The sequence below is a fragment of the Olegusella sp. genome, from assembly GCF_057238325.1.
The window spans coordinates 1-57,671 of the sequence record NZ_DBHHGF010000002.1; the positions used below are offsets into that span (position 1 = coordinate 1).

General features: G+C 47.6%; 49 protein-coding genes and 3 tRNA genes. 27 read left to right on the plus strand and 25 right to left on the minus strand.

All coding sequences use genetic code 11. The features are described 5' to 3' along the window. Window positions 1-197: 197 nt before the first annotated feature. Window positions 198-689, plus strand: a complete 492-nt coding sequence (locus ACO5JD_RS02680; protein ID WP_484987387.1) for a bifunctional nuclease family protein — start codon at window positions 198-200, stop codon at window positions 687-689. Window positions 690-896: 207 nt separating this feature from the next. Here the strand turns inward: ACO5JD_RS02680 and gyrA are convergent, their stop codons facing one another. The 8 genes from gyrA to ACO5JD_RS02720 form a co-directional block, all read right to left on the minus strand. Then, the gene (gyrA, locus tag ACO5JD_RS02685) at window positions 897-3,692 is read right to left on the minus strand and encodes a DNA gyrase subunit A (RefSeq protein WP_484987389.1); all 2,796 of its coding nucleotides are present in this window, start codon (window positions 3,690-3,692) and stop codon (window positions 897-899) included. 60 nt (window positions 3,693-3,752) lie between these two features. After that, window positions 3,753-5,714, minus strand: coding sequence for a DNA topoisomerase (ATP-hydrolyzing) subunit B (gene gyrB, locus ACO5JD_RS02690; RefSeq protein WP_484987391.1), 1,962 nt, complete (start codon window positions 5,712-5,714; stop codon window positions 3,753-3,755). 209 nt (window positions 5,715-5,923) lie between these two features. Further along, window positions 5,924-6,487: a hypothetical protein gene (locus tag ACO5JD_RS02695; RefSeq protein WP_484987393.1), complete on the minus strand. Its 564-nt coding sequence runs from the start codon at window positions 6,485-6,487 to the stop codon at window positions 5,924-5,926. Next, a complete protein-coding gene (gene recF, locus ACO5JD_RS02700) occupies window positions 6,447-7,559 on the minus strand; it encodes a DNA replication/repair protein RecF (protein WP_484987395.1) in 1,113 nt (370 codons plus the stop codon). The genes ACO5JD_RS02695 and recF overlap by 41 nt, the downstream gene beginning before the upstream one ends. A 9-nt stretch (window positions 7,560-7,568) precedes the next feature. After that, window positions 7,569-8,666 carry a DNA polymerase III subunit beta gene (dnaN, locus tag ACO5JD_RS02705; protein WP_484987397.1) on the minus strand — a complete coding sequence of 366 codons (1,098 nt, stop codon included), beginning with the start codon at window positions 8,664-8,666 and terminating at the stop codon, window positions 7,569-7,571. Between the two features lie 240 nt (window positions 8,667-8,906). Then, the gene (locus ACO5JD_RS02710; RefSeq protein WP_484987399.1) at window positions 8,907-10,400 is read right to left on the minus strand and encodes a DnaA ATPase domain-containing protein; all 1,494 of its coding nucleotides are present in this window, start codon (window positions 10,398-10,400) and stop codon (window positions 8,907-8,909) included. A 64-nt stretch (window positions 10,401-10,464) separates the two neighbouring features. Beyond that, complete coding sequence (locus ACO5JD_RS02715) at window positions 10,465-11,316, minus strand: ATP-binding protein (RefSeq protein ID WP_484987401.1); 852 nt, start codon at window positions 11,314-11,316, stop codon at window positions 10,465-10,467. Window positions 11,317-11,436: 120 nt separating this feature from the next. Further along, window positions 11,437-11,616, minus strand: a complete 180-nt coding sequence (locus ACO5JD_RS02720; RefSeq protein WP_484987403.1) for a hypothetical protein — start codon at window positions 11,614-11,616, stop codon at window positions 11,437-11,439. Between the two features lie 76 nt (window positions 11,617-11,692). Here ACO5JD_RS02720 and rpmH point away from each other — a divergent pair, with 76 nt between their 5' ends. From rpmH to ACO5JD_RS02765, 9 genes are all read left to right on the plus strand, one after another. Continuing rightward, window positions 11,693-11,827: a 50S ribosomal protein L34 gene (gene rpmH, locus ACO5JD_RS02725; protein WP_021625248.1), complete on the plus strand. Its 135-nt coding sequence runs from the start codon at window positions 11,693-11,695 to the stop codon at window positions 11,825-11,827. Window positions 11,828-11,833: 6 nt separating this feature from the next. Beyond that, entirely contained in the window at window positions 11,834-12,154 is a 321-nt protein-coding gene (rnpA, locus tag ACO5JD_RS02730; RefSeq protein WP_484987405.1) for a ribonuclease P protein component, read from the plus strand. A gap of 10 nt (window positions 12,155-12,164) precedes the next feature. Continuing rightward, a complete protein-coding gene (yidD, locus tag ACO5JD_RS02735; protein WP_198009682.1) occupies window positions 12,165-12,377 on the plus strand; it encodes a membrane protein insertion efficiency factor YidD in 213 nt (70 codons plus the stop codon). Between the two features lie 18 nt (window positions 12,378-12,395). Next, window positions 12,396-13,163, plus strand: coding sequence for a YidC/Oxa1 family membrane protein insertase (locus ACO5JD_RS02740; protein WP_035437922.1), 768 nt, complete (start codon window positions 12,396-12,398; stop codon window positions 13,161-13,163). Window positions 13,164-13,246: 83 nt separating this feature from the next. Next, window positions 13,247-13,810 carry a Jag family protein gene (locus ACO5JD_RS02745; RefSeq protein ID WP_484987407.1) on the plus strand — a complete coding sequence of 188 codons (564 nt, stop codon included), beginning with the start codon at window positions 13,247-13,249 and terminating at the stop codon, window positions 13,808-13,810. Between the two features lie 145 nt (window positions 13,811-13,955). Continuing rightward, window positions 13,956-14,690 carry a 16S rRNA (guanine(527)-N(7))-methyltransferase RsmG gene (gene rsmG / locus ACO5JD_RS02750; RefSeq protein ID WP_484987409.1) on the plus strand — a complete coding sequence of 245 codons (735 nt, stop codon included), beginning with the start codon at window positions 13,956-13,958 and terminating at the stop codon, window positions 14,688-14,690. A gap of 131 nt (window positions 14,691-14,821) precedes the next feature. Continuing rightward, window positions 14,822-15,622: a ParA family protein gene (locus tag ACO5JD_RS02755; RefSeq protein ID WP_484987411.1), complete on the plus strand. Its 801-nt coding sequence runs from the start codon at window positions 14,822-14,824 to the stop codon at window positions 15,620-15,622. Beyond that, on the plus strand, window positions 15,615-16,496 hold the full coding sequence (locus ACO5JD_RS02760) for a ParB/RepB/Spo0J family partition protein (RefSeq protein WP_484987413.1): 882 nt from the start codon (window positions 15,615-15,617) through the stop codon (window positions 16,494-16,496). Before ACO5JD_RS02755 ends, ACO5JD_RS02760 begins: the two co-directional genes overlap by 8 nt. Then, on the plus strand, window positions 16,483-16,725 hold the full coding sequence (locus ACO5JD_RS02765; protein WP_021625256.1) for a hypothetical protein: 243 nt from the start codon (window positions 16,483-16,485) through the stop codon (window positions 16,723-16,725). Before ACO5JD_RS02760 ends, ACO5JD_RS02765 begins: the two co-directional genes overlap by 14 nt. A 53-nt stretch (window positions 16,726-16,778) precedes the next feature. On the opposite strand, the gene rlmN is transcribed toward ACO5JD_RS02765, so the two are convergent. Then, window positions 16,779-17,819 carry a dual-specificity RNA methyltransferase RlmN gene (rlmN, locus tag ACO5JD_RS02770; protein WP_484987415.1) on the minus strand — a complete coding sequence of 347 codons (1,041 nt, stop codon included), beginning with the start codon at window positions 17,817-17,819 and terminating at the stop codon, window positions 16,779-16,781. Between the two features lie 146 nt (window positions 17,820-17,965). On the opposite strand from rlmN, the gene ACO5JD_RS02775 reads away from it, so the two are divergent. Together ACO5JD_RS02775 and ACO5JD_RS02780 are read left to right on the plus strand one after the other, a co-directional pair. Continuing rightward, entirely contained in the window at window positions 17,966-18,949 is a 984-nt protein-coding gene (locus ACO5JD_RS02775; RefSeq protein WP_484987417.1) for a D-alanine--D-alanine ligase family protein, read from the plus strand. Between the two features lie 39 nt (window positions 18,950-18,988). Continuing rightward, window positions 18,989-21,922 (plus strand): helicase C-terminal domain-containing protein, encoded by a 2,934-nt coding sequence (locus ACO5JD_RS02780; RefSeq protein WP_484987419.1) that lies wholly within the window; start codon window positions 18,989-18,991, stop codon window positions 21,920-21,922. On the opposite strand, the gene ACO5JD_RS02785 is transcribed toward ACO5JD_RS02780, so the two are convergent. Continuing rightward, window positions 21,919-22,863 (minus strand): helix-turn-helix transcriptional regulator, encoded by a 945-nt coding sequence (locus tag ACO5JD_RS02785; RefSeq protein WP_484987421.1) that lies wholly within the window; start codon window positions 22,861-22,863, stop codon window positions 21,919-21,921. The two genes, ACO5JD_RS02780 and ACO5JD_RS02785, sit on opposite strands and share 4 nt — an antisense overlap. Further along, window positions 22,863-23,858 (minus strand): helix-turn-helix transcriptional regulator, encoded by a 996-nt coding sequence (locus ACO5JD_RS02790; RefSeq protein ID WP_484987423.1) that lies wholly within the window; start codon window positions 23,856-23,858, stop codon window positions 22,863-22,865. The genes ACO5JD_RS02785 and ACO5JD_RS02790 overlap by 1 nt, the downstream gene beginning before the upstream one ends. A gap of 200 nt (window positions 23,859-24,058) precedes the next feature. Here ACO5JD_RS02790 and ACO5JD_RS02795 point away from each other — a divergent pair, with 200 nt between their 5' ends. Further along, entirely contained in the window at window positions 24,059-27,712 is a 3,654-nt protein-coding gene (locus tag ACO5JD_RS02795) for a hypothetical protein (protein WP_484987425.1), read from the plus strand. Window positions 27,713-28,003: 291 nt separating this feature from the next. Here ACO5JD_RS02795 and ACO5JD_RS02800 read toward each other — a convergent pair whose 3' ends face one another. After that, window positions 28,004-28,156 carry a hypothetical protein gene (locus ACO5JD_RS02800; protein ID WP_156894128.1) on the minus strand — a complete coding sequence of 51 codons (153 nt, stop codon included), beginning with the start codon at window positions 28,154-28,156 and terminating at the stop codon, window positions 28,004-28,006. Between the two features lie 59 nt (window positions 28,157-28,215). Here ACO5JD_RS02800 and ACO5JD_RS02805 point away from each other — a divergent pair. The 9 genes from ACO5JD_RS02805 (at window position 28,216) to ACO5JD_RS02845 (ending at window position 37,760) form a co-directional block, all read left to right on the plus strand. After that, window positions 28,216-28,290 (plus strand) — tRNA-Gly (locus ACO5JD_RS02805). A 114-nt stretch (window positions 28,291-28,404) separates the two neighbouring features. Beyond that, the gene (locus ACO5JD_RS02810; RefSeq protein WP_484987427.1) at window positions 28,405-29,688 is read left to right on the plus strand and encodes an aminopeptidase; all 1,284 of its coding nucleotides are present in this window, start codon (window positions 28,405-28,407) and stop codon (window positions 29,686-29,688) included. Window positions 29,689-29,716: 28 nt separating this feature from the next. Then, entirely contained in the window at window positions 29,717-30,952 is a 1,236-nt protein-coding gene (gene pepT / locus ACO5JD_RS02815) for a peptidase T (RefSeq protein WP_484987429.1), read from the plus strand. A 92-nt stretch (window positions 30,953-31,044) separates the two neighbouring features. After that, window positions 31,045-31,120 (plus strand) — tRNA-Lys (locus tag ACO5JD_RS02820). A 1,252-nt stretch (window positions 31,121-32,372) separates the two neighbouring features. Then, window positions 32,373-33,716 (plus strand): adenylosuccinate lyase, encoded by a 1,344-nt coding sequence (purB, locus tag ACO5JD_RS02825; protein WP_484987627.1) that lies wholly within the window; start codon window positions 32,373-32,375, stop codon window positions 33,714-33,716. A gap of 24 nt (window positions 33,717-33,740) precedes the next feature. After that, a complete protein-coding gene (locus tag ACO5JD_RS02830; RefSeq protein ID WP_484987431.1) occupies window positions 33,741-34,973 on the plus strand; it encodes a Tat pathway signal protein in 1,233 nt (410 codons plus the stop codon). A 181-nt stretch (window positions 34,974-35,154) separates the two neighbouring features. Continuing rightward, on the plus strand, window positions 35,155-35,877 hold the full coding sequence (locus tag ACO5JD_RS02835) for a response regulator transcription factor (protein WP_021625268.1): 723 nt from the start codon (window positions 35,155-35,157) through the stop codon (window positions 35,875-35,877). A 159-nt stretch (window positions 35,878-36,036) separates the two neighbouring features. Next, complete coding sequence (locus tag ACO5JD_RS02840) at window positions 36,037-37,389, plus strand: sensor histidine kinase (protein ID WP_021625269.1); 1,353 nt, start codon at window positions 36,037-36,039, stop codon at window positions 37,387-37,389. Between the two features lie 209 nt (window positions 37,390-37,598). Then, complete coding sequence (locus ACO5JD_RS02845) at window positions 37,599-37,760, plus strand: hypothetical protein (RefSeq protein WP_484987433.1); 162 nt, start codon at window positions 37,599-37,601, stop codon at window positions 37,758-37,760. 14 nt (window positions 37,761-37,774) lie between these two features. Here ACO5JD_RS02845 and ACO5JD_RS02850 read toward each other — a convergent pair. The 9 genes from ACO5JD_RS02850 to ACO5JD_RS02890 form a co-directional block, all read right to left on the minus strand. Continuing rightward, window positions 37,775-37,850: transfer RNA gene (locus ACO5JD_RS02850), tRNA-Arg, on the minus strand. A gap of 65 nt (window positions 37,851-37,915) precedes the next feature. Next, complete coding sequence (locus ACO5JD_RS02855; protein ID WP_484987435.1) at window positions 37,916-38,590, minus strand: hypothetical protein; 675 nt, start codon at window positions 38,588-38,590, stop codon at window positions 37,916-37,918. Then, window positions 38,577-39,473 (minus strand): phosphoribosylaminoimidazolesuccinocarboxamide synthase, encoded by an 897-nt coding sequence (locus ACO5JD_RS02860; RefSeq protein ID WP_484987437.1) that lies wholly within the window; start codon window positions 39,471-39,473, stop codon window positions 38,577-38,579. Before ACO5JD_RS02860 ends, ACO5JD_RS02855 begins: the two co-directional genes overlap by 14 nt. Before the next feature lie 111 nt (window positions 39,474-39,584). Then, window positions 39,585-41,516 (minus strand): Stk1 family PASTA domain-containing Ser/Thr kinase, encoded by a 1,932-nt coding sequence (gene pknB, locus ACO5JD_RS02865; RefSeq protein WP_484987439.1) that lies wholly within the window; start codon window positions 41,514-41,516, stop codon window positions 39,585-39,587. A gap of 96 nt (window positions 41,517-41,612) precedes the next feature. Continuing rightward, a complete protein-coding gene (locus ACO5JD_RS02870) occupies window positions 41,613-44,486 on the minus strand; it encodes an FtsW/RodA/SpoVE family cell cycle protein (RefSeq protein ID WP_484987441.1) in 2,874 nt (957 codons plus the stop codon). Window position 44,487: 1 nt separating this feature from the next. Beyond that, window positions 44,488-45,729: a Stp1/IreP family PP2C-type Ser/Thr phosphatase gene (locus ACO5JD_RS02875; protein ID WP_484987443.1), complete on the minus strand. Its 1,242-nt coding sequence runs from the start codon at window positions 45,727-45,729 to the stop codon at window positions 44,488-44,490. Window positions 45,730-45,819: 90 nt separating this feature from the next. Continuing rightward, window positions 45,820-46,233: an FHA domain-containing protein gene (locus ACO5JD_RS02880; RefSeq protein WP_484987445.1), complete on the minus strand. Its 414-nt coding sequence runs from the start codon at window positions 46,231-46,233 to the stop codon at window positions 45,820-45,822. A gap of 2 nt (window positions 46,234-46,235) precedes the next feature. Continuing rightward, a complete protein-coding gene (locus tag ACO5JD_RS02885) occupies window positions 46,236-47,480 on the minus strand; it encodes an FHA domain-containing protein (RefSeq protein ID WP_484987447.1) in 1,245 nt (414 codons plus the stop codon). After that, a complete protein-coding gene (locus tag ACO5JD_RS02890) occupies window positions 47,477-49,270 on the minus strand; it encodes a serine/threonine-protein kinase (RefSeq protein ID WP_051317745.1) in 1,794 nt (597 codons plus the stop codon). The genes ACO5JD_RS02885 and ACO5JD_RS02890 overlap by 4 nt, the downstream gene beginning before the upstream one ends. A 105-nt stretch (window positions 49,271-49,375) precedes the next feature. Between ACO5JD_RS02890 and purE the strand changes: the two genes are divergently transcribed. The 4 genes from purE to purN are packed head-to-tail and all read left to right on the plus strand — an operon-like array spanning window position 49,376 to window position 52,563. After that, window positions 49,376-49,843 (plus strand): 5-(carboxyamino)imidazole ribonucleotide mutase, encoded by a 468-nt coding sequence (purE, locus tag ACO5JD_RS02895; RefSeq protein ID WP_021625278.1) that lies wholly within the window; start codon window positions 49,376-49,378, stop codon window positions 49,841-49,843. Window position 49,844: 1 nt separating this feature from the next. After that, a complete protein-coding gene (locus ACO5JD_RS02900; protein ID WP_051317746.1) occupies window positions 49,845-50,801 on the plus strand; it encodes a class B sortase in 957 nt (318 codons plus the stop codon). Between the two features lie 53 nt (window positions 50,802-50,854). Continuing rightward, window positions 50,855-51,949 carry a phosphoribosylformylglycinamidine cyclo-ligase gene (gene purM, locus ACO5JD_RS02905; protein ID WP_021625280.1) on the plus strand — a complete coding sequence of 365 codons (1,095 nt, stop codon included), beginning with the start codon at window positions 50,855-50,857 and terminating at the stop codon, window positions 51,947-51,949. Continuing rightward, window positions 51,946-52,563 carry a phosphoribosylglycinamide formyltransferase gene (gene purN, locus ACO5JD_RS02910; RefSeq protein WP_021625281.1) on the plus strand — a complete coding sequence of 206 codons (618 nt, stop codon included), beginning with the start codon at window positions 51,946-51,948 and terminating at the stop codon, window positions 52,561-52,563. Before purM ends, purN begins: the two co-directional genes overlap by 4 nt. Window positions 52,564-52,816: 253 nt before the next feature. Here purN and ACO5JD_RS02915 read toward each other — a convergent pair whose 3' ends face one another. The 4 genes from ACO5JD_RS02915 to rlmD all read right to left on the minus strand — a co-directional run bounded on the left by ACO5JD_RS02915 (window position 52,817) and on the right by rlmD (window position 56,623). Further along, a complete protein-coding gene (locus ACO5JD_RS02915; RefSeq protein WP_021625282.1) occupies window positions 52,817-53,917 on the minus strand; it encodes a Fic family protein in 1,101 nt (366 codons plus the stop codon). A gap of 377 nt (window positions 53,918-54,294) precedes the next feature. Further along, the gene (locus ACO5JD_RS02920; protein WP_021625283.1) at window positions 54,295-55,062 is read right to left on the minus strand and encodes an EFR1 family ferrodoxin; all 768 of its coding nucleotides are present in this window, start codon (window positions 55,060-55,062) and stop codon (window positions 54,295-54,297) included. 76 nt (window positions 55,063-55,138) lie between these two features. Then, window positions 55,139-55,336 (minus strand): NADPH-dependent FMN reductase family protein, encoded by a 198-nt coding sequence (locus ACO5JD_RS02925; protein WP_021625284.1) that lies wholly within the window; start codon window positions 55,334-55,336, stop codon window positions 55,139-55,141. A gap of 18 nt (window positions 55,337-55,354) precedes the next feature. After that, window positions 55,355-56,623: a 23S rRNA (uracil(1939)-C(5))-methyltransferase RlmD gene (gene rlmD / locus ACO5JD_RS02930; protein WP_484987449.1), complete on the minus strand. Its 1,269-nt coding sequence runs from the start codon at window positions 56,621-56,623 to the stop codon at window positions 55,355-55,357. Window positions 56,624-56,895: 272 nt separating this feature from the next. Between rlmD and ACO5JD_RS02935 the strand changes: the two genes are divergently transcribed. Next, window positions 56,896-57,627 (plus strand): LytR/AlgR family response regulator transcription factor, encoded by a 732-nt coding sequence (locus tag ACO5JD_RS02935; protein WP_021625286.1) that lies wholly within the window; start codon window positions 56,896-56,898, stop codon window positions 57,625-57,627. Window positions 57,628-57,671: the final 44 nt, after the last annotated feature.

Below are 57,671 nucleotides of genomic sequence, written 5' to 3' on the forward strand. Positions count from 1 at the left end.
TCCCGGTTATCAGCCGGACGCTCTGACCAACTGAGCTACGGGCCCAACGCAAGAATGTATCCTATTACAGCTACAGGCCCCTGTCAACAAGAAATTACATTTCACCTTAGATTAATTTTGAATATGAACTATTTTTGAACTTCTTCTCATGGGGTACCATAACCGGTCAATAGAAGGGAATTCGCGTGTTAATTCGTATGGACATAAAGGCAATTGTTGTCGGTGGCGGCCCCATCGCCTCGTTGGTAACTCTAGCACCACGCAAACCCTCTGAGGGTCTTGCTACTGAGCTGCCTATACGTATTGGTGTGGTTGAAGCTACTTCCATTTCTATGGGTGTTGCAGCTCATGAACAGCGTCCCAAGACCCACGACCTTATGCTTTCTGTAATTGATCGCTTAGAAGCAGAGCTGGTAGGGGTCGCTATTGTTGCCGTTCAGGGAACTACCTTTTTTGCAAATCTCATGTTGCGTGACCATAACGGCCAAACTTTTGACGTGGACAGTCGTCCTTCTGATGCAATTGCTTTGGCTGTACGTGCTGGAGTGCCTATCTATGCGGATGATTCGGTGCTTGCTACAGCAACAATACCTGATTTTGACGCAGTAGAAAAAGAAGAAAAATCTCGTGAGCTCAAAGAATTCCACGACTTTGTTGAAAGTCTCTCTGCTGACGATTTCAATGAGTAAAAACTTCTTCACTCAGTAAAAAGAAACAGCTTGAGACACTTTTGCAAATTCGTTGCTGCACGTTTGTAAATTAGCTATCCCAAGCTGCTGTTTTTTTTTACAAAGAACCCGCCTAACGTCGCTCGTGCCCGAAAGGCGGGTTCTACCCTATATATTACAAACTATAAGAACAATAAAAAAGGGTGCCAAATTGACACCCTTCAAAGCCTATTCTTCGTCGTCAAGAAGATCCTCGTTAAGCTGCTCTTCGCCGCCAATGTCGACTGGTTCTTCATCGTCAGCATCACGTGCACCAGCTGCCGCTAAATCGAGTGTACCCTGTCCTGCTACCGCAGCACGAGCTGCCTTTTTCTTATGAGCAACCATACGGGCTACAGCAGAAATGCGATCCCCTTCGCTCAGGTTCATAACCTTCACGCCAGTAGTTGCACGACCCAGACGCGAAACATCTGTCGCCTTGACGCGAATCATTACGCCGGCTTCCGTCACAATCATCAGCTCGTGCTGAGGGCCTACTACACGGCAACCCACAAGGGCACCCTTCTTAGCGTTCATTGAGATGGTAAAGACACCTTGGCTACCGCGGTTGTGGAGCGGGTACTCCTTAATCGGTGTGCGTTTACCATAACCCTTCTCAGTGATAACAAAGAGATCACCTTGACCGTTGGAGATTTCCATGCCGAGTACTTTGGCTTCTCCACGCAGAGTAATACCCTTTACACCAGCGCTCGCACGACCAGTAGGACGAACTATATCCTCATCAAAAACAATAGTTTTACCAAGGTCAGAGGTGAGAATTACTAATTCACCCTTACGGACACGACGGACGCTCACCAGCTCGTCGCCATCCTTCAGGTTAATAGCAATCAGACCGTCACGTCGACTGTTGTCATAAGCACTCATGGCAGTCTTTTTGACCATACCTGACTTTGTTGCAAACATCAGATACTCATCAGAGGGGAACTCTCGACAGACCATAACAGCCGACAGACGTTCGCCCTCAGACAAAGATGTAATAACATTTGCCAAAGCAGAGCCACGTGCCTGACGCGAGCCAATAGGTAGTTCATGAACCTTAAAGCGGTACACCTTACCCTTGTTGGTAAAGAACATCACATAATCATGGGTCGAGGCAACAAACATATCCTCAACGAAGTCGCTTTCTTTGAGCGACAAACCCTGAATACCCTTACCACCACGCTTTTGACTACGATAGGTTGCTACAGGCAAACGTTTGATGTAGCTACCATGAGTAACGGTAACAACCATATCTTCTTCGGCAATAAGGTCCTCAACATCAAGATCCTGGGCGCCTACCTTAGAAATCTGAGTACGACGTTTATCAGAGAAACGATCAGAAATCTGACGTAGTTCGTCTTTGATAACGCCCAAAATCTTGTCATGATGGGCAAGCAGATCTTCAAAGTAAGCAATACGACTACGAAGCTCCTCAATCTGTGCAACAAGCTCCTCACGCGCAAGACCTGTCAGGCGGCGAAGACGCATTTGAAGAATTGCTTCTGCTTGAATCTCATCAATACCAAAACGCTCGTGCATACGAGACTTGGCTTCTGCGTCGTCATGAGAGCTACGGATGATATGAACAATCTCATCGATATTATCAACCGCAATAAGTAGACCCTCACGAATATGCAAATCTTTGCGAGCCTTTGCAAGGTCATACTCAGTTCTGCGTGTCACCACATCAACTTGATGGTCAATATAATGACCAATAATCTGACGCAGGGTCAGTGTACGAGGTACACCATCTACCAGCGCGATGTTGATGACATTGAAGTTTGATTGCAGCTGGGTGCGCTTGTAAAGGTTATTGAGGACAACCTGAGGCACGGCACCATTTTTGAGATCAAGAACAATACGCATACCCTTGCGGTTGGACTCGTCGCGCATATCAGAAATACCCTCAATACGCTTTTCATTAACCTGCTGGGCAATACGCTCCTGAAGTGTGCCTTTGTTTACCTGATAAGGAATCTCAGTTACTACCAGGCGCTGTCGACCATTTTTGCGCTGCTCAACATGAACCTTGGCGCGAACAGTAATTGTTCCTCGACCAGTTTCATATGCATCATGAATGCCATCAGTACCCATGATGGTGCCGCCTGTAGGGAAGTCAGGACCTGGCAACACCGTCATGAGCTCATCAGTGCTTACATCAGGGTTATCAATCATCATGCAGACAGCATTGGTAACCTCTGCAAGATTATGAGGAGGAACATTGGTAGCCATACCAACAGCAATACCTTGACTACCGTTTACCAAAAGGTTAGGGAAACGAGCAGGCAAAACTGCAGGCTCTTGCAGTGACTCATCATAGTTAGGCTGAGAGTCAACAGTTTCCTTATCCATGTCGCGCAACATTTCCATCGCGGCATACGTAAGGCGACTCTCGGTATAACGCATTGCTGCGGGGGGATCGCCGTCAATAGAACCAAAGTTACCGTGACCATCTACCAATTGCAGACGCATAGAGAAGTCCTGAGCGAGACGCACCATTGCATCATAAATTGAGGAGTCTCCATGGGGATGATATTTACCCATAACCTCACCAACAGTCCAAGCGGACTTTTTGTGAGGACGGGAAGGCACAATATGTGCTTCGTTCATAGCGTAGAGGATACGGCGCTGAACGGGCTTTAAACCATCTCGAACATCAGGAAGAGCACGAGCAACGATAACTGACATCGAATACTCAAGAAACGATGCTTTCATCTCGGTAGCCATATCAGCGGGTTTGAGTGTGCCACCATGAATATCTACTAAAGAGAGGCGTGTACCCGCCTCATCAGAGATGGTGTGATCAAGACCTGCTCCCCCACCAAGAGTTGGAGTCGCAGATGGATTGTCTTCGTCATAATCCTCTATGAGATCGACATCCTCATCGTTCTCTTCGGTTTCTTCAATATTTTCATCCTCATAAGAATCGTCGTTAGTCAAATCGACGAAGTCATCCTCAGGAGGAGTGTTGTGATCATCTGCCATAAAACCTAGGCCTTTCTATCAGGCGTGCATGGGTGTGTGGTTCTATCAACTAGTCGTGCATTAGATGTCGAGGAACCTTACATCCTTTGCATGCGTCTGGATAAAGTCCTTACGCTTTTCTACTTGGGTACCCATAAGATCGGCAACTGCACGCTCGGCTGCCATACCATCTTCGATAGTTACCTTAAGCAAAATGCGATTTTTAGGATCCATAGTGGTTGTCCAAAGCTGCTCAGGGTCCATCTCACCTAAGCCCTTGTAGCGCTGGACAGTATATCTACTGGCATCCTCAAACTTACTTGCTTCAAGTGCTAATTCTTCATCAGTATAAATATACTTGCCGTGCTTTTTACCCTTAGGTTTAAGCTGATAGAGCGGTGGCTGAGCAACATAGATATAGCCCGCATCAATCATAGGTCGCATAAAGCGGTAGAAGAAAGTTAGCAGCAAAATACGAATATGTGCACCGTCAACATCAGCGTCTGTCATGATAACAATCTTGTGGTAGCGCGCCTTTGAAATATCAAACTCAGGGGGTACGCCCGTACCAATTGCAGTAATCAAAGACTGAATTGTCTCGGAACTTAAGGCACGATGCTCTTGTACACGTTCTACATTCAAAATTTTTCCGCGCAAAGGAAGAACCGCTTGAATGGAACGGTCACGCGCAGATTTGGCGGAACCACCTGCAGAATCGCCCTCGACAATAAAAAGTTCTGTCATTTCAGCATCACGCACTGAACAGTCAGCAAGTTTACCTGGCAGGCTTGCGCTTTCAAGCAGACCTTTGCGGCGTGTTGCCTGGCGTGCCTTTTGAGCGGCCATTCGATCCTTAGCAGCTGAATTGGCTTTTTTAAAGATCTCTTTTGCTTGATTTGGATGTTCTTCAAGATACTCAGCCATGCCTTGAGAAACTACTCTGTTGGTCAAGGTGCGCATGTAAGAACTACCAAGCTTTGCCTTGGTTTGGCCTTCAAATTGCGGATCGGGAAGCTTTACCGAAATAATAGCGGTCAAGCCTTCCCGAAGGTCGTTACCTTGAAGGTTGGGATCCTTCTCTTTAAGTAGCTTATGAGAGCGTGCATAGTCATTCACTACCTTTGTGAGAGCAGTTCTAAAGCCCTCAAGGTGCATACCACCCTCTTCAGTAAAAATGTCATTTGCAAAACTCATCACGTGCTCGGAATAGCCTTGATTCCACTGAATCGCAACTTCTACCTCGCCTTTTTGACTAAAAGGAGCATCTGGGTCAGATTTACCCTCGATATAAATAGGGGTTGCACATCTCTCAAGCACTTTTTGCTCGTTATTAAGGTACTTAACAAAGTCTACGATACCGCCGGCATAGCAAAACTCCTCAACACGCGGAGTTAATTCACGCTCATCTACCAAAACGATCTTGAGATTTTTATTCAAGAATGCAGTTTCTTGGAGACGGTCATGCAGGGTATCAAAGTTATACGTTGTAGTCTCAAAAATCATGTCGTCAGGCCAAAACGTAATAGTAGTACCTGTGGCCTTAGACTTACCTATTTTTTCCATCTTTTTGGTGGTCTTACCACGAGCAAATTCCATCTCAAAAATGCCACCATCGCGCTTAACCTGCGCAACAAGACGCTTAGAAAGTGCGTTAACAACAGAAATACCTACACCATGCAGACCACCGGAAACTTTGTAGGCATTGTTATCAAATTTGCCACCCGCATGCAGAATGGTCAAAACAACCTCGAGGGTTGGCATACGTTTTTTGGGATGATTGGCAACAGGAATACCACGACCATTATCTTCAACCGAAATTGAATTGTCGGGATGAATGGTAACTTTAATTTTGTTACAAAAACCAGCCATTGCCTCGTCTACAGAGTTATCGACAATCTCCCAAACGAGATGGTGAAGACCAGCTGCACTTGTCGTACCAATATACATACCAGGACGCTTGCGAACAGCTTCAAGACCTTCAAGAATTTTGATGTCTGTTGCTTCGTAATTGTTGGTGGTATCGTTTTTCTTGTTCGTGGGCACAAATCCCCCTTCCAGGGTCGAAACATCCCTTTTATATTACTCCATTAATTTATGGTTTCTTCCAGGCTGGAAAGAAAATCCACTTATTTCTACCTTTAAATACTTCTTTTAGGCACTCAGATGCTCAATACTGCCATGTTTTTATTTTGTAAGGGTAAAAGGTCATAAATTGGCAGTAACTGCCCTAAATCTAGCCAGTAGCTATACCTTTATGCCCTATTTTTTATCAGGAAAGCAAGCATTGCTTGTTGCACTTGCTCTTTCAGCTCAAGAGGAACTTCAGATGTCACTTCATCTACGTATGCAAGCTCAGACGGACTAGGTTCCACAGCTGATCTAGCGTTATGCACACCCTTATTCTCTCGAGAAGAATCCATTTCCGCCGAACTTCTTCCTGCCGCTCTTGAAAGACGAAAATCTATATGAGAGAGTTCAAGGCCCCAATTAGCGAGACGTGCAAGATAGAGTTCAGCATTGGTCTTGAAATCCGCAAGCAGAACATTTGAGTCGACATAAACTACGAGTCGTGGTGCACAAGCATGAGCGCGGGGTGGGGCCAAAAATACTGCTTGTGTGTGTGCACGTTCACGGTCGCCATTTGCTTCATGCCAAGCCTGAGCTGCTCTCTTCAACTGACTTGCGCGAGAAAATGCACTCACACCCAATACTTGCTCAAGCAGATGACTAACTTCAGTAGGCTGAAACTGTGGATCTTCAAGACGAGCATATTCTTCATAGTTGGGGTTCAAAATGAATAACCTCCGCTTGCTCAAGTAACTCGTCGTTAAAATATCCCAAGTTTGTCGTAGTTACCACCGTTTGAATATCTTTTTGGACAAAGTTAACCACTGCTAGACGACGTTTTTCATCAAGCTCACTCATCACATCATCGAGAAGCAAAAGGGGTGTCGATCCAACAATCTCTTTTGCCACTTCCACTTCAGCCATTTTCCAAGCAAGCACTACTGAACGCTGTTGGCCTTGTGATCCAAAGTTACGTGCAGAACGTCCATTTATCTCAAACAAGACATCATCACGATGGGGACCAATAAGTGTCTGTTGGCGACGAAGATCATCTACTCGTGATTGTTGAAGCGCAAGAGTGAGCTTATCCACTAATTCATTTCGAGTGAGTTTTCCTAGTTCCAAATCGTCATCATCTTTTTGGGAAAGTGAAGAAATGTAGTGGCAACTCAGTTCTTCTCCATCAGAGATTTGTTCATAAATGGGAATCATTTTATTTGTAAGACGCTGAAACATACGTAGTCGTGCGTCAAGAAGAGCTGCACCACCAAGAGCAAGTGAAGCATCCCAAGCGTCTAATAGTGAAAAATCAGGATAAGTATCTTTGAGGAGACGATTTCTTTGCTCAACCGTACGTTGATAGGCGCTAAACAAATTGGCATACCCCACTGCTGCCTGCTTGCCAAAATTATCTAATTCATCGCGACGTAGTCGAGCAGAACCTTTTACCAAAGACAAATCATCCGGATTAAAAAGAATAGACATCAAAGAGCGAGGCATATCCCCCGCCTTACATGCTTTGTTGTTAGTAAAAAAACTCCGCCTATTTCCTTTGACCTGGCATACTACATCGATAAAACGTCCACCACCTGTAAGCTCTGCAGCAATTTGCGCACTATCCGTATCTTGTTTAATTAATTGTGCAGGCGTAGGTTTACGAAAAGAAAAACCCGCGGTAAGCAGCTGTAGTGCCTCGATAGTATTAGTCTTTCCTACGGCATTCGGCCCCACAAGAACCGTTACCCTAGGAGAAAAAATAAGCTCCTTTTCTTTAAAACTGCGCCAATCTTGCAGTTTTAACTTATGTACCTTGAGTCCCACGCGTATCCCTTAGAGTCTGACAGGCATCAAGAGATAGAGATAGTTAATAGCGCCATAGCTCTTAAAGACTCCTGGACGCATAGAACCTTCAAGCTCCAAAGACAATGCATCATCATCGCCTACAGCACTCACACAATCAGAAATAAAGCGATGATTCAAAGCAATAGCAACATCTTCGCCCTCAGCTTCAACATTAAGCGTCTCATGAGCTTCACCCTGATCAGGCGCAGATGCAGTCAGCTGCAATATACCAGCGGCAACATCTACATCAAAGCGAACAGAAGGATTAGTAGTAGCAACAACTGATACCCTTCGAAGTGCTGCGTTTAAGCTCTGAGTTGAAAGTTGAAGTTTGGTTGTGCAGGACGACGAGAGCAACTGCTTATAGTTGGGAAAATTACCTTCAATTCTGCGAGAAATAAAGGTAGTCGTACCAAAGACAAAAACTACTTGATTTTCAGTAGTACCAATCATCAACTTGTCAGTCATTGAGGGCAAACTTAATACTTCATGGAAGATAGTTCCAGGAACGATAGCTGAAAATTCTTCTTCTCCTGTTTCAACGTGAGTATCACAGACCGCCAAACGGTATGAGTCAGTAGCTACCAAACGAATAGTGTTGTTATCAACTGTCAGTTGAATACCTTGCAAGATTGCACGAGAAGTATCTTTTGAAGCCACACGATACACCTTGTTGACCATTTGTCCCAAAGTATCACTGGGTAATTCAAGAGATTTCTGCAACTCAAATTCGGGGAATTCGGGAAAATCTGCAGGTTCAAGCGCATGAAGATTAAAACTCGAACGGTTACAACTGATAGTCAAACCATGAGGGGTTGCGTCAAAATTAACCGCTGCATCAGGAAGATTTTTCACAATGTTTGTGAGCATCTTACCCGAAACAACTGTTTCTCCTGGTTCCTCGACATTAGCTGGAATCTTATGACGAATCGAAATAGTGAGATCTGTTGTCTGAAGAGTTAAGGTACCTTCTTCAGCTTTGAGATAAATACCCAAAAGTACAGGGAGAGTTGAATTTGTCGCTAAACCTTTTGAGACTACTGAGAGAGCTACATCCAATGCAGACTGACTGACCGAAAACCTCATATCAAACCTCCCACGCTTGAGTACTTATATATATCTATATAAATAAGGACTAATAGAATTAGTAATGCCTGTAGAAAAGTAGAAAAACTTATAAATCACCAGTACAAAGCCATTCTTTTTTAGTTGTGACTCATAACAATCTTTCAACATCATCAACAGAAAAATACTTTGAAGTCAAAGTGAGTAATTCTTTCTACTTCTTCAAACCTTTCCTCAACGTAGTTTTCTACAAAACTGCTTTTATGCCTTGGCGCTAATATCATTTTGGAGCGAGTCAACACGGTCATGAAAAAGGCGATCTTTAGCTTTTATATCTTCAACCCATGCTATGGAGTGCTTGACAGTGGCATGAGTACGATTGCCGAATTTTTTGCCAATATCTGCAAGTGTGTTATCGGTCATCTCCCTTGTGAGCCAAATAGCGACATGACGTGGTTCCATCAACTCTTTATTTCGCTTTGAACCAACTAAGTCCTCGTGAGAAATATCGTAATAGCTTTCTACAGCTTTTTGAATGTGACTTACCGTGACAATTTTTTGACCTGTAGGCCACTTTTGTTGAGAAGCACGAATGACATCTTCACGGCTTAACGCTCCCCCACGACTCTCTTTTTGATGAGCAAGCATTAAAAGTGACTGTACAAAACCTTTAATCAGTCGAATAGACGTGCCGGCACGGTCAGCCATTAAACGACGAAGGTCTTCAGAGATTGTTCCATCCATACCTTGAATATGCTCTTCTGACGCATCAGAGCGCATGCTCTCATAGAAAGCGTTAACGAGGTTTAGTTTGAGCTCATAATCAGGCACCTGGATAGATACTGTGACACCTGAATCCATACGGCTTGTATCACGCTCGTCAAACTTACTTTCGCCCATACCTAGTTGTGAGGGGCTACGATCAGCTGCTAATACGATTTGCTTACCATGGCTTACTAGCGCATTAAAGGTTTCAAAGAAAAACCTGATAGTACCTGCAGCAGTCTGCATATTTTGAATGTCATCAATGATAAGTACATCGACGTCTTGATAACTACGTGCCAAAGCAGATCGAGGGGGCGCAGAAGGATCGTTCATTGAGGTGCGGTAATCTTCCACAAACTGCGATGCCGAGCGATAAACGCACAGTCGTGTGGAATCGTTGGCAGCAATATAATTTTGGATCGCGCGGAGTAAGTGAGTTTTTCCTAAGCCACTTTTTCCGTAAATAAAAAGCGGGTTATAACTTTTATTAATGCCATTTGCGACTTGTTTTGCCGCTTCAAAGGCCAAAATATTTTCTTCACCAGCTACAAAACGATCAAAGGTGAGTTTTGAATCGGTTTCAGGTATGTCCTCCGCCAAAAAATTACTCGGACGAGAATTTTTCTTTGGTACATCTGGAACATATTCTGGCTGGTTTGGGGTGATAGGAAGAGGATCAGGCTCTGGCTGAGATTGAGGAAGGTTAATAGCCGAGTTTTGATGAGGATTATTACGGCCCAGACGTACATCGAGTGTCATGGGTTGAAAAGCAGCAGCACTTAAGCATTCTTCAATTAGTGGTTGTTCGCGCTCGATTTTGCGACGCGCAAAAGAAAGTTCAGTTTCGATGATAAGTGAGTCTTCAGTGAGGTCTGCTGGGGTGCAACTGCGTAGCATAGCAAGAGTGGCTGCATTCATATCACGCTCCTCTAGAAGCGTGATGACATCAGCCCATAATGCCTCAGCATCAGTCATTTTTTCCTCAGTCATGAGTCCCCTGTCTTAAAAAATGTTGAAAAGTACCGCTAGTATAGGCTAAAAAAGATGACTAACCCTAATAATTGTTGAGAAGTCGGTGAGCTGCTTCAGTTAATAGTCGTTTTTGGCCACCTCGCTGTTTATAAGTCAAACCACTTTCATCAAGGGTTTGTAGTTCGCGCGACCAGGTAGAGACTGAACGACCATAGGCGTTTACCAAATCGGTAGGACCTACACTTTCATGGTTTTTAAGATATGCCAAGATGAGTTGTCCTCGATCCGAGATACGAGGACGAGGGGATGCAATATCTGGTACATCATCCGGGACGTACGTTTGCGCATAGCTAGGACTTATCGGTGCTGGGCGAACTTGTGGGCGAGAAAGATCTTCTTTGCTGATAGCTGTACCCATGGAAATGGTAACTATAGTGCCACGGCCCATATTGTCTTCTATAAGAAGAGAACCACCTTTATCCAAGAGATATTGTTGAACATAAGGCAAACCAGAACCAACGCCACGAATATATTTTTTCATCTCATCGGTAGCAGATGTGGTGCCGTATTCCATGGCCCGTTCTTTTTCCTTGATGCCAGGACCTTGATCAGAAAAACGAATAGTATTACCACCAGGCAAAATAGAGATTGCAGGTTCAATGAAGTAGGCATGAATAAGGTTTTCAACAACTTCACGAATAACCATAAACGGAATACTGCCACCTTGCTGATGAGAAAGCTGCGTCACTTCCTTTGTTATCTCTTCAAGATAGGCACGTACATCTGCAGGTTCAACAATAACTACGCGTGGTGCTGCGGCTGCATCGTCATATATTGCTATCCGTGCAGGAAAATGCACTTCAGAGGCATTTAATACAATTTTTTCTTCAAGGTTTTGTTGGGATGGATCCGCAGGAGACTCCACGTTCTCCACGAATGGGTAGAACGCGTGTGACATGTGCTCTCCAATCCTCATATGGCACCAATCAACATTTTTTCTTCCATGGTTGAAAAGTTTCATTCAAGAAAAAATACGAAAGAAAGTTTTCATCAATTAAGAAACACTGTTGATAACCTCTTGTAATAAAAGAAATAATTGCTGAAAAATCATATCATTTTGCAGAGGTTTTTTCACCTTTTTGCACGTTTTTGGAACTTTTTTTGCAATATCAGAAAGAAACTTTTCTTGAAAAGAAGTACTTAATGCAAGGAGAGCTTGTGGTTCGTTTGACACACGTGCAGGTAGACCCTACAATTTGAAAGCTCATTTAGCTTTGTCGATTTGGCCGCTTGGCCCTGGAAGGAACATCATGAAGCGTACGTATCAGCCCAACAAGCGCAAGCGCGCCAAGACTCACGGTTTTCGTGCTCGTATGGCTACCAAGGGTGGTCGTGCTGTACTAGCTCGTCGTCGTCTCAAGGGACGTAAGAAGCTCACTGTCTAATTACTGATGGATACCATCAAATCCAAGCAGGAATTTAGTACGGTGTTTTCTTCAGGTCGTCGTTATAACGGCAGACTTGTGAGAATTGCCGTCTTGAAGGGAGATGAAGGCGACCCATCTAAGGTCGCCTTTGTTGCAGCAAAACGGCTAGGAACTGCTGTTCATCGCAATAGATGCAAACGTGTATTACGAGAAGCAGCAAGGCTTTGTGGCTTGCCTCGAGCAGGCGCCAGAGTAATTTTATTTGCTACTGACGCTACTGCAGATTCTCATCCTGCAGATATATCTCACGAGCTCACGGGGCTACTCCGCAAGTCTGGAATATAGGGGATATCCCATGATGAAAAGAGCATTTCTCTTTATCATTGGGTTTTATAGGCGTTTTATTTCTCCCCTTCTTCCAGATGCATGCATATATAGCCCTACCTGTTCTGAATATGCGATGGTTGCTATTGAGCGTTATGGAGTCCTAAAAGGCGGATGGCTTGCCCTGCGGCGTATTCTTCGTTGTAACCCCTTTCATAAAGGTGGATTCGATCCTGTGCCCTAAGCGATGCTCGGAGGAAATATGTGGGATTGGTTCGTTAGTTTTTTGTACCAAATCTTGGACTCACTTGCCGGACTTACTGGTGACTGGGGTATTGCAGTAATCGTATTAACGGTCATCATCCGTATTATTTTGGTGCCATTGATGACTAAATCGACTGCATCTTCTGCAAAGATGCAAGCTCTCCAGCCGCTCATGAAGGATATTCAGGAGCGCTATGCCGATGATCCTGAACGTCAGGCAAAAGAAATGCAGAAGTTTTATGCCGACAACAAGTTTAATCCGCTTGGAGGTTGTCTGCCTATTCTTCTGCAGATGCCTGTATTTTTTGCTTTATTTACTGTGGCGAAGCAGGTACCCAAGACAGCTCACTTCTTAAGTATTTTGCCGTCACTTTCTGCGTCTGCAGCTTCTATGTTGGCGTCGGGTGGCTCTGCTGCTGCGGCTGTCTATATCTTCCTTGTACTTCTCTTTGGCGTATTAACGCTTGTTCCTATGTTGATGAATGCGGGTAATACTCCCGAAGAACAACGCAATCAGATGATTATCATGGGAGTTGTTATGGCACTCATGATGGTTTGGGTTGGTTGGGGTCTGCCTGCAGCAGTTATTTTGTACTACGACACGTCTGCTATTTGGCAGGTTGTCCAGCAGAAACTAGTGATGCAACGAGTAATGGATCAAGTCAAAGCAGAAACCCAAGCAAAACTTGAAGCACAAGGTGTCCAAAATAATATCTCGGTTGTTAGGCGCGAATATAAACCCCGTCAACATAAAAAATCTAAGTAGTTTGCTTTATATCTGTTGTCGTTATTAGGTGTAGATTGCTGTTAGTCCAGGTATTTTATCCTGGGTTTTTGCAGGAGGATTCAATGGAAGAAGAACTTGTGCAGAGCTCAGATACTGTTGATCAGTATGCAAGTCTCAAAGAGCATTATGAAAGTGGTATTGCTCTGACTGAGTCCGAGCTGGATACTATTGCCGATATCTCAGTTGCCTATGTGCGCAGTCTTCTTTCTTTCTTTGGTGAAGACCATATTGCCATCGACGAATATGAAGGTGATGAAGGCGAGCTGATTTTAGATGTCAGTGGCGGAGATTTAGCAGTATTGATTGGACGTCATGGTAGGACGCTCGAATCTTTACAATCTCTGCTTACCGCATATCTCAGCAATGTTTTACATTTTCATTACCCTGTAGTTGTTGATATTGAGGGTTATAAGTCTCGCCGTCGTGCAAAGCTGCAATCTCTTGCTCATAATGCTGCCGCCCGTGCTAAGCGGCAGCATGGACGTGCTTCTCTGCCTCCTATGTCTGCGTATGAGCGTCGTATCATACATCTCGCACTTGTTGCAGATCCTGAGGTTGCTACTCACTCTGAGGGCGATGACTTTGATCGCCACGTAGTTGTTACCTATGTAAAGAATGGAATATAAGCCCAGTACTTTATATAAAGGTAAAAAGACCCTTCTTCTGGAAGGGTCTTTTTTTATGGCACAATATTTTTGTTTATGAAATAAATCGATGTTGTGACAATAATCCTTGCTACACAGATTTTTGTCATGAGATATGAGGTTTGAGATGACAGAACAAGATATTCACATGCTTATACAAGAAGCACAACAGTATGGTGTGCAGTTGAGTAATGAGAAGGCAAAGAAGCTTTTAAAACATCTTGAATTGGTTATTGAGAGAAATCAGTTTATAAATCTTACACGTATAGTGGACTGGCAGGAAGGTATTGATAAACATGTTTTGGATTCTTTAACTCCCCTAACCATTCTTCAAGATTTGGGTTTAACTGAAAAGTCTCATTGTTTGGATATTGGTACAGGAGCTGGTTTTCCTGGTATTCCTCTCTCAATCTGTTCTGAAGCTCAGTTTACTCTCATTGATTCCACTGCAAAAAAAATCAAAGAAGTACAGTACTTTATTGATAGACTTGAACTTGATAATTGTTCTGCTCAGGCAATACGTGCTGAAGAATTGGCTAAAAAACAGTCGCAAAAATTTGATTTTATTTTAGCTCGAGCGGTATCTCAGATGAGTACCCTCATTGAATATGCTTCGCCTCTACTTTCTCAATCTAGCTATCTTATTGTCATGAAAGCAGTGCCCACTGACGAGGAATTTAATACTTCAATCTATGCAGCTGATGTATGTGGAATGACCTATGTTTCACGTGAAACACTTGAACTTCCTCACAACGCAGGCACTCGTAGTATTTTTGTCTATCAAAAAACAGGAAAAGCAAAGATAAAAATGCCAAGAAATGTGGGAGTTGCTCAACATCATCCTTTATGTCCTAAGGAGTAAAAAGTAAACGTTTCACGTGAAACAATCAAACAAAAAAGCTCATGCTTCTATTACTATAGTGAGTGGAAATATGTTTCACGTGAAACAGTATTACTTTAAACGAGCACTAAATACAGATTAAAGGAGGAATAGTGCCTTTTAAAGATGTAAAAAGAGCGTTTCCTGATAGAGATGCCAAAGTTCTAGCAATTATTAACCAAAAAGGTGGTGTTGGGAAATCCACTACTGCCGTTAATTTAGCAGCATCTCTTGGGGAACAAGGAAAAAAAGTATTACTTCTTGATCTAGATCCCCAAGGAAATACAACAAGTGGCTATGGTATTGAAAAAGATGACCTTACAGAAGATATCTATGATGCACTTCTGCAAGATTTTCCTATTGATAAGCTCGTACTAGATACCGTCGAACCAAAAGTATTTCTCATTCCCTCAACCATTCAACTTGCTGGTGCTGAAATCGAACTCGTTTCGGCTATTGCACGTGAATCCATTCTTAAAACGATTCTTTCAGAGATAAAAGACGAATTTGACTATGTATTCATCGATTGTCCTCCATCACTTGGCTTGTTAACTATTAATGCATTAGTTGCATCGGATTCTTTGCTCATACCTATTCAGTGTGAGTTTTACGCACTTGAAGGTGTTACTAAACTTCTTGAGTCTATGAAAATGGTAAAAAGTCGTCTCAATCCTAATCTCGATGTTTTTGGTGTTGTGATGACTATGTACGATCGTCGGACAACCCTTTCAAATCAAGTAGTTGAAGAGGTACGTAAATATTTTGGGAATAAGGTATTTAAAACCATTATTCCGAGAAACGTTAAACTCTCTGAAGCTCCTAGCCATGGACTTCCGGTATCTATGTACGCTCATTTGAGCACTGGTTCCCTTGCATATTCAAAATTGGCACGAGAGGTGGTGCGTCGTGGCTAGAAAGTCAGGACTTGGTAGAGGCTTAGAGTCACTTATGGGAGAAGCAAATGCGGAAGTTGGTACGATTCCAACAACTGAGCTCTCATTAAAAGATATAAAGCCTAATAAGAATCAGCCAAGAAAGAACTTTGATGAATCTGCATTACAAGAACTTGCGGATTCGATTGAAAAAAATGGTATTCTTCAGCCACTTTTAGTACGTAAAAAAGGAAATTACTACGAAATTGTTGCTGGTGAGCGCCGTTATCAGGCTGCAAAACGCATAGGTCTTAAAAACTTACCTGTAGTTATCCGTGAGATTAGCGATGATGAGGTTTTTAAATTAGCCCTCATTGAGAATTTGCAACGCTCTGATCTAAATCCTATGGAGGAAGCACAGGGGTATCGAAAACTCATAGATAGAGATGGATTAACGCAAGAGGAATTGGGACAGATCCTCTCGAAGTCGCGCTCTGCAATTGCTAACACACTACGTCTTTTGGATTTACCAAAAGACGTACAAGACATGATGGCAGAAGGGTCATTAACTGCAGGTCATGCTCGTGCAATTCTTGCTGTACCTAATGAAGACGGTAGGATTAGGCTTGCTGAAAAAGTTATAAAAGATAATTTGACGGTTCGCCAGACAGAAAGACTTGCTCCGCTCTTTTCTGGCAATACAGAGACAAACGTTGTGCACCGCCAACCAACACCTCAATCTTTTAAACGTGCTGCACGACAGTTACGGTTGGCACTTGATACGAGCGTCAAAGTAAAGCATGTCCGTAATAAAAATAAAATCGAGATAGAATTTTCTTCTGAGGATGATTTAGCGCGCATTGTTGAACAATTGAGTCGCAGTGCCATGGTGGGTGAGAATCATGAAGAAAGTTAAACTAAGGATTTGGACCTTAGCTATTCTTGGAGTATCTAGCTTTGCTGCCTATCAATTGCTATTAACACCTGAAGCAAAATTGCAAGCAAAAAAAACCGTCAAAACGATAGTTGATAGCTTTGCGAATATAAAAAATTCAATAGAAGAACGACAGGGAATTGTTGTCGAGGAGTCTTATCCTGAAAATATAAAAAGAACCCAAGCTCAATGGGAAAAGCTAGGGTTCTAACAACAGAACATATGTTTGCATAGATGGCCTATAGAGTTTCTTTCTATAGGCCATTATTTATCGTAATTTTGGCGTAGCTGTCCACACGCTGCATCAATATCAGCACCTCTGGAATTGCGGATAGTTGCTTCGACGCCAACTTTGTTGAGGGCACGGACAAATTCTTGAGCGCGAGCCTCAGACACAGGAGAAAAACGAGATCCTTTAACCGCATTAAGCTGGATAATATTGACATGTGCGAGATTGTCACGACAAAAATCGCAAAGTGCCCCTAACTCACCATCATTATCGTTAATACCCTTAATAAGAGCGTACTCATAAGTAGGACGGCGACCAGTACGGTCAACATACTCACCCATAGCATCGTAGAGACGTAGAAGTGAGTAGCGCTTCACCCCAGGCATCAACATATTGCGGGTGATCTGGACTGCAGAGTGTAGGGAAACCGCCAAGGTAAACTGCTCAGGCTCTTTTGAAAACCTGATAATATTAGGAATGATTCCGCAGGTAGATACCGTTAAATGGCGCGCTCCTATACCAGCACCATCAGGGGAGTTAAGCTTGCGCAAAGCAGCGAGAGTTGCGTCGTAGTTTGCAAATGGTTCACCCTGACCCATCATGACTACACTGGTGACGCGGCTGCCAAAATCGTCGCGAACATGCATTACCTGCTCATAAATCTCAGATGAGCTAAGGGAGCGCGTAAGGCCTGCTGCTCCTGTTGCACAAAAAGCACAACCCATGCCACAGCCCGCCTGTGTAGAAGCACAAACAGTAAGACGACCGCGAGAAGGCATGCCCACACACTCGACGGAGACCCCATCAGGGAAGCGAAGTAGATATTTGCGACTACCATCACCTGAAAGCTGACGCGCTACAACAGAAACGCCGCCAAGTGTGCAACTCTCTTTCAGTGCTTCGCGTAAAGATTTGGGTAGATTAGTCATTTCATCAAAATCATGAGCGTTTTTCTCCCAAATCCACTCCTCGATTTGCTTTACTCGAAAAGAAGATTGGCCTAGATCTACAAATAATTCCTGCAACTCACTATGACTTAGGGAACGAATATTCGTCTTGGTTATGGGGTCTTGCATGTTTTCTTGCCTCACAGCTTCGCTTGGCGCCGGTCGCTGGCTTGACAGGAGTATGCTCTAAGACTAACTGCCCGTCCGCAGCGCTTGCGTACGATGGCAGTCTAATGCAAGCTGGGCAGCGTGAGGGTATATGAGGAGCTATCTTCATGGATAAGAGAGATGTTTTGGATAGTCGAGTAGCAGTTCTTGCTGGTGGCTGGTCAGACGAACGAGAGATTTCTCTGGATTCGGGTCGTGCCTGTGCAAAAGCTTTACAGCAGGCAGGTTTTGCCCGCGTTGAATTGTTGGATGTCGCCGAAGATGGATTTGTAGAGCGCCTATCACGCGGTGGTTTTGACGTTGCGTTCATCGCTATGCATGGTCATTTTGGCGAGGATGGATGTATTCAGGGACTGCTAGAGATTCTTCATATGCCGTATACCTTCTCGGGTGTTCTTGCATCTGCAGTAGGTACCGAGAAAGATATGGCAAAAGACGTATACCGTTCAGCCCATATTCCTTGTCCCGAAGGTGTCACGCTTGCACATAATCTCATTCCTACAGAAGAACAACTTAATCAGCTGGTAGAAAAACTAGGCTTGCCGCTTTTTGTCAAACCAGCTGCCAATGGTTCGAGCTACGGCATAACTCGTGTTACTGCCGCAAATCAGCTTGCTGCAGCTATTGAGCTCGCTGGCAAACAAGGTGATCGTGTGTTGGTCGAGCAATGCATTGAGGGTATAGAGATCACCGTGCCTGTTATTGGTAACACACAGGCTCGTGCATTGCCCGTAGTCGAAATCGTAACAGGTGCTGAATTTTATGATCTTAAAGTCAAATATGAGCCATCCTCAATGCACCATGTGATTCCTGCTCGTCTTGAGGCGGCCGTCTATGCACGCGCTCAAGAGTTGGCTGTTGCTGCTCATAAAGCGCTTGGTTGTCTGGGTGCGTCGCGCAGTGACTTTATTGTGCGTGCCGACGGTACCCCGGTCATCCTTGAGACCAATACCATTCCTGGTATGACCGAGACTAGTTTGCTGCCTGATTCCGCACGTCATGGCGGAATCGAATTCCCTGATTTGTGCCGCTATTTTATTGAATTGGCCTTTGAGGCACATACTGATATGACAAGCAGTAAGCAAGAGTAAGCAAGATACCAAAAACTTGTAAAAGAGCTGGAGCATAGTGTGTCAAAACCCCACGAAGAGCTTGTGCGAGACCTGTTAGTTCCAGGTACTCCCGAGCGTATCGCGCAGAAATATCTTAGCCTTGAACAGCGTGTCAAAGAGACAAGCTTTGGTCTGCTTGAAGAGGATATGGTTGTACTCGATACCGAGACAACAGGACTGTCTTTTCGCGATTGCGAGCTTATCCAGATTTCCGCAGCACGTATTTCGGGGCGTGAGATAGTAGAGCGTTTTGATACCTTTGTGCATCCCAAAAAGCCAATTCCTCCCGAGATTGTAAAACTTACGCATATTACGGCTGCTGATGTTGCTGATGCACCAAATGCAAAGCAAGCAGTAGCAGAGTTAGTGCGCTTTGTTGCGGGACAGCCTGTTTTGGCACATAACGCCGTTTTTGATCGAACTTTTATTGAGAAGGTTCAAGGCGGCTATCAGGTAAGTAATAACTGGATTGATACACTCGCGTTATCAAGAATTGCACTACCACGTCTCAAGTCGCATCGTTTACAAGAAATGGCACAAGCCTTTGGTTGTGATGCGGTGACACATAGGGCAACCGATGATGTTGACGCTCTTTGTGGACTTTGGCGTATTTTACTTTTGGCACTTTGTGATTTACCAAAAGGTTTATTAGCTCTTTTAGCAGATATGCATGAAGAGGTTGATTGGCAATATCGACCGATATTAAAACATCTATCTCTTGAGCAGGAGCAATCCTCTTTTCATCTTAAAACGGCACGTATGGATTTGCTTGATAGTGAATATATACAGCCACATGAAGATGCTGCAGAGTTGCTTGAGCTGCATCCGCTTGATGGGGGAGAGGTAGAGGCTGCCTTTGCCAAAGATGGCATTGTGCCACGGATGTATGATGCCTATGAGCAGCGACCCGAGCAAATAATTATGGCAAAAGAGCTGGCAGAAGCTCTGTCAAGTTCTACTCATCGCGCTATTGAGGCTGGTACAGGCGTTGGTAAGTCTATTGCCTATCTCTTGCCTGAAGTGCTTTTTGCACAGCGCAACAATATCAGTATGGGTGTTGCTACCAAAACAAATGCCCTTACCGACCAGCTGGTTTCTCACGAACTGCCAGCACTTGCAAAGTCTCTGCCCAACGGTTTGAGCTACGCCAGCCTTAAAGGTTATGAACACTATCCTTGTTTGTTGTGCCTTGACCGCGCCACAATGGGCGATTTGCCAGTAGATGCAGTTGCTCAAACTAACAAATCTACGCAGACAACCGCTTCAGAGATGCTGACAGCGCTTGCAGTGACATATAGCTACTCTTGTCAATCTCCTGAAGGAGATTTGGATTCTCTGGGTGTACGTTGGCGTTTTGTTCCTAGACAAATGCTCACAACGAGCTCATCCCGTTGTTTACGCAATCGCTGCCCTTACTATCCCAATGAGTGTTTTGTTTTTGGTGCTCGTCGTCGTGCTGCAGCGGCAGATATTGTGGTGACCAACCATTCACTGCTGTTGCGTGACGTAGAGGCAGAAGGACATATTTTGCCGCCCATTCGCCATTGGGTCATTGACGAGGCACATGGTTTTGAAGATGAGGCTCGTAAGCAGTGGGCAAAAGAAGCCTCTTACGAGGAATTACGTACTTCTTTTGAATTGTTGGGCAGCTCACGCACAGGAGTTATCAAAGCTTTATTGGCTGAAGCAGGACAAAGCGAAGACCCCACCTTGTCTATTCGCCTGCTTACAAAACTGGCAGCCACCGCATCTCGCTCTGCAGTAGCGGTGTCTGCACTTTTTGAGGCGGTTGGCACTCTTAGTCGTTCGGGAAATTCTACCGAAAGTATGTATGAGCGCACGAGTGTTTGGATTGATGAAAAGTTACGCGCGGGTAGGCTTTGGAAGGAGATTGATGCTACTGGCACAATAGCCATTGATGCACTTGATGAATGTACGCGTGCAGCAAAAGCAGTCGTAGATGCACTCACGGCATCCAATGCCAAGGCAGGAGCTGAGCTTGCAGAGGCAGTGCGCTTTGTGCCCGAGTTGCTTGAAACGCTAAAGCTCATTTTGGCAGGGACTGATACCAATTATGTCTATTCAGCCGATCTGCCTAGCCGTAGACGCGATGCAGGAACCGAGCGTCTACGTGCAGAAAAGCTTGATATCGGTGCAGATTTAGCGGAGAGATGGCTTCCCGAGATGAACTCAGTGAGCTTTACTTCTGCAACAATGACCGTTGGCTCTTCTTTTGAGCATTTTGATTGTTCAGTAGGGTTTGATCGTATTCCCAAAACTGCCCATCGCGATGTTCAAATGAACTCAAGTTTTGATTTTGATCGCAACATGGCTGTTGTGGTAGCACAAGACATGCCTGCACCAAACGAGCTTGGCTATATTGATTATCTATGCGACCTGCTTTTTGATGTTCATATAGCTATGGGTGGTTCGACACTAACGCTCTTTACCAATCGTCGCGATATGGAGGCGACCTTTGACAAACTCAGGCCCCGTTTAGCGATTGAAGGTTTGGATTTGCGTTGTCAAGAACGAGGAGCTTCAACCAGGCTTTTACGAGATAGTTTCCTTGCCAATAAACAGCAGTCGTTGCTTGCCCTCAGGTCATTTTGGGAGGGTTTTGATGCGGCTGGAGATACTTTGCGTTGTGTTGTTATCCCTAAACTACCTTTTGCCAATCCTCGAGATCCTTTAGTGCAAGAGCGCGACCTTCGAGAAGAGCGCAGCTGGTGGCGACACTCTCTACCCGAAGCAGTGTTGACAGTTAAACAAGCCGCAGGACGACTGATACGCACAAAGAGTGATACAGGGGTATTGGTATTAGCGGATTCGCGTCTTGTGAGTAAGCGGTATGGCAAGCAGTTTATAAACTCTCTACCTTCTCATAATGTGCAACGACTTTCGACCAACAATGTAGGGTGCTTTATTGAAACATGGTGCAAAACTCATTAGGACTCCTGAGATTTTGCTTGCGCAAGCAGTTCTTTGGCACAATGCCTAATCGCATCAATGAGCTGGGCATTATCGGTCTCAACATGCTTTCCGCAGGCAAGGAGCCTTCGAGGAAGCCAATTTGAATTTTGATACCAAGGAATACTCGCTCTTATGCGTGACCCACGACGGGACTTAATCTTGAGCTCTGGCCATGTGAATAGATTGAGGCAGTTTTGGTCGTTAAAGACTAGTTCAACCTGTTGCGGTGCAGTCGTAGGAATAATTTCTTTGTCCCAGCTACCTTCAGTAGTGACAGGCATACTCATTCGGTCAACTCTAAACGAGCGTTTAGCTGCTTTATCTAAGTCAAAAGCATCGAGATACCAACGTTCTTGGTTGTAACGCAAAGCAAGAGGACCAACATGGCGAGTACTCTGTGTGATGGTAGAACCATTTACTGCTTGGTAGTCAAATTTCAAAGCGACTTGAGCAACGATGGCTTCGGAGATGGCGTCAAGGCGTTTAGAAAGATCTTCTTTGATGTGGGTCGCTGTATGAGTACTGCTTGTTTGGGCAATCTCTTGGGGGTAGTAAGCCTTAGTAATTTCTCTGCGTATAAAATCTTGGCCACTGAGTCCAATAAGTTCAAAAGCAGTATCTAACGCCTGTGCCTCTTGATTAGTCAGACGCAAAGGGCGGCCATGGACCGCACCAGAGAGAGGACTAAAAAGCTCAACATCTCCTGTCTTAGCGCTGACAAGGGGAAGTATTGTTTGGGAGTCCTCTCCACCAGCTTGCATGAGCAGCTCAAGGAGCGTTTGGGCTTGTGCAATTGATAGTCCCAAGCGTGAAGCAACTACCTGAGCATTGAGACAATCACCATGTTTTGTGAGTGCTCCTGCAAGTGTTACGAGCGAGCGCGTTTGTTCCAAGGCACCTTGGTGTTGAACAGAAGCCATTATATGAGCGCCTCCTCAAGCAGTGCTTTCCAGCAGCACACGAGTTCGGAGGGCTGCTGGGGAATAAGGCCTTCGGCTACACTCCAGCACGCTGCAGCCTCAAGGTCAGCTGCTTCTACAGTCCACACAAGACCCCGTTCAGTTGAGGTATAGGTCCCGTAGTTTTGAGCAGCGCGCATCGCCTCTTCTCCCGCAGCAGGTCCAAGGAGCAATTGGATCTCAAAGCTTTTGTTGCCAATTTGGAAGGGGAGTTTACGCCATTGAGCTGCATTAAAGTTGCGCGGGATGTCATACGTTTTATTACGTAACTCACGAACCTTTAAAAAGCGATCATCCCGGAATGTATGTGGTTCTGTAGTTATTGGCGTTAGGTCTTCATCGAGGTCAGCAGCTACAAAGTAGATATGACCCCGCAAGCCAAATTCGCCATAGATAGCAAGAAGTCGTTCACTTTTTTCACCCAGAGCTGATACATATTGCACCTGAACTGGATGATGTTGAGTTGCGGCATGCAAAAGTATATTGAGCTGCCTGTTTTGCTTGGTGGTAGTAAGAGAAAAACGAGCCGCAGAAACTTTCGAATAATCCGAATCTATCTTTGCTAACGCATATCTCAGATCGTCGCTATAGGGAAACGTTGAATCATTGGCGAGTTGTGACAAAGTCAAATCAAGTGCCAATAGTTCATCAGGATCCAAGCTGACTTCTGTTGCAAATGAAGTTTCATCTGCAACCCACCAACCCTTTTTGGCCTCGTGGAGTAGTAGTCCACACGTCAGCAAACGCTCACGATCTCTATGAAACTGCCGCCTAAAACTTTCAGCAGTGAGGGTAGGGTAATACTCTTTTTGTACATAAGCAGAGCTGAGGGGAGCTGACGCATTGGAAAAGGCAAGAACAAGCGAGAGTAGACGCCGCGCAAGCTCATCGTCTGCACTTAGTGCATACGAGGTGTTCTGCTCGTCCTGCTTTTGAGTATCATCGACTTCCTTCATGGGTGTACCTCCTCTCACACAAGCACCCTACCATGAGTAGAAAAGCAAATTTGTCAGAGACGTAGAAAAGCTATTTTGCTGTTTCTTTAGGGCATTTATTCCCGTGGCTAACATTTGTCAAACGCAAGGGGAGGTTTTCCTGTGTAAGACGTATAATTTGAGCATCAATGTGTATTCGTCACCCACAAAGGATGAGCAGTATGTCAACTTCGCGCGATTATCTGGAGTATCTAAACCAAAAGGTCGATATCGCCCCAGTAAACAGTGAAGAAGAGTATCAGGCCGCTAGTACTATTGAGTCCCTGATGCAAAGTCACGGCCTTGAAACACGTATGCAGGATTTTGAGGCGCCCGGCCTTGGAAAGCTGCCATACCGTGTAGTGGGTATTTTACTGTTTATCGGTGTCTTTTTGTCGGGTTTGTTGGGTACACCAGCAATGGTCGTGGGTATTCTTCTAGCTCTGGCTGCATTTGTTTTGCTTGCCCTAAATCATGCAGGTATTGTTGATTTGCTGGGTGGCTTGGGCGGCAAGATTCAAAGTCAGAACGTCATTGGTATTCACCGTGCCACAGGTCCGCTGGTAGTCAAAGGCAATCGTCCTATTGTGATTGTTGCCCACTACGATACGCCTCGTGAGAACCTACTGAGCAATGAGCCTTTTGCGCGTTGGCAGTCCTTGCTACGCAAGTATTCCCCTCAAGCAAGTTGCCTCGCGGTGTTTTTTGGCGTGGTGCAATCCTTTGGTTTTATTCCTTCTGCTGCGCGTCACATTATGTGGGTCATTGCAATTATTTGTGCATTGCCACTGTTGATGATTGGCGTTGCCGATTTGCAACAACGCTTTGCTCCTTGTACAGAAGGCAGCAACGACAACAAATCTGGTGTAGCTGCCCTTCTTGGCGTGATGTCTATGGTGCATCCTGGCGATGATGAGGCAACGGGCTATGGTGAGCAGCGCGAGCAGCGCGATCGTGAGGCTGCTGAGCGTGCACGGATCGCAGCTGAGGAAGCCGCCGCCGCAGAAGAAGCTGCTCGCAAGGCAGCCGAAGACGAAGAAGCGCGTCTACAAGCAGAGGCTGAGGCTGCAGAAGCCGAAGCTATGACTGCTGAGGAAGAACGTGCAACTGCTGCTCAGGAAGAAGCAGCCCAAGCCGCTGTAGCTGCTGGTGTTGTAGTTGGTACGGATGTCGCTGCTGCAGCTGATGTCGATGATGAAGATGTTGAATACGATGATGAGTACGACGAAGACGAGTACCTTGATGTCGAACCCGTAGAGGGTGAGGAATTTGAGGGCGAACCTGAATATACCAATGAGTTTGAAGAGCAGGAGCTTGAAGAAGAGTCTGTGGATTTAGAGACTGAAACTGCTGAAGATAACGAAGAAGCAGATTACTCTGCCGAGTCAAATGATTCTGGCGAGCTAGTGTCTGCAGTGGAAGACGCAGAGGAGCTCCCTGCAAAAGAGGCTGAAGATTCTGAAAAGCCGTCCATGGAGGCTCCAGAGGAATCTGTGTCTGAACCTACGTCTGCAGAGCCTGCGACTCCTATTGAGCATCTCTATGAAGAACCGATTTCAGCTGCTCGAGTTGTGACACGCAAAGCAAAGAATGAAGAAGTGCTTGGAGTCCGGCATGGTCAGGAGACTCTCGAAGCGCTGCACATTCTGCCTGCGAGTTGCGAGATTATTTATAAGCTGCCCGAGATGGTTGAGAATAACAACGATGAGGACAAGCAGGAGGAGGAAGCCGTTACCGACGCACTTTTCTATCAAGATGCGGAAGAGTCCTACGAAGAACAAGAATCCGATGCTGAGGTATATGACGACGAGTATTACGACGAAGAAGAAGATGGCTATCTCGTGCCCGATGAAGTCCAGCCGCAAGGTATGGGTGCTCGTATTCAGGGATTCTTTGCGCGCATAAAGGACAGTATTTCTGCTCACAGATCTGTTGAGCCCGAGCAATATGAAGAAGAGCTGAGCTATGAGGACGCTCCTATAGATGAGGAAGAGTACATTCAGGATAGCAATGAGGTACCTGAAGATGATTACGCTGAGGATAGTTATCCCGATGAAGACCTTGGATCAGAGGAAGATTTTGATTCTAGCGACAATGAATACTCTGATGACGAAGAACTCGAACCTGTGACAAGTCAGCGTGAAGAGGACGAATACGACGAGTATCAATATCTCGATGCCATTATCGAGGAAGAAATTCCTGAAGATGAGGATGTTATTGAAGAAACAGCGCCTGAACAAGGCGACAAGGCTTCCGATGAGCTTGTTGATGCTATCGATGAAGTAGATGAAGAAGCCATAGACGAGGCAAGCGAAGAAGACGCTGCTGGGGAAGAGACCGAAGAATCTTTATGGACAGATGCACCTGATACTTCTGCTATTCGGTCTCCCCGTGAAGTCCTAGCTGAGCTTGATGTGGAACCTACACAGGCTTCCGAGGTGGCATCTGGATCTGAGACTGGGTCAGAAACCGAACTCGAATCCATGCCTGCTGAAGCAGCTAGCTCCTCTGCAAAACCAGAGAATTCACTGTCCTCTGCTGAGATTGAATCTACAGCAGCTGAGTTCGATGCCGAAGAAGCCTCTATGGAGACCCGCGTGATGCCACGCATCCAAGAAGATGCTGATGGTACTCTGCCGTTTATTCCTTTAGGTCAGCTGGCAAATGGCCAAGAAGTTGACGAGCATGCTGATACCAAAGACCCGTCGGGTTTGGATACCTTAGCCACAGATGAGACGGTTGTTTCTTCCAGACTGCCTGACGTGCAACCCGAACCTGCGGCCCTTGATGATCCCGACTGGGGTAAGTCTAATTTCAGGCCACCTGTAAGCAGTGTGGCTCGTCGTGCCGTTCTTTTTGATTTGCCTGATCCCTCGGGCGATGAGGACGATGTTGATCCATTGGGTGATGAGCTTGAGTCCACCGCAAAGACATCTCGTCGTCGTATGAGTGAGGCTGGCCAGCAGGCTCGCGCAGCGATTGATGCTGCGATTGATGCTGCCGCTCAACGTACGAGTGAAGCGTACGTAGACGCGCAGGAGGAGGATGTTGCGCCTCAATCATTAACAACTCTGCATCGTGCCCCAGCACCTCAGGATGAGAAGCCTAAAAACAAGCGTCGTCGCGGCTTGTTCCACCGCGGCAACAAAGCCGAAGAAGAGCCCGAATCTTTAGGTGACTGGCTAGGCGTTGGTGATGATTACGATGCCAAGAAGGATGGCCGCGCTATCGGCAGCTGGGAACATTTTGATGATGACGAAGGCGGCAAACCTCGCCCCAACAATAGTTGGAAGGGCGGCGCTACAAGGCGTGACGGCAAGCGTACCAACGAAGATGATGTTCGGGTACAAGAAGAGCTTCGCGATAGCATTTTGGCTATGGGTGATGACGAACTGCTCGCCCATGACATCTGGTTTGTGGCATTGGGTGGTTCGTATGCAGACCATGCGGGTATGAAAGCCTTCCTTGCAGAAAATCGTCGCAATGCGCGTGGTTCCTTTGTCATTAATCTCTCTTGTGTTGGTGATGGAGAGTTGACGCTGCTGACTGAAGAAGGTCAGGTAAATTCCCGCAAAGCCGATCGCCGTCTTGCGCGTCTCATTGGTCAGATCGCCGACGATCTTCACATTGAGCTTGGTCGCAGCAAGCACGACTGGGAGGATACTGACGCCACGCCTGCCATGCGTGCAAGGATGCGTGCTGCAACCATTTGTGGCCTTACTCCTAATGGTGCCTTGGCACTTTCTCAGGTACCTGATGATGATCCTGATGAGGTAGATCCCGCACAAGTCAATTCGGTTGCCGAGCTTGTTGCAGAGATTATCCGTAGATCATAAATATATGCAATTGTTAGTGTTGAGCTTTTAAGTGTTAGCGCGTTTTAACCTCCAAGCCCTTCGCTTGAGAGCTTGGAGGTTTATTAATGTCGCTAAACCTTGGAGGTTTATTAAGGTCGCCAAACAATAGGGTGCGCGCTCGACCAGCGTGTCCCACACCTAAATGTATGGCAGAGCTACACAGATCTCCTCCACGCAAGGTTGGTTTATAAAAAGGTAGACAAACTGTACTAAGTGTGCGTTTTTGTCGGCTTGATTTTCTTCTTCCACACTCGATAGCAATAAACATAGTCATTCTCCTTTTTGTTGAGGAGATGACTCTACACCTGCTAGCTTGGATTTAGCTTGGATGATAACTGCTTTCAACTGCACAAACGCTGGATAATAACTGGTGGCAGTCTGCAAACATCCAGCGCCAATCCCTGTAATTGACATGGCAATCACGTGCGTTTGGCCGAAAACTCGCGCGAGTTTCTCTCCCTGTGATAAAATCTCCACGCAATGCGGGCATCGCCAAGTGGTAAGGCAATGGCTTCCCAAGCCATCATCCGCGGGTTCGAATCCCGTTGCCCGCTCCATACATATCATCGGGCCCTTCGGGGCCTGTTTTGTGTCTAAGGTACCTAGGTTTTGGGGCACACTAGTAACGGAAAAAGAAGTATCGGAAAGATAGTACAAGAGGGGAGAAGGAGATGCCTGATATCCCTATGACCTCGCAAGAGTGCAGGCGAGCAATCGAGGGCCTTTCGCACCAAATTGAAAACTATGCAAAACTTTTGGTTCGTGTGGGTTGTTCGATTAGGCCAGGTCAAGAGTTTGTAGTTTCTGCTCCTGTTGAGTGTGCCGACTTTGCTCGTCGTGTAGTTAAAGCGGGTTATGAGGCCGGTGCTGGTCACGTTACGGTGATTTGGGCTGATGATGCGATTACGCGTATGGAGTATGAAAACGTCGATATCTCCTGGTTTGAACACACACCCAGCTGGAAACGCGAGCAACTCAACAGCCTTGCCGAAGCGGGTGCGGCATTTCTTTTTCTTGAAGGCACTGATCCTGCAATATTGGCAGGTATAGACCCTGCAAAACCAGCCGCTGCGCATCGTTCACGCAATCTTGAATGCAAATCATTCCGCGATGGTATGGACTTTGGTCGCAATGTGTGGTGTATCGCAGGTGTGCCTGTCGAGGCATGGGCAAAGAAGGTCTTCCCAGGGATGTCTGCTGAGGAGGCAGTCTATCACCTGTGGGTGGCAATTCTGTCCGTTGCTCGCTCTGATGGTAACGACCCTCAGGGTGCTTGGGAAACACACAACGCCACCTTTGAAAAGAACAAACGCCTGCTTAATACCGCAAAATACGATCGCCTGCGTTATCGTTCTTCTAACGGAACCAATTTAATTGTGGGCCTGAATCCAAATGGGATTTGGGAGGGCGGTGCAGGTCGCACCAAGGATGGCACGGTTTTCTTCCCCAATATTCCCACAGAGGAAGTCTTTACGACACCTGATCGTATGCGTGTTGATGGTATTGTGTACTCTGCATTGCCGCTTGTTCATGCTGGTCAAATTGTGCGCGACTTCTGGTTACGTTTTGAGGCTGGTTGTGTTGTTGAGTTTGACGCTGCTGAGGGTAGAGAGGTCCTTGAGCACATCATCAAGACGGATGAAGATGCATGCCGACTGGGTGAGTGCGCATTAATCTCCAAAAGCACGCCCATTAGACAGTCAGGCCTGCTTTTCTATGACACGCTTTACGATGAGAACGCTAGCTGTCATCTTGCTTTGGGTATGGGCTTTCCCGAGTGTATCGAAGGTGGCCTTGAAATGGACAAAGATCAGCTTGTCGCCGCAGGCGTCAATCAAAGTGCAACTCACGTAGACTTTATGATTGGCTCTGACGACATGGATATTTGGGGTGTGAACAAAGATGGCTCTGAAACCCCCATCTTTGTTCATGGTCAATGGTCTTGGGAAAGCTAGAGTTACAACAATACTACGGAGGCGTGTTATGCGTGCCTATGAAAGGCTACTGAAATACGTAAGCTACCCCACTGGATCTAATCCTGAGGCGACTGAAGTGCCAAGCAACCCAGATGAGTTTATTTTTGCTCGCGATCTAGCCACAGAGATGGAAACCTTGGGTTTTGTACATGTTGGTGTTGATGAGCACTGTTACGTACGCGGCACTATTCCTGCGAATATCGAGAATTACGATGGTCCCGTCCTTGGTCTTGTTGCTCATATTGATGTATCGAGTGCAGCTGCTTATACCGATATTAAGCCTCAGGTGATTCACTATACAGGTGGTGACCTCGTACAAGATGCCGAGAAAGCCTATGTGGTAAGTCGCGATGACTACCCCTTCCTGGCTCGCTATGAAGGGATGGATATTGTGACCTCCGATGGTACTACCTTACTCGGTGCCGATGATAAAGCAGGCGTGTCGGAGATTATGACCCTAGCCGAACAATTGCAGGCTGATCCCACCATTAAGCACGGCACTATTGAAGTGTGCTTTACTCCCGACGAAGAAATCGGTCGTGGCAGCGATTTCTTTGATATTGAGGGGTTTAATGCTGATGTGGCCTATACCATTGATGGCGAGGCATTTGGTGAGGTGCAGGGTGAGACCTTCAATGCGTTGAGTGCAGCCGTGCGCATTAACGGCTTTAGTATCCATCCCGGTTCAGCGAAAAACATGATGAAGAATGCTTGCCGTATCGCCTGCGAGTTTGATGGTTTGATTCCTGATAGTGAAACCCCTGAGCATACCGAGGGTTATGAAGGTTTCTATCACCTGATCGAAATGAAGGGTGATGTTGAGCGGATGGATTTGGACTACATCATCCGCGACCATGATTTAGCTTTAGCACAGGGACGTGCTGAGCATATGCATAGGATCGCTGAGTTCCTCAATAGCAAATATGGTGAAGGCACAGTTGAGGTCAATATTGAAGAATCCTACAGAAATATGATTGAGATTATCAACGAGCATCCACGTCTCTTAGAACTGCCTATTCAGATTTTGAAAGATATGGGTGTTGAGGCGGACACCGGCCCTATTCGTGGTGGTACCGATGGGGCGACTCTTTCCTTTAAGGGTTTGCCCTGCCCCTATCTCGGTGTCGGTGGCCATAACTTCCATGGTCGCAAAGAGTTTGCGGTTGTTCAGTCGATGGACTCTGTTGTTGAGTTGCTCGTTCGTTTGGTTCAAGCAATTGCCGATGAACCCAAGACTTTATAGTAGGTTTGCACGAAAAAAATTCATATCGAGCTACTTGTTCGTATCATAAAAGTCCGCGGCGTGGTAAAATCGCCACGCGTGGCAAAGCGCAAGGGTCGTTAGCTCAGTTGGTAGAGCAGGGGACTTTTAATCCCAAGGTCGTGGGTTCGATTCCCACACGACCCACCAGAAAGTACAAGGTCAGGGCTTCGGCCCTGGCCTTTTTTCTTGCCGAAGTGACACGGAGTGGCAAATAGCGGCATATAGGAAAATGCGTGCCCGAGGCATATGTATAACCACTAAATGACCGATGAAAAAGACACTTTTCAGCACATGCAAGTTCACTATTTGGAGCACAGGTGGGATACCAACCACAAACACAACCACAGATGGTTCAAGTTTCGAAGTAAGCAAGCGTAAAACGCTGGTCATTTTTTTCGCAAGTCCGAAGGATGAACCATCTAGCGAAACGAACCATCTATCGAAATTTTGACAGCGCAGGAAAAGGGTCACTGTGCACCGCCCCACCCCAAAAGCCCCCTCGTTCATCGCCTACTTGGGAAAAGCCCATCGTTTATCCCACTCGCAAAGGGCTCTTATTTCATCATCCCACTTGCAAAGGGTTCCTTTTTTCACGTTTTGCTCCACAAAATGCCTGGTAAATTTTAGGTTGGTGGGGAATTATGAACCCAATTCACCGTCTGCTGATGAATTATGAACCGAATTCCGATGGAGCTGATGAATTGTGAACTCTTTTTGCATGTTGCAGGTCTGCACCGTACTACGTACCACGTTGCGAGGCTGTGCGTGGTCTGCTTCTTAACAACTTAGGGGTGTGTCAGAAGCTATCTCAGGCCCTGTGTAAGACACGTAATCAGACACACTTTTTCTATATGCCAAAACCCACTGAATTCCCTTAGAGTCTTGAGATTACAGAGGTTTGCTTCAATAAAAAGAAATGTATTCGAAAACATCCACACTATTATTGCAATATGTAACATTTGACCAGTTAATAAAATAAATAAGTGAATTGTATGCTTAATAGTGTGGATGTTTTTGCGGTCAAAAAATAAAAAATCGGTTTTCCAAGACCGTTATTTTGTCAGGTCAGGGCTGTAAGAATTAAAGCAGTTTTTAACCTTATGAGTAGAAGCACTAATAAATCTGCAGGTAAAAAGCGGTGTTTTCGAGCTAGATTTCTCTACCGTGAAGATAGGGCATTTTTCTTATTGCAGTATAAAATGTCGCAGAAGCTGCTTTGCGCCTCTTAAACGCGCTCTGAGCGCTTGGTTTTTTAGTTGGAATATCGCGTCGTACAAGCGAGATATGTATTGCCACTATATTCAAGCTGAGCTTTGCATATGGGATGTGCTGCTTTGTCTAGACTTTCCGTTTGCTGCGCTAGAATTGATACGCAGGTTACCTCGGTGAAAGGATGCAGATGATCGGTCGCTATGCCCGCCCTGAGATGGGAGACATCTTTGAACTTGAGAACAAGTATGCCATCTGGCAAGAAATCGAAGTGTTAGCCTGCGAAGCTCAGGCAGAGCTGGGCGAGACGGGTATTACACCCGAAGAAGCCGCCTATATCCGCGCCCATGCAAAATTTAATCGCGAAGAAGTAGATGCCATCGAGGCAGTTACCAACCACGATGTCATTGCATTTTTGACCAATATGGGTTCCTATATTGATGAAGAAATCCCCGAGGGTGAGCCAAAGCCTAGTCGTTGGGTTCACTTTGGAATGACAAGTTCCGATCTTGGTGATACTGCGCTTTGTTATCAGCTAACCCAAGCCACTGACCTGCTTATTGAAGACGTGCGTAAGTTGGGTGAGATTTGCCGCCACCGTGCGTTTGAAGAGCGAAATACCCTTTGCGTTGGACGTACCCACGGCATCCATGCTGAGCCAATGACTTTTGGTATGAAGTTTGGTAGCTGGGCGTGGGAACTTTATCGCGATTTACAGCGTTTGCAAGATGCGCGCGCCAACGTTGCTTTTGGTGCAATTAGCGGTGCCGTGGGTACTTACTCTTCTATTGACCCCTTCGTAGAACAGTATGTCTGTGAGCATCTTGGTCTTACCGCAGACCCCCTGTCCACTCAGGTGGTTAGTCGCGACCACCATGCATATCTTGCTGGTGTTCTTGCGACTACCGCAGCCACTTGTGAGCGCATTGCTACTGAGGTCCGAAACCTCCAAAAAACCGATACGCTTGAGGCGGAAGAGCCTTTCCGCAAGGGACAAAAAGGCAGTTCGGCTATGCCTCACAAGCGCAATCCTATTACGGTTGAGAAAGTGTGTGGTCTTAGCCGCATTGTCAAAGCAAACGCTCAGGTTGCCTTTGATAACGTTGCGCTTTGGCACGAGCGCGATATCTCACATAGTTCTGCCGAACGTGTCGCAATGGCGGACTCTTTTATTGCGCTTGACCATATGTTCCAATGCCTCATTCGCATCATTGATGGCTTAATTTTGTATCCAGAGCAAATGAAAGCAAATCTCAACAAAACGCGTGGCCTCATCTATTCTTCCAAAGTTCTGCTTGCTTTGGTGGAGACGGGTATTACGCGCGAAGCTGCCTATGCCGTTGTTCAGCGCAATGCTATGGATACATGGCATGATGTGCAGCAGGTGCGTCAAGGTCCCAGTTTCCGTGAACGTCTTGAAGCTGATCCTGAGTGTACGTTGGGTGCGGAGCAACTTGATGCGATCTTTGATCCAAGAGCATTCCTCAAGCGCTCGGACATCCTATTTGATCGTCTGGAAGGTTTGAGCTTTTAGTTTTTCTGGTAAAAGGGGAGAGACATGCCTTTCAAAAAATGGCCTGGCATTACTCGCCGCGGCCTATTTAAAGCAACTGCGGTCACAGGCGTGACGGCAGGAGCCATAAGCATTCTTGCTGGCTGTTCTCATCCCAGCGATGAAGATGCTGAAGCCCCTGTTGTCGTAGATAAAAACAAGGCTCACTATGTCATCAATCCTGAAACCAATGAAAGCGTCTACTCAGTTACTGACCTGCCAATTAGCGAGGACAAAACCTACAACCTTCCTCTAGGTAGTGTACTGCGTCCGGGCGATGGTGATTGGCTTGCGATGACTTCGGTGGGAACTACTTCAAAGCCTGCAATTTTGGGTGCAGCCCTCAGTGTATCTGCAGGTACGGTATCTAACGTAGTTACCTCTACAGTAACAGGTGATACTCCGAGTATTGCAATTTTTGATGTGCGTTGTTCTGATTCGACATATGCTTGGGTCGAGATGGATTTGCTTACCAAGTCCTGGGCGCTCTATGCCGCGCCTTTTTCTAATGGTGAGCTTACTGGTACCAGCTCAACCTTATGGAAAGCAAACTCAAACTGGGATCCTCCTCGCATGGCGGTCGCCGGGGACAAGGTTATCTGGCAAGTTATGCCGTCCAAAACAGGCAATAAAACCACAGAGAATTCTCGCTGCTACTTATGGAAGCTCGGCTCATCTGAAGCTCGCGTGGTAGTTGAGTCTCCTGGCCGTTTTGCAACAGGCCCTGAGATTTCGGGTACTACCGTTACCATGTCGCTGCGCGTGCATGCATCCAAGGGAGTGTTTTACGGCATTACGGCATATTCCCTCGACGACAATCTCAAAACTGTCGTGGACCAGCTGGTTCTCCCTCAAAGTGTCAGTCCTATGTTTGCTGTGCGTATAGGCGAGAAATTTGTTTTCTCCATTGAGGCAAGCTATGCTGCAGGCGGTCTTCTTGCATCAATGGGTACCTATATTGGCGCAAGTGATGGACCTTTTGTCGTGTTACCGCGCGAGCCCGCTGCTGAGGTTGCGGGAAAAGACGGTCTCTACATTGTGAAGAGTCGTTCTTCTTACTTTGTTATCAATACGGAGAAGGAGCGCTACTCAACCCTATCTGCAGCGGATCGTACAGTAGACTACGGTGATTTTCCTGCTCGTGATGGAGAGTGCAAGACTTTCGTTAGCTTTGCAACGGTCAAAGATGCCACAACAGGTTATCCTGCGTCAGTTGAAGTGCGTACTTTTCAGCTTTAAATACAGCTAGCTTAAGCTGTTGCTTAGAAAAATCCGTAGGATTATCACTAAGGCATGTCTTTCCAGAAATACGCAGGCGTGCTAAAATATGTGGTGATTGTGTGGGTGTTTTGCGAAGATTGGCGCCTTGGACATGTTTATATAAACCGAGGCTTAACAAATTGAAACTAAGGAGAGCGACATGGCAGCTGATGAAAAGAGGATTCTACTCGTTGAGGATGAGAAGACCATTCGTGATGCTGTTGCGGCGTACCTTGAGCGCGAAGGCTATGCCGTACGCGGTGTTGGTGATGGTCAAAGTGCCCTTGAGGAATTTGAAAAGCATTCCTTTGATTTGATTGTGCTTGACTTGATGTTGCCCAAACTTTCAGGCGAGCGTGTTTGCCGTACCATTCGCGAGACCTCTAATGTGCCTATCATTATGTTGACGGCAAAGGGTGAGGTAGAGGACCGTATTATTGGTCTTGAGCTTGGTGCGGATGACTATCTGATTAAACCTTTCTCACCACGCGAGCTAGTTGCCCGCGTGCGCGCCTTGTTGCGTCGCGCTCATGCCGAGAATGAGCCCGCACTTGAGGTGCTTGACTTTGACGATTTAGTCATTGATATCACTGGTCACAAGGTGCTTGTTGACAATCAAGAAGTTGATCTGACGGCTTCTGAATTCAAGCTGCTTACCACACTTGCTCGCTTCCCTGGTCGCGTGTATACGCGCATGGAGCTGGTTGAAAAGGTTCTCGGCTATGATTTTGAGGGTTACGAGCGCACCATCGACTCTCATGTTAAGAATCTTCGTGCCAAGCTGGGAGACGACCCCCGCCACCCTCGTTGGCTCTACACCGTTCATGGTGTTGGATATAGGTTTGAGGCGCCAAGCAAGTCTGATGACGAGGCGGCGAACTAAGTTTTGTCCGACCTCTTTGATGTAGGCAGAGGTAATGAAAGCAGGTCCCATGAGGATTCGCGTCGTGGGACCTACAATACTATGCGTCCGGAACCACAATCACGCCCGTCAGGTTCATTTCAATTGCGCACAGCGGTCCTTTTTGCTGTCACAGCTATTATGACGGCGGTTGTGCTCTCGATGGTACTTGCCTATGTATGGGAGGATCAGTTCCAAGGTTACGCACGTAGTAATATGGAGCGCATTGTACGCTCTACAGCAGATACGCTTGGTGCCCACTATGACCAAGTGGGTGGCTGGAGTGCCGATTCAGAGAGTTTTGTCAAAACCATCGTTGGTGAATATGGGCAGATTGGTGTTTTGGTACAAGACTCTGCTGGGCGCAAAATTTATGACAGTGCTGACAAAGGCGATGGTAAAGCAGAACAAGAAAAAGTTGCCAAATCTTTGAGCGCTGTGACCGCAAAAGTGAAAGCCAGCAGTGGTCGCGAGGTGGGCACTGTTCGTATGTGGGCGAGAGACTCAAGCTCTTTGCTTACCGAGACGGACGCACGATTTCGTACAGATTCGTATAACGCAATTGTATGGGCGGCGCTGATTGCTGTGGCGATCGCCTTGGTTATGGGTGTGTTTTTCTCACGTTCGCTCGTGCGACCGATTAACCGCATTACCTCGACTGCGCGCCAAATTCGCAATGGCGATCTTACTGCGCGTACTAAGCTTTCGGGTGATGATGAGATTGGTCGCCTAGGTGAGACTTTTGATGAGATGGCAACAGGTCTTGAGCGTGATATCAAGCACGAGCGTCGTCTTACGGGAGATGTTGCCCACGAGCTGCGTACGCCTCTGATGGCAATTCAGGCTACGGTGGAGGCAATGCAAGATGGTGTGTTGCCTGCTGATGAAGAGCATCTGCAGACAGTGGATGATGAAGTGCGCCGACTGTCTCGTCTAGTTGATGCTATGCTCCATCTTTCGCGTCTTGAAAATGGTAAAACGCAATTCCATCCCGAGCACACTGATATTGTTTATCTGGTACGTAGTTTGGTATCGATGCAGGAGCGTCTCTTTGCTGGTAAGGGCCTACGTCTTGCTTTTGACGATAAGACGCCACATCACGAGCTTTATGCCGACGTAGATCCTGATGGTATTCGTGAGGCGATCACCAACCTTATGTCTAATGCTATGCGCTATACACCTGAAGGCGGTTGGGTGTTGGTGACTGTGGAATCTGACCACGATGACGTGCTGATTTCAGTGCGCGATACAGGTATTGGTATTGCCAAAGAAGAGATCCCCAGGACCTTCTCACGTTTTTGGCGTTCGGCCGCGGGGCGCGAGCGCGCCTCGGGAGGTCTAGGCGTTGGGCTTGCTATTACCAAAGGCATCATTGACCTACACAATGGCACCATTTCTGTGAAATCCGAGTTGGGGCATGGCACCACTTTTACCATGCGCATTCCCACTGATCAGTCTCGTCATGGTCGCAAGCAGGATTCCACCGAGGAATAGGAACTTCCACTAAGGAATGGGAACGCTCCACTAAGGAATAGAAACGCCACAAAAGGGTGCTTTATGAACCCGTTGTACTTCATTTGTTGCAAACGGTTCAAAACCGTACTAAACGGCTGAAGAATGCCCAGGTAAAAATTGTCGCAAGGGTGCTTATTGAACCGCCTGTGGGCAAAAGGAAGCTTTCTGAACCGTCTGTGAGCTCTTTTATGCAGAGGGTTCAAAAGCGTACCAAACAGCTCGAGAAGCCCCAGATAAAAATTTCCGCAAGGACGCACATTGAACCCGATGTAAGCAAAAAGATGCATTGCGAACCGCCTGCAGAGCAAGGGGTGCATTACAAGAAAAAGCAGGCCAGACGCATTGCCTGACCTGCTGTATGTACTGGTGACCCCGGGCGGATTCGAACCGTCGACACCAGGTTTAGGAAACCTGTGCTCTATCCCCTGAGCTACGGGGCCGTGCGTAAGGGTCATTTTATCACCTGTTGGCAAGCAATGCCGCCACGGCTTTGACCCAAAGAAAATTACTTTGCGTCTTTATCCTTCTTGCCGCGCGTAGACTTCTTGGGAACGTCTTCGTCAAGATGTGTAGCAGCATACTGCAAAACACGCTTGTCTGACATGCGCGCAACTTCTGCATCGGCGGCATTGCGCATAGGACGTACAGAGCGCCAGTCATAGATAAAACCAGCAATAATCAGCGCGTAAGCAGATACCAGCGCAATCACACTTAGCGTGGCACCAAAACTACTTTTTTCGGCAGGGAAGAAGCGGCTCAATACCAAAGACAATACGGTCATGCCCATACCGCCACCAAGCAGAGCCCACCAAATATGCTGGCTACGCTTATAAGAGGCGTGACCATTCAAGATGGATCGAGCAACACGCGTGCGAGCATCAGCGATGTTGCGCTGACGGCGACGCTCGGCCTTTTGCTCTTCTTTGGTCATCTCAGACTGAGCTTTTCCAGTTTTACCGAGTTTGTAATCCTCAGAAGATACAACGCGGACTGTGGCGGCAGCCTCGCGGCTGGGCTTAGCACGAGCAGCTGAACTCTTGTATTGACCAACGCTGCTTTTCTTTACCGCGGGATCATCTTCTTGCTGATCTGCTTTTGTGTCGGTTGCGGTCTTGGCGAAGGGATTGCCGTTGAGTGCAGCTTCTTCGCGCGCGCCGGCTAAAGTATCACGCAGTGACATGAGTCTCCTTCATGGGGGTAAAACTTTCGCCAGTAATAATCTGGTATGCCTCTTGATAACGCTTAGAGGTGCCCTCAATCACCTTAGCGGGGAGGTGAGGGGGCTCACCAGTCATATCCCAGTTGGCACGCAGCCAATCACGGACGTACTGCTTGTCATAGCTTGGCTGAATACTACCAGCAGCATAACCCTCAGCAAGCCAGAAGCGACTAGAGTCAGGGGTAAGGCATTCATCAATTAATGTAAGTTGGCCATCAATCAGACCAAACTCAAACTTGGTATCAGCAATAATGATGCCGCGCGTTAAAGCATACTCGGCAGCAGCACAATACAGCGCCAATGAAGCATCACGAAGCTGAGTTGCCGTCTTTTCGCCGACGATTTCTGCGCAGCGCTCAAACGAGATATTTTCGTCATGGTCGCCGATGGCGGCTTTAGTAGAGGGTGTAAAGATAGGCTCAGGTAGCTGAGAAGCTTCGACAAGACCTTCGGGTAGCTTGATGCCACAAACCGTGCAGTCCTGATCGTAGGTCTTTTTACCAGAACCTGTGAGATAGCCGCGCACGATGCATTCAATAGGCAAAGGTTGCGCTTTACGAACAAGCATAGAGCGGCCAGCAAGGTAATCCGTATACCCCGCATACTCATCGGGTAGCGCAACAGGATCAATCGAAACCATGTGATTGGGAATCAAATCCTGAAAACGCTTAAACCAAAATGCCGAAATGCGGGTAAGAATTTCACCTTTGTAAGGAATCTCGTCAGGCAAGATAAAGTCATAAGCACTGATGCGGTCACTTGCGACCATGAGTAACTTATCACCGCAATCATAGATGTCGCGCACTTTACCTTGGGAGTCGGGGCGCATATCCATCGATTCCATGTGAAGGTCTCCTTAATGCTTCAGGCGTAAGTCATCGTAATTTACGCACCGCATATCGCACAAACGCGCTGATTATACGAGAAAAGAGCGCAGAGTTTGTGAGTCATTTATCTACTGTGAAGAGTCATCACTTTGAGCTGGTCCGGTAGAAACAGTGATGGTGATGGTAGAGCCTACAGAAGCACTACGGCCACCTCCCGGACTCTGTGATATAACCGTACCCTTCTCTACGTTTGAGCTAGATGCAGTCTCTACACTGACCTCAAACCCCACATCGCTCAGAGCACTCTGAGCTTCTTCTTGAGTAAAGCCTACGACAGATGGAACATCAATAGAAGAAGGACCAGAGGAAATAGTGATGACAATCGTAGATCCTTTATCAGCCTTTCCAGTGGCAGACTGACGGAAAACAACACCCTTGGCAACTTCGTTAGAAGCTTCCTCGCGCACGTCTACCTTAAAGCCAGCGTTGTTTAAAGTTGCAGTTGCATTGTCTTGACCCATGCCAGTTACATCAGGCACTTTGACCGATTCGACACCCAAAGAAAGCTGATAGGTAACACTATCGCCGGCTTTTGCAGCAGTGCCTGGTTTGGGATCTTGAGAGACAACTTTGCCTGCTTCTACATCGGGGGTGTATACACCGTCACCAGCCTTTGCAATGAGACCCCTGCTAAGCAGAGCATCTTCGGCTTCCTTGGCAGTCATATTGCTAAGATCGGGAACAGAGACATCTTCAGCTGGCTTTTCGCCCTTAGAGATAGTGATATTAATTTCGGTATCTTTGGCAAATTGCTTGTTTGCGGCAGGATCTTGGCTCATGACGCGACCAGACTCGACAGTGTCGCTGTAGCCCTCACGAACCTCACCTACCTTAAACCAATTTGTGGACTCAATTGTCTCAATAGCATCTTTGCGCGAGAGGTTTGAGAGGTTGGGTACCGCCTTGGTGCCACCACCAGCAAAGATTGTGGTCCAAAGAATCGCGATAACAGCAATAACAAGTGCAATAGCACCCAGTACACCAAAGATAGTACGACGACTCTTTCGGCGCTCTTCGGCTTCTTGTTGTTCGCGTGCCAGCTCGGTGGCTGAGGTCTGGCGCGCACGCGCAGATGTGGTGCGTACAGGAGTTACACGTTGGGTAGCCGTAGCCGAAGGAGCACCAATCTGTGCAGTAGCTGCAGCGAGTGGTAATACAGCGGTTGCATTGTTGACTTCCTGAAGCCTGCCTGCAAGATAGTCGTGCAATACACGTACCAACTCGTCGGCACTTTGGAAACGCGCATCAGGATTTTTTTGCATGCACTTGAGAATAATACCCTCAAGCGAGGGGTCAATCGCAGGATTGCGTTGACTTGGTGGCTGAGGAGTTTCATTGACCTGCTTGAGTGCAACAGAAATTGCATCGTCCCCATCAAAAGGCACACTACCTGTTGCAGCTTCGTACATAACAACGCCAAGTGAGTAGATATCCGTGGTGGGACCCAAAGGTTTACCCTGAGTTTGCTCGGGTGATACGTAGTGAGCTGTGCCAAGGACAGAGTTATCGGTTGTAAGATGGCTGTTTTTTGCACGTGCAATACCAAAGTCCATGACCTTGATATTGCCGTCAGGCTGCACCATGATATTCTGAGGCTTGATGTCACGATGAATAATGTCATGACGATGGGCTACAGAGAGAGCCTGTGCAATCTGTGAGCCAATCTGAGCAACCTTCTTGCCATCAAGGGCACCGTGTCTACGGATACCGCTCTTGAGGTCAGTACCGCGTAAATACTCCATCACGATGTAATAGGTGTCGTTATCTTTACCCCAGTCGTACACCGAGACAATATAGGGGCTCTGCAAAGCTGCCGCAGCCTGAGCCTCCTGCTTAAAGCGAGCAGCAAAGGACGAGTCATTGGCATACTGCGGGAGCATTGTTTTGATAGCGACAGTACGGCCTAACACGCGGTCGAGACCGCGGTAAACAACCGCCATTCCACCTGCCCCAACCTTGTCCTGAACTTCATATCGTCCGCCGAGTGTCCTACCTGGCATTTGCAGCTCCTATCTTGCTCGCAGCACGTTTACTGCGTTCTTACATAATCTCATAAGCTTCGCTCGTTGAGTGCGAAGCTACGCTACTCACATAGATCAACTGGCACCCGCCGCTTGTACATTGAGACAAGCGGCAAGTACTTCTCCTGCCACAGCAGTGGCAACGCCGTGAACAGAATTATCATCGACCTGCTCAATGACTACCGAGATAGCAACAGTGGGATTTTTATAAGGAGCAAAACCGATAAACAGTGAGTTGGACCATTTGCCATTATTGGTTTCGGCGGTACCTGTTTTGCCGGCCACTTGGACTCCACGGATGGCAGCTCCGCCACCCGTACCTGACTCAACTACGCTTAACATTGCTTCTTTGAGCTGGTCGGCTGTAGAAGTAGAAAAGACCTTGCCGAGGGAAACCTGCTGAGTTTCAGAGGTGGTTGTGCCCTCGTTAGAAACAATGTGGTCAATAACATAGGGTTTCATAGCTTCGCCACCATTTGCAACTGCTGCTGCAAGCACAGCATTTTGCATCACGGTAGTGTAGGGGCCATTGTTGCCCTTGTGTTGTCCAACAGGCTGGCCTGCTGCTGCCCAAGCAGTTTCCCACTCAGACATATCGTCGACTGTGGGCATCGTAGAGGGCAAAGCCGAGAAGTCCTGACCAATAGAGCTGCCATAGCCAGCCGCCTGAGCATAGGAGATAAGATTTTTAGCCCCAATCTGGCTACCTATCTGTGCAAAGACAGTATTGGCAGAGTTTGCAAAGGCATCCTTCGCACTGAGAGACTCCCAGGAATTGTTTTCAAAGTTGGTTACTGCGGCTCCGCCAAAATCCATTGAAGCGGGAGCGGGATAGGAGGTTTCAAGCGTAGTGCGCTTGAGGTCAAGAGCGGCTCCCAGAGTGAGTGTTTTGAAAGTAGATCCTGGTGCATATAGTGCACAAGTGGTCCTGTCGACAAGAGGTGAATTCTTATCATCAGCTACGATATAACCACTTTGATCATACGAGTAGGTGGGTGAAGAGGCCTTTGCTAATACAGCGCCTGTTGAGGGATCGAGGACAACAATAGCACCCACATATCCGTCGAGTGCGCGTTCAGCTGCACGCTGCATTTGCGAATTAAGGGTAAGCACAACAGACGAGCCTGAGTTGGGTACTCCTGCCAACGAAAGCAGAGCGTTATGCAGGTTTGAAAAGTCCGCATCACCCTTGAGTGCATCATTTGCTGCTAGTTCGACACCAGTAATCTCTCCGGTGGAAACAAAGCCAACTGTATGTACCGCAAGAGAACCCTGAGGATGGTTGCGTTGGTAGCTACCATCGCCCTGCAAGACTGATTCTGCGAGTGTTATTCCATCGGAAGTCACAATAGAGCCACGTTGGACGCGGCGAGCTTTAAGTGCGGTATGGGTGTTGTATTGGTCGTGCTGTAGGGCTTCAGCATGAATGACTTGCACATAGGTGAGGTTTGCAATGAGTGCAGCAAACATCAGGGAAAACACGGAGACAATCACGGTAAGTCGTTTACCCAGCGCTACACGTCCGAGTACGCCAGATTCAGGTGTGAGCATGCCATAGCGTCCACGGGCGTGTGCACCATGCACTACTGCAGAGGCGGTGCGGGCACCGGTGAGGGCAGGATTTTTGCTGGTATTAAATTTAATTGAGTCAGAAGTCTCTACCTGGACACCATGTCCTGTACCTTCGTCTCCTGCGCGGAGTAAAAGACCGATGATGATAAAGCTAGCTAGCAACGAGCTGCCGCCCTGACTCATAAAAGGTAGGGTGACGCCTGTAAGTGGCAACATTTTGGTGACGCCACCCACGATAACAAAGGCCTGAACAGCAATAGCGGCGGTAAGCCCTGCCGCAGTAAATGCGGAGACATCAGAACGTGCGCGCGCTGCAGTGGCAAGACCACGCACCGCCAGCAGCAAATAACAAATCAGCACAGCAGAGGCACCCAGCAACCCCATCTCTTCTCCGATAGCAGAGAAAATAAAGTCAGACTGAACAAAAGTAACAGTCTTGGCTGCTAGACCCTTGCCGATGCCTGTGCCCACCATGCCACCGTCTGCCAACGAGTAGAGCGATTGTAAAATTTGCATGCCGCTACCCCAGCGATCTTGGGTGGGGTCAAGCCACATATGTACACGAGTTTGTACGTGACCAAAAAACTTAAAGCAAAAGATGCCGCCAATGGCAAGCAGTAAAAAGAAGAAAATGACATAGCTTGGGCGTCCCGTGCAAACATAAAGCATGAGTACAAAGAAGCTAAAGAAAAGCAGGGCGCTACCCAGGTCGCGTTCAAAGACTACTACCAGCAGCGAGATGCCCCACATGACCAACATAGGCGCCAACATGCGTGGGCGGGGAAGCGCAAGTGGCCCGATATGACGCGTGGAAGCAGAGAGCATTTCTCGATTTTCTGCGAGATAAGCTGCAAGAAACAAGATGATGAGAATCTTTGCAAGCTCACCTGGTTGGAAAGATAGAGGTCCCAAACGTAGCCAGAGGCGTGAGCCGTTGATTTCAGTACCAAAGATCATTGGAATAAGTAGCAACACAATACCCGTAATGCCCAGGGTAAATTTGTATTCCGCCAGCCGATCGAGACTGGGTACAAAATAGAGCGTGGCTACCATTGCCGCAACCGAGACAAATAGCCATATAACTTGGCTGTTTGTTTGTCCTCCCGTGAGCCGCGACACAAAGGTGATACCAATGCCTGAAAGCACAAATACCAAAGGTAAAATCACGGGGTCTGCTGCAGGGGCAAGCTTACGTACAGCAAGATGCGCACCGGTAAAAGCAATAAGAAGTCCTAGTGGTACAGCAAATGCTGAGACACTCAGAGTGACCTTGTCAGAGACCAAATACATGGCATAAAGCAGACCTACAGGTACGGCAGCAAGTAGCAGTAATAGCAACTCTGTATTGCGCCTACCGTTGATTTTTTGTTCCCGCACCTTATTCACCTGCCCCAGAAGTATTTGTGTTGCTCGTCTTATTTCCCTCACCCAGAGGCACCGCGGGATTGTTGGGAGAAATACCTTCTTGTTCGACTTTCTCCTTGGTTTCCGCTGTTTGGTCGAGAGTCTTTGTAGTGTTTTCCATATAAGCATTTATCTTGGCGTAGGCATCTTTGTAACTTTCTGCTGCAACGCCCTCATGTTCCAAGCGAGTGCGCGTTGCCTCATCAGTAATTTCGGAGGTTTGTACATCTGAGGTTTCCACCCATTCATTGAGTGGGAAGCCAAAGACGTAGTCATTCCAACCTCGGTAAATAGCAATGCGCCCATTATGATCTTTAAGGAAGTAAGACGAACGGATTATCAAAGTCATTGACGCTAACATCAACAGGACAAAGCCAAGAATAAAAGCAGCCACACGTAAGGCATGGCGTTTCTTTTTTGTCCAGCGCGCCTCTTCTAAACCATCGTCTTCGATATCTACTACCAAAACAGTAACGTTGTCATGGCCACCTGCAGAAAGCGCCTCAGCAACCAAGCTATCTGCAGCAGACTGAGGGGTGGCACAGGATACGGCAACCGCTTCAATTTTTGAATCTTCGATCATGGATGAAAGACCATCAGAACACAAAATCAGGCGGTCTCCCGTAGAAACATTGATGGTGAAGTGGTCGGCATACATATCGGGATCAGAGCCCAGCGCACGTGTGATAACCGAACGCGAGGGGTGAACCCGTGCCTCGTCAGCAGTAATCTCACCCGCATCAACTAGCTCCTCAACGTAGGAGTGGTCGTGCGTGAGACGTACGAGTGTACCTGCATGCAAAAGATAAAGGCGCGAATCTCCCACATGTGCGATTGCCATTTTGTCACCAATAATAATGACGGAGGTGCAGGTAGAACCCATGCCGGGTTTGCCTTTACCCTCTTTGGCGCCATTGATAACAGCAAGATTTGCTGCTTCAACAGCAGCACCTAGGTACACATCATCCGCTTCAAGAGGCGCTTGTTCGGCAAGTGTCTGAGCAGCAATGGAGCTAGCCACCTCACCTGCGGCATGCCCGCCCATACCATCACAAACGGCAAACAATGGCGCACGAACAAGAAAAGAATCCTCATTATGGTCACGTACGAGACCAACGTCAGAGCGTACACCCCAAGACAAACGCGTTGTCGAGCCGGTGGCAGTTTGTGAATCTTCCCGCGAATCTAGGCAAAGCGTATCATGCCCTGGACTCATCACGGGAGCTTTTTTCTCTTTGGTGCTCCGGTGGAGTGAGGGTCGCTTTACCGAATTTTTTAGCAAGGATAGATTCATGAGGATATCTCGCTAGCGTCGGCTAATACGCATGATGGCATCGCCCACCTGTACCTCATCTTCGTCCCTGAGCGTAACGGGCTGGTCGATGGGGTGTCCATTTACAAGGGTGCCATTGGTTGATTGCAAATCTTCAAGTACCAAGGCAGGACCCTGGAGGGTATAACGCGCATGTGTAGCTGAAACAAATGGCTCATCAATTACGATATCGGATGAAGGTGAGCGCCCCATTACGACGGGTCCCAAGATATCCACACTGAGACCGCGTAGATTAGAAGGACCCTTCTCGACACTCACTGTCCAAATCGCAGCATCCTTGCGTTGTCCGCGTACAAGACCAATACCTGTCTTCATCGTGGTAAAGAGGAACAGGTAAAGGAAGGCGACAAGCAAAAGCCTGCCAACGAAAAGGGCAAGATCGATCATCTTTAGTTCTCCCGGAACTCGAGATTCATCAAGCCAACGGTAATAAGATCACCGTCGTGCAGAGCGCATTCTGTGATGTCTACATCGTTTACCAGCGTGCCGTTGGTAGAGTGCAAATCTTTAATACGCCAGCCGCGACCATCCCAGGAAATCTGGGCATGGCGGCGAGAAACATTGGGGTCACGCAAAACCACAGCACCCTCACTACGCTCACGGCCAATGATGGCGCTGGGAGCAGAGGCAATATAGCTACGTCCCGATTGATGGTCAATCAGAGTGCATGTGTAGTTAACTTCAGGTTGAGAAACGGGCGCAGCTGCAGGTGTTGCCACGGGAGCAGGCTGTGCCTGAGGACGCCTTTGAGTCACAGGCATAGAAATAGGCTGAGCCGTAGGTGCAGGGCTAGGGGCTAGCGCATCGGCGTACTGGCTATCGACATAGTCTGTAGGGATAACACCCAAGCCAATAGAGTCATCAGTCAAAGGGGAGCCTGATACGGGGATTGCCACAGGATCGGGCACAGGAATAGCGCGCATATGCTCGGAGGCAATGCCAGGCACACGAGAGACAAGCGGTGAGGCAGGCTCTGCTGCGGGTTCAGGCTCGGATACAGCAACAGGTACAGGAGCGGCAACGGGAGTGGGTATTACTGTCGGAGCAGGTTCAACTGCGGGAGCCGGTGTAATGACATCATTATCTTGCTCTTGAGGCTCGGGAACAGCCATCGGAGCCTCTACGGGCTGTTTGAGGACAGCGCGCTTTTGGCGCTTGCTGCTGCGAGGAATCTCGACAGCTGGTGCAGCTGCAGAAGCAGCGCCACCCAAGGTAGAAGCACCCGAAAGGAAAGCTTCTTCCTCAATACGTAGACGGTTGAGTGTGCGCGCATCGACATTTTCTGCAAAGACGGCAAACTTTCCACTGCGTAAAGAGGGGTCAACCATAAAGCGCGCCAGCGGCTTACCAACAAATACATAGTTGCGACGTTTGCCCTCTTGTTCAACCAAGTCGGACAGCTCAGCGGTGAACTGAGGATACAAAGCACGCATCGTTGCATCATCTGCAGAAGATACAAGAATGGTATAGAGAGCGGGGGCAGTATTGACCCCGTCGACTACAAAAGTCTCTGCTTCCATCTCGCGGGCAGCGCGACGGGCGAGCTTGCGAAGAGATATGGGGGCTGTAAAGCCCTGAGGAGCAGCGCCAAACACATCATTCATACGCTGCTCGAAAGTCTTGAAGACGTTCATCTGGACTCCTCGTCCTCGAAATGTCGTGACTCTTGCAAAGCACTGACAAGGGACACAAATATAGTTAAGAGTACCGCAACACCTACCGTTTCCCACGTGGGGGCCGGCCATATGCCACCATTCTCCATTCGAGCTGCTACAAGCTGAGTGAAGCACACTATGCCACAGCAGCTAATCTGGCCAATTGCGAAGCGCGTACGAGAGGCTTCGGGACGTCCGATGATGCTTGCGAGGCAAGCTGCAAGCATGCAGCCGCCCAGGCGAATGAGTGAGGGGATAGAAATGAGTGATGGTAGGTTTGTTGCAGCTTTTGTGAGCTGAAAACCTGCAGGTATTAATAGGAGTTTGAGCTGAGCGAGCAGCCAAGCCATACCAGCACTTATAGCTGCCATGGGGACATCCGAGTTACAACCTGCAACTGCAGCAGCAGCAGCGTTTTGGCCTAAAGCAGGAGCGATGAGTAGTGCAAGCGATGCTGTCTTGGTATGGATCTGCTTGAACCACAGCGTGCCAAAACAGGCAATGATTGCGACGGCTAATAAAATAGACGGTCCGTCGGCTGCAGGCAAAAGAGCAAGCGCAAAGAGTAGTGGTATAAGCAGCCCTGCAAGCGGAGTCCAGCATGCTATCGCAGCAGCTACGGCCAAAGCTCCTGGCACTATAGGAACGCTTTGAGTGAGTGGGACATGAGGTAGAAGCTCGGTGGCAAGCGTTGCACCTGCGATTGCCGTGAGTCCACGCACAACTGCCGACGCCAACCAAGGAAACCGTACCGCCAGTGGAATACGTTCACCTTCCCACTCGTCATCATCTAGTCCATCTTCCTGAGAGGTGAGAGAGGCGATAGATGCAGCGCCTTCCTCAGGATCACCTAAACCAAAGGCAATATCGTCGGCTACCTGATCGGCATTAGTGGGACGCATGGCGGGGTCTGCTTCAAGACAAGCAATAATGGTCTGCTCGGTAATCCCTGCAAGGGCAGGATCTTTTTTGGAGAGACGAGGACGAATACCGCGGCGAATGGCAAGGGCGGATTGTTCGGCAGTATCTGCGGCAAAAGGATTGCTGCCCGTAAGTGCCTGCACCAAGACAACTACCATCGAAAAAATGTCAGCTCGTTCGTCGACGGTACCGCCCTCGATTTGCTCGGGTGGCATGTAACCTACGGTTCCACCGCGCGCATCCGCAAAACCAGTAGCAGAAGAAAGAGCAGCCATACCAAAGTCACATAGTTTAATTTTGCCCTCGTGGGTCAGCATGATATTGGATGGTTTTATGTCTAGGTGGAGTACCCCCGCATGATGTGCAAACGCCAACGCTGCACCAAGCTCTCGTGCAAGGTAGGCCACCTCATCGTGGGTGAGTGTGCCGCCCTCAACGCGGGAGAGCAGTTCGGACAAAGTCATACCATCAACGTATTCCATAACGAGATAGGCAATTTGACTCTCAACCGCAAAATCATGTACTGCGACGATGCCTGGATGTTCTAGGCGGCTGGCCGTACGAGCTTCAGAAAGTGCTTCTTCTATGGTGGCATCAGCTTGCGCAATTGTGGCACCAGGAATTTGAGCGGTTTGATTGATGAGCGGTGCCAAACGCATCCGCTTGATGGCCACGCGACGTTGCAGGCGAGTATCCCAACAGGCAAGAACCGTGCCAAAACCACCAGTACCACAACTGCCCATCACGCGATAGCGGCGCAAGATCATGGTCTCGGGCGTATCGTTTTGCTCGACCTGATTTTGAGCTGCTGGATAGCGCAAATGTGTATGAGTGTCAGCTATAGGCACTTTCGCGCAGTCCTTTCTTTGTTTGAGCTGCATTTGAATAAGGCGCGTGCATGCGTCATGAGTATACTGTAAGGCGCAAATGACCATGAAAGGAGACCAACTCACATGACTCAGACGGAAAAGCCGTTGGTGGGCATCATTATGGGTTCGAAATCTGATATGGCCGTAATGGAGGGCTGCACCCAGCAGCTTGAGGAGCTCGGGGTGCCTTATGAGCTCATTATTGCTTCAGCGCATCGCACCCCTGCAAAAGTGCATGAATGGGCATCTACTGCAGCTGATCGCGGTATTCGTGTCATCATCGCAGCAGCTGGTAAAGCAGCTCATCTTGGTGGTGTTGTTGCAGCGTATACGCCGCTGCCTGTGGTGGGCGTACCTATGAAAACTTCTGATTTGGGCGGCATGGACTCCTTGCTGTCTATGGTACAGATGCCAACCGGCGTACCTGTGGCCTGCGTGGCAATCGGCGGTGCCAAAAATGCAGCTATCTATGCAACGCAAATTCTAGGTGCCGCTATGCCTGAATGGCGTGAAAAGATAGTGGTATTCAAGACGGCAATGGCGGAGGCATAGCGTGGCGCGTCATATGGGCAGCTCTGCTTCTGCCAACAACAAAACAGTGCGTACGGCTGCGCCAGTGGAGGAGCCATTGAGCAACCATGCGGTAAGTCCCCTGCCTTCTCATGCAGGTGCTGCAAATGGTTTAAATTCACGAAAGCCAAACCGTGGATCTAAGGGTAGGCGTATTTTTTCAACCCTATTGCTTGCGGTGGGTATTATTTTGCTGCTGGTAGCGGCTAGCATGTTTGCTGTGCAACGTTGGGGTTACTACCAACAAGATAAGGTAAATAGCGATCTGGCTTCGCACGTCAAGATTGACGATACGCCCAGTCAAGGTTCTGAAGCTGAAAAATGTCCCGTGACGGTAGACTGGGCCGCTCTCAAGAAGGTCAATGATGAGGTTGTAGGCTGGCTTTATGTGCCTGATACCACCATCAATTACCCCATCTACCAGCACTCTGACAACGAGTATTACTTACACAATAATGCCGAGGGCACCTGGACTGTCGGTGGCCAGCTCTTTATGGATTATGAAAACGCTAAGCCAGGTCTTGTGGACAACCAAACCATGATCTATGGCCATCACCTGCTTAACGGTACTATGTTTGAGCAAATTGCTGCCCTTGATGACCAAAAGAAGTTTGATGAGATGGGCACCATTTGGTATGTCACCGAGCAAGGCGCACATCGCTTGAAGCCTATCTTTATGTATGACACTGCGCGTGAGGATATGGATGCGCGCACGATTAATTTTGCTAGTGCTGATGAGCTGCATGAGTTCTTGGCAAAGCGTCTTGATAAAGCGTTGACGCGACGTGCTGATGCAGACAAGATTGTCTCCAAGGTAGATCATGTGATGACTTTGTCTACCTGTGTCTATTACTCCAAGTACGAAAAGGGGCAAGGCCGTGGCTTGTTGGTGTGTGCTCCTGTAGAAGAAATCGATGCAGCACTTGCTACAGCGAAATAAGGTGTAACGAAATAAGGCAGGCGGTCACGTTTTCCAAACGGAAGGGTCTCGACATGAGCGATGAGAAGCACATCACCTATGCAGATGCCGGAGTCGATGTCGATGAGGGAGCGCGGGCAGTCGAGCTAATCAAGCCTGCGGTTGCGGCAACTATGCGCCCCGAAGTTATCGGTGGGCTTGGCGGATTTGGCTCATTGTTTTCGATGGCGGGTTTTAAGGATATGCAGGATCCCGTGCTGGTTTCTGGCACCGATGGTGTGGGTACTAAGCTTGCTATTGCGCAGTTGCTGGGACGGCATAATACGGTGGGTCAGGATTTGGTGGCAATGTGCGCCGATGATGTGGTGGTTGCTGGTGCCGAGCCGCTCTTCTTCCTGGATTATGTCAGTGTGGGCAAGCTTTCAGCTGAGGCGATGGCCGAGGTTGTAGGTGGAATTGCTGAGGGTTGTCGCTTAGCAGGCTGTGCGCTGGTGGGCGGCGAGATGGCCGAGCACCCTGGCGTGATGAATCCTGATGACTACGATCTTGCTGGGTTTGTTGTTGGTGTGGTTGATCGCCCCAATATGCTTGGTCCTGACCGCGTAAAAGAAGGCGATGTTATCATCGGTTTGCCTTCGAGCGGCATTCATTCAAATGGCTATTCTTTGGTGCGTAAGGTGGTTATTGAGGGCAACACGGTTGACGAACTCAATACACCGCTTGATGAGTTGGGTGGCAAAAGTTTAGCTGATCTTGTGATGGAACCCACAACCATTTATGCAGGTCCTCTCACACGCATCCTTAAGGCAGGTGCACCCATACATGCCATGGCTCATATTACCGGCGGAGGCATTACCGAAAACCTCAATCGCGCATTGCCCAGCAACATTGATGCATTAGTTGATCGCGGGGCCGATTACGGTTGCAGTTGGGAAGAGATGGGCGAAAGTTCCGCTTGGAGCGTTCCGCCCGTTATTGATTATGTAGTGCATGAAGCAGGGCTTACTCCCGATGAAGCATACAAAACGTTCAATATGGGTGTAGGAATGTCACTCATTTGCGATCCCAATGATGTGGATGAGCTGTGTGAGGTATTGGTTTCTGAAGGCTTTGAGCCTTTTGTGATGGGTGAATGTATTGCTGGCACGGGAAAGGTTGCTTACCGATGACCATCAAAATTGGTGTTCTCATTAGTGGTTCTGGTACCAATCTGCAAGCAATTATTGACCGCATCGCAGCGGGTACACTCGATGCGGAGATTGTGCTTGTTGTATCTTCTCGGCCCTCGGCATTGGGTCTCAAGCGTGCTGAGGCTGCTGGTATCCAAACGCTTACTCTCAGCAAGGATATCTATGCTGAACCCATTGTTGCTGATGAGGTGATTGCTTCTAGTCTCAAAAAGGTAGGGGCAGAGTATGTGGTCATGGCAGGCTACATGCGCATGGTGCATGGACCGATTTTGGCGTCATTTCCCAATCGCGTAATCAACCTCCATCCAGCACTGCTTCCCAGCTTTCCTGGTGCACACGCAATTCAAGATGCCTATGAGCGTGGGGTAAAAGTTACGGGCGTAACCGTGCATTTTGCCAATGAGGATTATGATGCCGGTCCTATCATTGCTCAACGCGCGCTTGTGGTGCAGGAGGGCTGGAGTGTCGACGAACTCGAGGAGCATATTCACGAGATTGAGCACGAGCTCTATCCCGATGTGCTGCAGATGATTGCTGAAGGTCGTGTCAGCGTGCGTTCTAATCTTACGGTGGAGGTTGTTGCTACAAACTAGATGCATCTGTGGTGGCGACACAACGCTGGCGGCACGACGTCTGTCGAGCCTGCTCGACTTACCCGATTCATCCGTCATATGAAAAGGGTTCATTTTTCCCGCTCAATTTGATAACTCGGCAGGTATCAATTTGAGAATTTGAGAAAAATGAACCCTTTACGATACTTTTCCAACGTTTATATATGCAATCCGGTCAAAACACTCATCGCCTCAAGGTTTCGTTTGACGGGAATAAGTCTGAAATCCCATCGCCTCAACCCTGCTGCCGGAAGCGATACTTCCCTTTACCATGCCCGGAGACCGGTTCGATGATCCGGTGTTCTGCCATTTCACGAAGTAATGCGGAACTTCTCGTAGCTCCCAATCCAAGTATGCTCTGAACATCTGACCTGCCGAACACAGCCTTCTGTCCAAGTTTCTCTCTCAATACCTGAATATGCGAAGCGGTCTTTGCTGTGAACACATCTTCAATGTTCGCCTTTTCTTTTTCAATGTTCGCTTTTTTTCCTTCAATGTTCACTTTTTCAGGCTCGGTAAACGCTCCGCTGATATGCAATGTTCGGTTATGTAGCGGATGATTTTCATTCAGCAGTAGATTACGGAGGAAGGTTTCAAGATATTCTGTTGTCTCATGGATTCCGTTTTTCAGATCGTTGTAGTTTGCCCTTACCAGCGAATTACGGAAATACCACGCGTTCTCGGCAAAAATATCGTTTGTCACATCAAATCCCAGCGTACGCAGATACTTGATAAAAAATACCGCTGTCGTTCTGGTATTGCCCTCGCCGAAGACGTGGATCTGCCACAGTCTGGAAACGAAAAAAGCAAGATGATGTATGATCTCGTCCATCGACAGATTCTTATAAGAGAATTTCTTCTCTTCGGAAAAATCATAATCCAATGTTGCCTGGAGCTCTGTTGCGCTGCCGTAGAGCACGGTCGCACCATCCAGCACCCATTCCTTTTTCGTGATGTTATAATCCCGAATCCGGCCTGCGTGAGAATAAATCCCAGTAAACAGCTTTCTATGGATGGAAAGATACTCGTTCGGCGTAAAACTGAAAGCCTGTTCAGAGAGAAACGCTGCTATCCTTGCGGAAACCTTGTCCGCCTCTTCAGTGCGGTCAGATGCATCACGGGCAGGATTTTCCTTATAATAGGACTGAAGGAGTTCATTCGCTTCTTCAAAAGTTATCTCGCCCTCAATATTTCGGACGGCCGTCTGCACCAGATATTCTGAAGTCTTAAGCCCGTCAACCGCCTGCAGACCAATGGCCGTATGCCAAGCATAGCCTTTGTCCCGCTTATCCGGTTCGGACTCCTTGATATATTCCTTAAATGGATCTTTGTCCATGTGAACTCACTTCGCTATTTCTTAATTTGAACACGCATGAAATCCACCGCTTCCGCATGCGTCGTCTAACAAGACTCTATCTTTGATACAATGCACTTTTCCCGAATATGTAGTCCGATGTCCGTAGAAAGCCTTATTCTGCGGGCTTTGCGCATTTCAAAAGGCACAAACCGGCCTGTGAAATACAGCTGATATGCTCTTGCTGTCGCTGTACTCATTCCGGCCGCGCATCCTTTCCGAAACCTCTAACAGGCTATCCTTAAAAAGTGTGCAATCCTTAAATTGTGTAGGAAACCTTAAAAGGTTTAACCTTCATCTTACTGATAGACCTTAACACCCAATTCATAAACCTACTTCGTCGTCTCCGGGAACACGGTTTATCTATCCTCTTGCTTATTCGCGTCGATCAACTCTTTCAGCTTCACATCGGGATTTCTCCAACGCTTGTCGCTCTTCTCACCCTTGATGTGAATGGCAGTCTTCGGGCAAGCATGGATACAGGCAAAGCAGCTGTAACACCGATTATCGAAAGCCATCCTGCCCTGAATGTCAATATTCCCGGCAGGACATACCTTGGCACAGGTGCCACACTTGATACAATTATTGTTTACTGTAAAGTCACGAGCTGCTTGTCCGCTGTTCGTCTTTTTGAGCATAGGCTTTTCAAAGAATGCACCGATGCTCTTAATCATCGTGTTCTTCGTCAGCTCATGCTTGCGGGCAGCAATATCTGATGCAATTCGGAGCAGGTTCTCTTCCACCTTTTTCGACGGGAGTTTTGCAATTTCCTTCTCAACGTCAAAGAGCGGAAGATAGTTGTCCACCATCAGCAGTTCTGCAGAATAGTCCAGCTTGATTCCGTGTTCTGAAGCGAGTTTTTGGAATGCGTACAAACTGTTTCCGGGAAAGAAGCCATAAGTAGCCACTGCAAAATAATAATCTGCTTCAAATTTCTTTTTATCCAAAAGCTCTTTCATAATACGCGGGTAGGTACCGTCAAACACAGGGAAAACAAATCCTATCGCATCATCCTTGTAATTGGATTTTTCCTCATGAATTGCCTGCGGAACTGAGATCGCCTCACCTCCGATGTTCTTTGCCACTGCAAGGCAATTTCCCGTTGCAGAAAAATAAAACACTTTCATGAACCGGTCTCCTTTCTATGAATTCTTTACCTTCCTCTTTCTCACAGCTACTTCTCAATCGTCGCTTTTGAGTTCTTCACCTGAGAACCCTGATGGCGAGCCCGTTCTCATTCATGATGGCTCCCTTGCAGTTCTTCTTAACATCTCGCACCATGCTGGCCAGTCCGGAGCCTTCATGCGTACTGATGACGCGCACCGTTTTCCCGGAAGAGTCCAGCCTTTTGATTGCCGTTTCAAGCTCCGGAGCATAGGTTCCCCAGTAGATCGGACTCATGATGTAAATTTTTGGCCCTTATTTATCTTTCCTAGACATCAAACTAACCGTCTCGACGTGTTTGGTGTGGGGAAACATATCAACAGCAGTTAGTCGATCGAGATGATATCCAAGATCACGAAGTATAAGCAGGTCTCGCACCTGTGTCTCGGGATTGCAGGAAATGTAGACGATACGCTTAGGCTGTGCTTGGGCGAGCGCGGTTAGAAACTCCAAAGTAGATCCCGCGCGTGGTGGATCTAGCAAGGCGACATCAAAATCATTCTGTTGAGGCTTGCGTGCAGTGAGCCAAGCCGTTGCATCTGCTGCATAAAAGCGGCAGTTGTTTCCTAGATGGTTGGCCTCAGCATTGCGTTTGGCGCAGCTGACTGCCTCACGCACCGCTTCCACGCCAGTGATTTTAATATCTACGTTATACTTGCGCGCTTGAGCTGCGGCGCAGATGCCAATAGTGCCTGTGCCACAATAGGCATCGAGTACATACGCTCCCTCGTCAAGTTGTGCCGCATCAATCGCTAATTGATACAAAACTTCGGTCTGTGCAGGATTAGTTTGGTAAAAGCTCGTAGGACCAATTTCAAAGTGACAGTCGAGCAGCTCGTCATACATAACACCACTGCCCCACAGCACGTGATTTTCTCGGCCAAGCATTGCGTTGGTGTGGCGTGTGTTGACATTTTGAACGCAAGAGCTGACTTCGGGGTAAAGACGTTTTAATTCGTTGGCAAAACGACCGAGTCCACGCACTTCTCGTCCATTCGTTACCACGGTAAGCAGTGCGTCATTGCTCTTCCAGCCCATGCGAACAATGGCATGGCGGAGGACTCCCCGCCCCGTATCTTCGTTGTAGGCAGGAATACGCAGACGTGTTGCCACACGGGCAACTTCTTGCAGAATATGCCGCGCATGAGGTTCTTCGACTAGACAGGCATTGCAAGCAACAACGTGGTGGGTTCCCGCTGCATAAAATCCCGAGCGGATGCGTCCTTTGGCTGCTGGCGCAAAAGGGGTTGCTGCTTTATGTCTGTAGGCAAGAGGTTCTCCACGTATGCCGACAATAGGTAGAATTTTAGTCTCGTCCTGCTTGGTAAAGTCGGCGAAAAGCTGTTCAATCCACTCCTGCTTGCGGCGCAGTTGTACAGGATAGGGGACCGCGAGCCATTCGCAGCCTCCGCATGAGCGAGCTATTGGACAGGTGTATGTCTTGTATCCCATGCCACCAGTGTAGAGCACGTGCCCGCAGTAATTGAGCTCAATACGTACCTCAGAAAAAAAGTTGCTAGTCATCACGAATGAGCGGAAGCGCATGGTCCCCAAAAACGCGTCTCCATTCGCGAGACATGTCATAGTACCGCATGCAAACCGACGTCAGGCAATATTGCTGCACAGCGTGTCATTGGGGACAAAAATATGCTGTTGGTGACATTGATAAACACATATAGATAATTTCTCGCGACCATAAAGCATATAAAGGGATTTTTATTCGTTGAGTCGCGCATTACCTGTCTTGAGACCTGCTTTGCGTTCTTGCGCGGCGTGCTCACGGGACGGAGGCCACGGTGGTTGTTGCGGTCTGCGATCCACATAGAGATGAGTGCGCTCAGATTGTAGATCTGTTGGCAGAGATGGGGCGCGCGAGCAACTCAGGTATTTTAGCGAGGGTAATGCCAAGCACGACGGCACTGTTACAGATCACCTGCGATTCATTGATGCCACCAGACTTGGTGTTAATTGATAGAGATTTGCCAGATGAGAGTGGAATTAAATTAACAGAAAGTCTGCGTCAAAAAGGCTATCGTGGACCAATATTTGTTACTGCTTCAGACACCAATTCGGTTTTTGATGCACTGGATGCTGGAGCTACCAATTATCTGGTTAAAGGAAGCAACGATTTTGCAGAGCGCCTTGGCAAAGCAGTGCATACTACACGAGCATATATGCTTGAAGATTTGCAAGGACGCAGTATTCGGCTGAAGGGGAGCGAAGGCACTCATCAAGTACCGCTATCTCAGGTGAGATATTTCTCGGTTGACCGTCACACAATTTGTGGTCACTGGGGGCATGTGGTTGAGAGCCTAGAATACCGTTCGACACTCGATAATGTTCAAGAGCAGTTTGCAAATTTAGGCTTTGTGCGCTGCCACCGCGGTTATGTGGTCAATACAGCCTATGTTGCGGATGCGCATCAGCATGAGCTGACATTGTTGAGTGGCGAGCAGCTACCCGTGGGTCGTCGTTATCGGGCAGCCTTGGAGCGGCTCAAGACATTTCCAAGTGCAAACTTTGCCTGAGTCGATGTGCCCATGACACCTTGATATCTATCGCTGGAGATTTT

Coding starts and splice junctions, on each gene's coding strand:
- rsmG (WP_484987409.1), top strand. CDS start 13,956: ATGACAGAACAAGATATTCACATGCTTATACAAGAAGCACAACAGTAT.
- ACO5JD_RS02680 (WP_484987387.1), top strand. CDS start 198: ATGGACATAAAGGCAATTGTTGTCGGTGGCGGCCCCATCGCCTCGTTG.
- dnaN (WP_484987397.1), bottom strand. CDS start 8,666: ATGAGGTTTTCGGTCAGTCAGTCTGCATTGGATGTAGCTCTCTCAGTA.
- gyrA (WP_484987389.1), bottom strand. CDS start 3,692: ATGGCAGATGATCACAACACTCCTCCTGAGGATGACTTCGTCGATTTG.
- purM (WP_021625280.1), top strand. CDS start 50,855: ATGAGCGATGAGAAGCACATCACCTATGCAGATGCCGGAGTCGATGTC.
- ACO5JD_RS02860 (WP_484987437.1), bottom strand. CDS start 39,473: ATGGAATCGATGGATATGCGCCCCGACTCCCAAGGTAAAGTGCGCGAC.
- rlmN (WP_484987415.1), bottom strand. CDS start 17,819: ATGCAAGACCCCATAACCAAGACGAATATTCGTTCCCTAAGTCATAGT.
- ACO5JD_RS02840 (WP_021625269.1), top strand. CDS start 36,037: ATGACGGCGGTTGTGCTCTCGATGGTACTTGCCTATGTATGGGAGGAT.
- yidD (WP_198009682.1), top strand. CDS start 12,165: ATGATGAAAAGAGCATTTCTCTTTATCATTGGGTTTTATAGGCGTTTT.
- rnpA (WP_484987405.1), top strand. CDS start 11,834: ATGGATACCATCAAATCCAAGCAGGAATTTAGTACGGTGTTTTCTTCA.
- ACO5JD_RS02835 (WP_021625268.1), top strand. CDS start 35,155: ATGGCAGCTGATGAAAAGAGGATTCTACTCGTTGAGGATGAGAAGACC.
- ACO5JD_RS02775 (WP_484987417.1), top strand. CDS start 17,966: ATGGATAAGAGAGATGTTTTGGATAGTCGAGTAGCAGTTCTTGCTGGT.
- rpmH (WP_021625248.1), top strand. CDS start 11,693: ATGAAGCGTACGTATCAGCCCAACAAGCGCAAGCGCGCCAAGACTCAC.
- ACO5JD_RS02920 (WP_021625283.1), bottom strand. CDS start 55,062: ATGAAAGTGTTTTATTTTTCTGCAACGGGAAATTGCCTTGCAGTGGCA.
- purB (WP_484987627.1), top strand. CDS start 32,373: ATGATCGGTCGCTATGCCCGCCCTGAGATGGGAGACATCTTTGAACTT.
- pepT (WP_484987429.1), top strand. CDS start 29,717: ATGCGTGCCTATGAAAGGCTACTGAAATACGTAAGCTACCCCACTGGA.
- ACO5JD_RS02875 (WP_484987443.1), bottom strand. CDS start 45,729: ATGAGTCCAGGGCATGATACGCTTTGCCTAGATTCGCGGGAAGATTCA.
- ACO5JD_RS02745 (WP_484987407.1), top strand. CDS start 13,247: ATGGAAGAAGAACTTGTGCAGAGCTCAGATACTGTTGATCAGTATGCA.
- ACO5JD_RS02710 (WP_484987399.1), bottom strand. CDS start 10,400: ATGACTGAGGAAAAAATGACTGATGCTGAGGCATTATGGGCTGATGTC.
- purN (WP_021625281.1), top strand. CDS start 51,946: ATGACCATCAAAATTGGTGTTCTCATTAGTGGTTCTGGTACCAATCTG.
- ACO5JD_RS02795 (WP_484987425.1), top strand. CDS start 24,059: ATGTCAACTTCGCGCGATTATCTGGAGTATCTAAACCAAAAGGTCGAT.
- pknB (WP_484987439.1), bottom strand. CDS start 41,516: ATGCCAGGTAGGACACTCGGCGGACGATATGAAGTTCAGGACAAGGTT.
- rlmD (WP_484987449.1), bottom strand. CDS start 56,623: ATGACTAGCAACTTTTTTTCTGAGGTACGTATTGAGCTCAATTACTGC.
- ACO5JD_RS02810 (WP_484987427.1), top strand. CDS start 28,405: ATGCCTGATATCCCTATGACCTCGCAAGAGTGCAGGCGAGCAATCGAG.
- ACO5JD_RS02885 (WP_484987447.1), bottom strand. CDS start 47,480: ATGAACGTCTTCAAGACTTTCGAGCAGCGTATGAATGATGTGTTTGGC.
- ACO5JD_RS02790 (WP_484987423.1), bottom strand. CDS start 23,858: ATGAAGGAAGTCGATGATACTCAAAAGCAGGACGAGCAGAACACCTCG.
- ACO5JD_RS02925 (WP_021625284.1), bottom strand. CDS start 55,336: ATGAGTCCGATCTACTGGGGAACCTATGCTCCGGAGCTTGAAACGGCA.
- ACO5JD_RS02740 (WP_035437922.1), top strand. CDS start 12,396: ATGTGGGATTGGTTCGTTAGTTTTTTGTACCAAATCTTGGACTCACTT.
- ACO5JD_RS02915 (WP_021625282.1), bottom strand. CDS start 53,917: ATGGACAAAGATCCATTTAAGGAATATATCAAGGAGTCCGAACCGGAT.
- ACO5JD_RS02765 (WP_021625256.1), top strand. CDS start 16,483: ATGAAGAAAGTTAAACTAAGGATTTGGACCTTAGCTATTCTTGGAGTA.
- ACO5JD_RS02785 (WP_484987421.1), bottom strand. CDS start 22,863: ATGGCTTCTGTTCAACACCAAGGTGCCTTGGAACAAACGCGCTCGCTC.
- ACO5JD_RS02880 (WP_484987445.1), bottom strand. CDS start 46,233: ATGATCGATCTTGCCCTTTTCGTTGGCAGGCTTTTGCTTGTCGCCTTC.
- ACO5JD_RS02855 (WP_484987435.1), bottom strand. CDS start 38,590: ATGTCACTGCGTGATACTTTAGCCGGCGCGCGCGAAGAAGCTGCACTC.
- purE (WP_021625278.1), top strand. CDS start 49,376: ATGACTCAGACGGAAAAGCCGTTGGTGGGCATCATTATGGGTTCGAAA.
- ACO5JD_RS02845 (WP_484987433.1), top strand. CDS start 37,599: ATGCAGAGGGTTCAAAAGCGTACCAAACAGCTCGAGAAGCCCCAGATA.
- ACO5JD_RS02830 (WP_484987431.1), top strand. CDS start 33,741: ATGCCTTTCAAAAAATGGCCTGGCATTACTCGCCGCGGCCTATTTAAA.